Consider the following 50,469-nt stretch of genomic DNA (forward strand, 5'->3'; position numbering starts at 1 on the left):
CGGGCACTCCATGAGGAACTGCCGCGGACCGTCGACGGTCTGAAGCGGCATTCCGCCGAACCCGTCTCCGACTTCACCGCCGTCTGGGGCGACCCCGCCGTGCAATTGCGCTGCGGGGTGCCGAAGCCGGACGTCCTGAGACACGGGAGTGAACATTACAACCCCAACCCGGAGGCGGCGGAAGTCAACGGCGTCCGGTGGCTCTTCGAGAAGCAGGACGACGGCTACCGCTTCACGACCGTGCTGCGCAAGGTGTACGTCGAGGTGACCGTGCCGGGGAAGTACGCCCCCGAGGTCGATGTGCTCCCCGACCTCGCGGGCGCGGTGAAGAAGACCATCCCCGCGGGCGTCTGACCCTCGCGTCGCCGGCCGGCCGCGGTCCTAGCGCAGCCCGGTCGAGCGCTGCAGCGCCGCCTCCAGGAGGCGGTCGATCAGCTCCGGGTAGCTCACTCCGCTCTCCTGCCACATCCGCGGGTACATCGAGATGGGCGTGAAGCCGGGGAGCGTGTTGATCTCGTTGATCACGAACTCGCCGTTGTCCTGCAGGAAGAAGTCCGCGCGGACCAGGCCCTCGCAGGACGCCGCCTCGAAGGCCGCGACGGCCAGTTCCTGGACCTTCGCGGTCTGCTCGGCGGTCAGCGGGGCCGGGACGATGCCGGCGGCCGAGTCGATGTACTTGGCCTCGAAGTCGTAGAAGTCGTGCGCGGTGACCGGCGGGATCTCGGCCGGCACGCTGGCCCGCGGCCCGTCGGCGAACTCCAGCACCCCGCACTCGATCTCGCGGCCGCTGAGCAGCGATTCCACGAGGATCTTGGGGTCGTGGCGGCGGGCCTCCTCGATGGCCTCGTCGAGGTCCGCGGGCCCGTCGACCTTGCTGATGCCCATGGACGAGCCGGCCCGGGCGGGCTTGACGAAGAGCGGCCAGCCGTGTGCGGCGGCGAAGTCCACGATCTTCTTGCGGGCCGCCGAGGGGTCCTTCTCCCACTCCCGGGGGCGGATGACCTCGTAGGGGCCGACCGGCAGCCCGAAGGAGGTGAACACCCGCTTCATGTAGTCCTTGTCCTGGCCGACCGCGGAGGCCAGCACGCCCGAGCCGACGTAGGGCACGCCGGAGAGCTCCAGGAGGCCCTGCAGGGTGCCGTCCTCGCCGTACGGGCCGTGCAGGACGGGGAAGACCACGTCGACCTCGCCGAGGGCCTTGGGCACCGCACCCGGCTCGGTGTAGACCACCTCGCGGTTGGACGGGTCGACGGGGAGCACCACTCCGCCCTCGGTGGACTCGGCGAGCTCGGCCACGCTGGGCAGCCGCCGGTCCGTGATGGCCATCCGCTCGGGGTCGTCGGCGGTGAGCGCCCAGCGGCCGTCGGTGGTGATGCCGATGGGCAGCACGTCGTACTTGTCGCGGTCGATGGCGCGCAGTACGGCTCCGGCGGTGACCACGGAGATGGCGTGCTCGGAGCTGCGCCCGCCGAACACGACGGCGACGCGGGGCTTGTGGGAGGAGGTCTGGCTGCTCATATCGCGTTGAGGGTACCTGCTGACCGGCGCGGCGTCAGTGCGGCGGCCGCCGTTGGTGGCGTGACGCCGGTGCCGTCCGTGGAGGGTGGGGTTTTCGTGCCGGTTCGGTGCTGGTTCCGTGCCGGTTCCGTGCCGTTTTTCAGTGCCGCTCGGACTTGGCGCTGCGCGCCATCAGCTCCTTGAGGGCCACCAGCGGGGGCTTGCCGTCGTGGACGATGGACACCACCGTCTCGGTGAGCGGCATGTCGACGCCGTGCCTGCGGGCCAGATCCAGTACGGATTCGCAGGACTTGACGCCCTCGGCGGTCTGCTTGGTGACCGCGATGGTCTCCTCCAGCGTCATGCCGCGGCCGAGGTTGGTGCCGAAGGTGTTGTTGCGGGACAGCGGTGAGGAGCAGGTGGCGACGAGGTCGCCCATGCCGGCCAGGCCGGCGAAGGTGTGCGCGTCGGCGCCCATGGCGAGGCCGAGCCGGGTGGTCTCGGCGAGTCCGCGGGTGATCAGCGACGCCTTGGCGTTGTCGCCCAGGCCCATGCCGGTGGCGATGCCGACGGCGAGGGCGATGACGTTCTTGACCGCGCCGCCCAGTTCGCAGCCCACCACGTCGGTGTTGGTGTACGGGCGGAAGTACGAGGTGTGGCAGGCGGTCTGCACCCGGCGGGCGACCGCCTCGTCGGCGCAGGCGACGACCGCGGCGGCGGGCTGCCGGGCCGCGACCTCCTTGGCGAGGTTGGGGCCGGTGACCACCGCGACCCTTTCGGCGGGGGCCTTGGCGACCTCCTCGACGACCTCGCTCATGCGCTTGGCCGTGCCCAGTTCGACGCCCTTCATGAGGGAGACCAGGACCGTGTCGGCGGGCAGCAGCGGAGCCCATTCGGCGAGGTTTCCGCGCAGCGTCTGGGACGGCACGGCCAGGACGGTGAACTCCGCGTCACGGGCGGCCCGTGCCGGGTCCGTGGTGGCCCGTACGGCCTCGGGGAGCTCGACGCCCGGCAGGTAGTCGGGGTTCGTACGGCCGTTGTTGATGGCGTCGACCAGGGCCGCGCGGCGCCCCCACAGGGTCACCTCGCATCCCGCGTCGGCGAGCACCATCGCGAATGCGGTGCCCCAGGACCCCGTGCCGTAGACGGCGCAGCGCGTCACTTGCCTTCATCCTCCTGTGCCTGCTGGGTGCTTCGGGCCTGCTGGGGGGCGACGGCGCCTTCGGTGGCGGCGGCCGGCTCGGCGACGGCCTTGGCGGCCTCGCGGGCGGCCCGGCGTTCCTGGGCGATGGCCTTGCGCCAGTCGTACGGTGCGGCCGGGGCGCTCTCGCCGCGCAGCTGGGCCAGCTGTTCGGTGATCGCGGTCATGATGAGGTCGGTGACGGCGCGCAGCACCTCGGCGGTCGGTTCCTGGTCGTAGTAGGCGCTCAGGTCGACCGGCGGCCCCGCTTTGACCCGCAGCGTCTTGCGCGGCAGGAGCCGGAGCTTCTTCTCCTTGGCGTACGGCGGCATCGCGTCGTTGGCGCCCCACTGGGCGACCGGGATGACCGGGGCCTTGGTCAGCAGGGCCACCCGCGCGGCACCGGTCTTGCCCTGCATCGGCCAGAGCTCGGGGTCCCGGGTGAGGGTGCCCTCGGGGTAGAAGGCGACGCATTCGCCCTTGTGGATGGCGGTGACGGCGGCACGGAACGCGTTGGCGGCGTCGGTGGTTTCCCGGTAGACCGGGATCTGTCCGGTGCCGCGCATCATCAGGCCGACAAAGCCGCTCTTGAAGAGTCCGGCCTTGGCCAGGAATCGGGGGACCCGCCCGGTGTTGTACTGATAGTGCGCATAGGAGAGCGGGTCGAGATAGGAGTTGTGGTTGACCGCGGTGATAAATCCACCGTCGGCCGGAATGTGCTCCATTCCCTGCCAGTCCCGCTTGAACAGAACCAAGAGCGGCGGTTTGCAGATGACCGCGGCCAAGCGGTACCAGAAGCCGATTCTGCGGCGGGACACTGGGACACCCTCCTTGTGGGGACCTGCGTAGCTGCTACGGGCCGGCAGCCGCACAAGTGTCGCCCCAGGTACCCGCTATGTCGAGGACACCGTAACCCCGGCGCTGCCCCGGGTCGTCGGCGGCGGGTGAGAATGGCGCGGATGCGAAGAGACGGAGCGGATGGCGGGGCGGCGGCGGCCTGGAGCCTGGTGGTGCCGCTGAAACCGCTGGTGCGGGCCAAGAGCAGGCTGGCCGGGGCCGCCGGGGAGGATTTCCGGCCGCGGCTGGCCCTGGCCTTCGCCCTGGACACCGTGGCAGCCGCGCTGGCCTGCGCCGATGTGCGCGATGTGGTGGTTGTCACGGACGACCGGCTGGCCGCGGAGCGGCTCGCGGCGCTGGGGGCGCGGATCGTGCCCGACACTCCGGCGGGCGGGCTGAACGCGGCGCTGGCGCACGGTGCGGAGGCGGTCCGGGCAGGTCGTCCCCACGCCCCGGTGGCCGCGCTGAACGCGGATCTTCCCGCGCTGCGCCCGGCCGAGCTGGCCCGGGTGCTCCATTCCGCCGCGCTATTTCCCCGTGCATTTCTCGCGGATGCGGCGCATTTCGGGACAACACTTCTGACCGCGAGTTCCGGCGTGGAATTGGCACCGGCATTCGGCGGTGCCTCGCGGGCCCGTCATCTGGCGTCGGGGGCGCAGGAGATCACCGCGCCGGACGTGCCGTCGGTGCGCCGGGACGTGGACACCGGCGAGGATCTGCTGGCCGCGCTGGCGCTGGGCGTGGGCCCGCACACGGCGCGGCAGGCGCGGACGGCTGCGGGGACGGACGGCGCCGGGGCGCGCACGGAGCCGCCCGGGCCGGTGCCGCCGCAGGTCAGAGCGTCTGGAGGGTGACCAGGTCGATGTGCCGGGCGTCGCCTTCCCCGGTGACCTCGATGCGGACCCGCTGACCGGGCCGGAGCAGCAGCAGCCCGCCGGCGTCGAAGGCGGCCGCGTCGAAGGGCAGCGGGGTGCCGTCGTCGAGCAGCACGCTGCCGGAGCGGGTCTGGGGGTCGTACGTGTACGCGGTGGCCTGCATGGGAGAGAGCCTAGACGGCGGCCGGGGCCGGAAAGCACCGCGGGCCGGGCTCCCCGGAGGGAGACCGGCCCGACGCATGGCGTCGCCGCTGCTGTGGGTCACCGCTTGCGGGCGGTGGTCTTCTTCGCGGTGGTCTTGCGCGCGGTGGCCTTCTTGGCGGGAGCCTTCTTCGCCGTGGCCTTCTTCGCGGGCGCGGTCTTCTTGGCCGTCGCCTTCTTCGCGGTGGTCTTCTTGGCCGGGGTCGCCTTCTTGGCGGCGGCCTTCGCGGGGGCCTTCTTCGCCGTCGTCTTCTTGGCGGTGACCTTCTTCGCGGGGGTGGTCTTCTTCGCCGCGGCCTTCTTGGCCGGCGCCGCCTTCTTGGCGGTGGCCTTCTTGGCGGTGGCCTTCTTCGCCGCGGCCTTCTTGATCGCGGTGCCGCCGGTGAGGCTGCCCTTGGGGGCCTTCTTGACGGAGACCTCGCCGCCCTTGGGGAGCTTCTTCGAGCCGCTCACCAGGTCCTTGAAGCCCTGACCGGCGCGGAAGCGCGGCACCGAGGTCTTCTTGACCCGCACCCGCTCACCGGTCTGCGGGTTGCGGGCGTAACGGGCCGGGCGGTCGACCTTCTCGAACGAGCCGAATCCGGTGACCGAAACGCGGTCACCGGAGACCACTGCACGGACGACCGCGTCCAGTACGGCGTCCACCGCGTCTGCTGCGTTCTGGCGGCCGCCGAGCTTGTCGGCAATGGCTTCTACGAGCTGCGCCTTGTTCACGTCTTCCCCTTCGGAGACATTGCTGGAAGGAAAGTTTCCAAGCTTTTTCGCACGTTAGGCAGATATATACCGCAAATCAAACACGAAACGGGCTAATCACCCTTGTGCCGCAACGAACTCGACCTTCACGGACTTCCGTCGGCGTGCACATCTTCGGGATAACGACCTTCGTCGAGGTCTTCCATGAACCACTCCAGACGCCGTGCCGCGTCCGCAAGATCGTGTTTAGCCGCGGCCGTGATGACGAGCAGCTTCCGGGTCAGCGCCATCCGTACGCCCTCCGGGACTTGCAGTGTCCGCACTCTTGCGTGTGCGTCCTTGAGTCGGTCGGCGACGACGCCGTAGAGCTGGAGTTGGTCGTCGCGTTCCATGCGCTAATTGTGCCATCTGCGGCGAGTTGTCGCTTCACGGGGCCTCAACAGCCGTCTCGACAAGCTGATGCGCCCCCTGCCAACTGCACAGGGGGCGCATCGTACGCAATAACTCTTTGAGCCAAAAACCCGAGGTCAGACCTCGATGGTGCGCGGCTTGAACGACGGGCGATTCGCCTCGTACGCCACGATTGACGGCTCCTCCCGAAGGGTGAGGCTGATGTCGTCCAGTCCCTCCAGCAGACGCCAACGGGCGTTCTCGTCCAGCTCGAAGTCCGCGCTGATGCCCTCCGCCCGGACCTGCCGGTCCACGAGGTCGACGGTCACCTCGGCGGCCGGGTCGGCCTCCACCAGCTGCTGCAGCCGGTCCACCGTCTCCTGCGGCAGGACCACCGTCAGCAGGCCGTTCTTGAGGGAGTTGCCGCGGAAGATGTCCGCGAACCGCGAGGAGATGACGGCCTTGAAGCCGTAGTTCTGCAGCGCCCAGACGGCGTGCTCGCGCGAGGACCCGGTGCCGAAGTCGGGGCCGGCGACGAGCACCGTGGCGCCTTTGTACTGCGGCTTGTTGAGGACGAACTCGGGGTCCTTGCGCCAGGCCTCGAACAGGCCGTCCTCGAAGCCGTCGCGGGTGACCTTCTTCAGCCAGTGGGCCGGGATGATCTGGTCGGTGTCGACGTTGCTGCGGCGCAGCGGGACGGCCCGGCCGGTGTGCGTGGTGAAAGCTTCCATGGTTCAGACTCCCGCGGGCGTGGCGACGTCGGACAGGTCGGCCGGTGAGGCCAGATGGCCGAGAACCGCCGTTGCGGCGGCCACCTGCGGCGAGACCAGGTGCGTACGACCGCCCTTGCCCTGGCGGCCCTCGAAGTTGCGGTTGGAGGTGGACGCGGAGCGCTCACCGGGCGCCAGCTGGTCGGGGTTCATGCCCAGGCACATCGAGCAGCCCGCGTGCCGCCATTCGGCGCCCGCCTCGGTGAAGACCTTGTCCAGACCCTCGGCGACGGCCTCCAGCGAGACCCGGACCGAGCCGGGAACGATCAGCATCCGTACGCCGTCGGCGACCTTGCGGCCCTGCAGGATCGAGGCCGCGGAGCGCAGGTCCTCGATGCGGCCGTTGGTGCACGAACCTACGAAGACTGTGTCCACGGTGATCTCGCGCAGCGGCTGACCCGCCGTCAACCCCATGTATTCCAGGGCCTTTTCGGCGGCGTAGCGCTCCGAGGCGTCCTCGTACGAAGCCGGGTCGGGGACGCTCGCCGAAAGCGGTGCGCCCTGGCCCGGGTTGGTGCCCCAGGTGACGAACGGCGCCAGCGAGGCGGCGTCGATGTGGACCTCGGCGTCGAAGACCGCGTCGTCGTCGGTGCGCAGCGTCTTCCAGTACTCGACCGCGGCGTCCCAGTCCGCGCCCTTGGGGGCGTGGTCGCGGCCCTGGAGGTAGTCGAAGGTGGTTTGGTCCGGGGCGATCATGCCGGCCCGGGCGCCCGCCTCGATCGACATGTTGCAGATGGTCATCCGGGCCTCCATCGAGAGCTTCTCGATGGCCGGGCCGCGGTATTCGATGACGTATCCCTGGCCGCCGCCGGTGCCGATCTTGGCGATGATCGCCAGGATCAGGTCCTTGGCGGTCACGCCCTCCGGCAGCTCGCCGTCGACGGTGATCGCCATCGTCTTGAACGGGGCCAGCGGCAGCGTCTGGGTGGCCAGGACGTGCTCGACCTGGCTGGTGCCGATGCCGAACGCCAGCGCGCCGAAGGCGCCGTGGGTGGAGGTGTGGCTGTCACCGCAGACCACGGTGGTGCCGGGCTGGGTCAGTCCCAGCTGGGGGCCCACGACGTGGACGACGCCCTGCTCGACGTCGCCGAGCGGGTGCAGCCGGACGCCGAACTCGGCGCAGTTCTTGCGCAGCGTCTCCAGCTGGGTGCGCGAGACCGGGTCGGCGATCGGCTTGTCGATGTCGAGGGTCGGGGTGTTGTGATCCTCGGTGGCGATGGTCAGGTCCGTCCGGCGCACCTGGCGGCCGGCCTTGCGGAGGCCGTCGAACGCCTGCGGGCTGGTGACCTCGTGCAGCAGGTGCAGATCAATGAAGAGGAGGTCGGGCTCGCCTTCCGCGCGCCGGACGACATGGTCGTCCCAGACCTTCTCCGCGAGTGTCCGTCCCATCGCTTTCCCTCCGGCCGGCCGCTGTGCCGGCCTTGCTCGTCCATGCGCGATCGCCCGCAGAACTCCCCCTGCCGGGCCTTACGCCGGGCCCTGGTCGAGGGCCACACCTACAGACTGACGACTTCCCTGGAAAATTGAACTTGCGTTTCACAGTGTGAGACGTGAGTATCGTTGCATGGACAACTCTAGCGGCGTCGGCGTTCTCGACAAGGCAGCTCTGGTATTGAGCGCCCTGGAGTCCGGTCCGGCCACCCTCGCCGGGCTGGTCGCGGCGACCGGGCTTGCACGACCCACGGCCCACCGGCTGGCCGTGGCCCTGGAACACCACCGGATGGTGGCGAGGGACATGCAGGGCCGGTTCATCCTGGGCCCACGGCTCTCCGAGCTGGCCGCGGCGGCCGGCGAGGACCGGCTGCTGGCCACGGCCGGGCCGGTACTGACCCACCTGCGCGATGTGACGGGCGAGAGCGCCCAGCTCTATCGCCGGCAGGGCGACATGCGGATCTGCGTGGCGGCGGCCGAGCGGCTGTCCGGACTGCGGGACACCGTCCCGGTCGGCTCCACGCTCCCGATGAAGGCCGGCTCGGCCGCGCAGATCCTGATGGCCTGGGAGGAGCCCGAGCGGCTGCACCGCGGCCTCCAGGGCGCCCGCTTCACGGCCACCGCCCTGTCCGGCGTACGGCGCCGCGGTTGGGCCCAGTCGATCGGTGAGCGGGAGCCCGGCGTGGCCTCGGTCTCCGCGCCCGTACGCGGCCCCTCCAACCGCGTGGTGGCCGCCGTCTCGGTCTCCGGACCGATCGAGCGGCTGACCCGCCACCCGGGCCGGATGCACGCCCAGGCGGTCATCGACGCGGCCGCCCGGCTCTCCGAGGGCCTGCGCCGCACCGGCTGAACCACGCGGCACGCTCCCGGTCCCGCACGGCGCGATCCGCCCGGGACCGGGGCCGGGCGGCCGCGCCCCGGCTCAGGCCGCCAGCCGCTCGGCCGCCCGCTCCCCGCGGCGGGCGACCGGCACCACCCCGCGGGCCGCGCCCAGTCCGTGCGGCGGCATGTTCGCGTAGATGGTCTCGTACGAGCCCGCCGGGACGACATAGGTCTCGTGCCAGATGCCGACGTGGCCCCGCCCCTCCCGTGCCCGCCGGTTGAAGGCGGCCCAGGCCGGCCGGTGCGCACCGCCCTGGTCGCTCGCGTAGGCCAGCAGCTTCTCCTTGGACTCCCAGTACTGCACGAGCCCGAAGTTCCGCAGGCCGGGCAGGAGGCGGTAGCCGAGCAACCCCCGCTCCGGATCCCGCGCCAGCTCCTTGATCATGGGCCCCATCGCCCGGAGCGCCGGCAGCCAACTGCGCACCGCCCGCCAGTTGTTGATCCGCATCCCGATGAGGAAGACCACCACCTCCCCGGTCCCGTCCGCCGTCATCCGTCCCTGCACCGGCTCGCCGCTCATCACAGCCCCCTTGGCTCACGCCGAACAATGTTGGATAGCACCGCTATCCATGTTTGGATAGTGTCACTCTCCAAGGAAGGACGCAAGACGTATGCGACTGGCGGAGCTCAGCGAGCGCAGCGGGGTGCCCACCGCGACGATCAAGTACTACCTGCGCGAGCGGCTGCTGCCACCCGGCCGCCCGCTCACCGCCACCCAGTCCGAGTACGACGAGGACCACCTGCGCCGGCTGCGGCTGATCCGGGCGCTGATCCAGGTCGGACGGGTCCCGGTGAGCACCGCCCGGGACGTCCTGGCCGCCGTCGACGACGACTCCCGCGACCAGCACTCCCGCCTCGGCGCGGCCGTCGAGGCCCTTCCGCACGGCCCGTGGCCCGACGAGACCGACCCGGCGACCACCGCGGCCCGGCACACCGCCACCGACCTGCTGCGCCGCGTCGGCTGGCACTTCAACCTGGGGATCGCCGAGCACTCCGGCGCCTTCCGCATGCTCGTCGCCGCCGTCGCCGCGCTGCACCGCCTCGGCTACCCCTGCGACACCGCCCACCTGCTGCCCTACGCCCGCCAGGCGGCCGAGCTCGCCGTCGTCGAACTGGACCTGGTCGAGGAGTACGGGAGCACCGCGGAACAGATGGAGGCGGCGGTGGCCCTGACGGTGCTCTACGAGCCGGTACTGCTCGGCCTGCGCCGGCTGGCCGAGGCGGAGGAGTCCAACCGGCGCTTCCGGGCGGGGCGTTGAACCAGTTGCACCACGGGAACAACGGAAAAGCCCCCCGCGCGATGCGGAGGGCCTTCCCTTGTGCGTACCCCCGACCGGATTCGAACCGGCGCTACCGCCTTGAGAGGGCGGCGTGCTAGGCCGCTACACAACGGGGGCAAGATTTCCTGCAGTTGAGCCTGTCACGAGGACATGCTGCGCTGGGCTACCAGGACTCGAACCTAGACTAAATGAACCAGAATCACTCGTGCTGCCAATTACACCATAGCCCATGGTGGTTTAGACCAGTACCCCCGACCGGATTCGAACCGGCGCTACCGCCTTGAGAGGGCGGCGTGCTAGGCCGCTACACAACGGGGGCCCTAGCGATCCCATCCGGCCGGAGCCGGATGTTGTCACCGCGATATCACCGGGAGCGACCCTGGTGATCTACGGGATGGATCTGTACCCCCGACCGGATTCGAACCGGCGCTACTGCCTTGAGAGGGCAGCGTGCTAGGCCGCTACACAACGGGGGCTTTGCAGATGAGCTCTGCGAGCTGGCCTACCAGGACTCGAACCTAGACTAACTGAACCAGAATCAGTCGTGCTGCCAATTACACCATAGGCCATCAAAGCACAACCCCCTGCGGGGGTGGTATTTGACTTACGCTTCCCGGCCGGGCCTCTCGGCCCTCTCGGGCGGCGCAGGAAGAACATTACCTGATCGTGGACGGGGCTCCAAAACCGATAACCCCGTGCAGCAGCTCGGGCAGCTCAGCCAGGCCCGTGATCCGCCGCACCCCGGCCGGCAGCTCCCCGCCGGCGCCCGTACGGTCCAGCCAGACGGCGCCCAGCCCGGCGTCCCGGGCGCCGAGCGCGTCGATGTCGAGCCGGTCGCCGACGTAGACCACCTCCTCGGGCCCGAGGCCCAGCGCGGCGCAGGCGCCGTGGAAGGCCTCCGCCGCGGGCTTGGCGTGCCCCAGCTCGTCCGCGCACAGCACCGCCTCGAAGTGGGTGCGGATGCCCAGCCTGGTCAGCTTGCGCTCCTGGTTGGCGACGGAGGAATTGGACAGCACGGCCTGCCGCACCAGCGGCGCCAGCGCCGTCAGCGCGGGCTCGGAGTCCGGGAAGAGCACCCAGGACGCTTCGTAGTGCGCGATGTATTTCGCGAACCAGGCGTCCGCCTCGGCGTCACTGAGCGCGACGCCCAGGAACGTCCGGGCCCGCTCCCTGCGGTGGTCGAGGAAGCCCAGCTCACCGGCGAGGAAGCGGGCGAACTCGGTCTCCATGGCCGCGCGCCACCGCGTCAGCGCCGCCTCCTCCCCGCCGTAGGCGGCCAGCAGTCCTTCGGCGCGCAGGTGCCGCAGCGCACCGGCGCGGTCCGACCCGCTGTAGTCGAAGAGGGTGTCGTCGATGTCCCACAGGACGGCACGGAGGGGCATGACGGCAATCTAACGCGCCGGAGCCGCGCCGGGAGGGGATATGCCGAGGGCCCGGAAGCCGGGACGGCTTCCGGGCCCTCGGGCGCCCGTAGGGGGTCAGCCGGCCAGCTTGGCCAGCGCGGCGTCGATGCGGGCGATGGTGCGCTCCTTGCCGAGGACTTCGAGGGACTCGAAGAGCGGCAGGCCGACCGTGCGGCCGGTGACGGCCACCCGGACCGGGGCCTGGGCCTTGCCGAGCTTGAGGCCGTGCTCCTCGCCGGCGGCCAGGACGGCCTCCTTGAGGGGCTCGGGGCCGGCGTTCCAGTCGGCGGCGGCGAGCTTGGCCCGGGCGGTGGTGAGCAGGGCGACCGGGTCGCCCTTCATGGCCTTGGTCCAGGACGCCTCGTCCTCCACCGGCTCCGCGCGGAAGAGGAAGTCGACATTGGCGGTGATGTCGGACAGGACCGTGAGGCGGGTCTGGGCGTGCGGGGCGATCGCGCGCCAGGCGGCCTCGTCGAAGTCCGCCGGCTCCCAGTTGGCGAACGGGGCCTTCAGCCAGGGCTCGCACCGCTTGATGAAGTCCTCGACGTCCAGCTGCCGGATGTGGTCGGCGTTGATCGCCTCGGCCTTCTTCAGGTCGAAGCGGGCCGGGTTGGCGTTGACGTCCTCGATCTCGAACTTCTCGATCAGCTCGGACACCGAGAAGATGTCCTGGTCGGCGGAGAACGACCAGCCGAGCAGGGCGAGGTAGTTGAGCAGGCCCTCGGGCAGGAAGCCGCGCTCGCGGTAGAGGTTGAGCGAGGCCTGCGGGTCGCGCTTGGAGAGCTTCTTGTTGCCCTCGCCCATGACGTACGGCAGGTGGCCGAACTCGGGGATCGACGAGGCGATGCCCAGCTCGATCAGCGCCTTGTACAGGGCGATCTGGCGGGGGGTCGAGGAGAGCAGGTCCTCGCCGCGCAGGACGTGGGTGATGCCCATCAGGGCGTCGTCGACCGGGTTGACGAGGGTGTAGAGGGGCGCGCCGTTGGCCCGGACGATGCCGTAGTCCGGGACGTTGTCCGGCGTGAAGGTCAGCTCGCCGCGGACCAGGTCGGTGAAGGTGATCGGCTCGTCGGGCATCCGGAAGCGGACGATCGAGCTGCGGCCCTCGGCCTCGTACGCGGACTTCTGCTCGGCGGTCAGCTCGCGGCAGGTGCCGTCGTAACCGGAGGGCCGGCCGGCCTTGCGGGCGGCCTCGCGGCGCTCGTCGAGCTCCTCGGTGGTGCAGTAGCAGGGGTACGCGTGGCCGGCGGCGAGCAGCTTCTCGGCGATGTCCTGGTAGCGGTCCATCCGCTGGGACTGGCGGTACGGCGCGTGCGGGCCGCCGACCTCGGGGCCTTCGTCCCAGTCGAAGCCGAGCCAGTGGAAGGAGTCCAGCAGCTGGTGGTAGGACTCCTCGGAGTCGCGGGCCGCGTCGGTGTCCTCGATCCGGAAGACCAGGGTGCCCTTGTGGTGCCGCGCGTAGGCCCAGTTGAACAGGGCGGTGCGGATCAGGCCGACATGGGGGTTACCGGTCGGGGAGGGACAGAAACGTACGCGGACGGGGGAGCCGGGGGTCGCGTTAGCCACGCTTGATCACCTTGTTGGTGAGAGTGCCGATGCCTTCGATGGTGACGGCGACCTCGTCGCCGACGTTGAGGGGGCCGACCCCGGCCGGGGTGCCCGTGAGGATGACGTCGCCGGGGAGCAGGGTCATCGCCTCGGTGATGTGGACGATCAGGTCCTCGATCGGGCGGACCATGTCGCTGGTGCGGCCGAGCTGGCGCTGTTCGCCGTTGACCGTGCACTGGATCGCCAGGCCGGCGGCGACGTCGGCGGGGTCCAGCCCGGTCTCGACCCAGGGGCCGAGCGGGCAGGAGCTGTCGAAGCCCTTGGCCCGGGCCCACTGCTTCTCCCGCTGCTGGACGTCGCGTGCGGTGACGTCGTTGGCGCAGGTGTAGCCGAGGATGACGTCCTTGGCGCGTTCGCGGGGCACCTCGCGGCACATCCGCCCGATGACGACGGCGAGCTCCGCCTCGTGGTGCACCTCCTGGGAGAAGGAGGGGTAGGCGATGGGGTCGCCGGGGCCGATCACCGAGGTGGACGGCTTGAAGAAGGTGACCGGCACGTCGGGGACGGCGTTGCCCAGCTCGGCGGCGTGTTCGGCGTAGTTGCGGCCCACGCAGACGACCTTGTTGGGCAGGACGGGGGGCAGCAGCCGGACCTTGTCGAGGGGAACCTTCTGGCCCGAGCGCTCGAATTCCGCGAAGGGATGACCCTTGATGACGTCGAGTTCGTCGCCTTCGAGGACGCCGAAGCCGACGTTGCCGTCGATGGAGAATCTGGCGATGCGCACGGGTGCCGCTGCCCCTCAGTGATCATTGACCGGAGTTGACACTCCAGGCTATCGCCCCTTTTTGGGCGCGCGCTCACCCATGGGGCGCCGAGGCGGTACGCGGCTGCTGCCCTTCCGTCGCGTGACTAGGCGGTGACGCCCTGCTCGGGGACGTCCATCAGGACGGTGCGCCGCGGGTTGGCGGTCTGCGTGGGGAGATCGACGGTGTGCTCCGGGGCCTCGAAGAGGGTGGCGCCGAGCTCCTCGGCGTCCTTGAGATGGGCCAGGGTGGTGCGCCGCGGGTTGGCTATGTTGCGGAACATCGTCGTCGTCTTCACTTCGGTATGCCTCGTGTGGTCGGAAGCTGGGGATCGGCCGGTGAAAAAGCCGTTGCGGAAACCTGTCTTGTCGGTTTCGGCAACTGTGTAAAGCGTCAGGCTATGCGCGCTATTCCCTCCGAAGTGATGGGGAACTCAACGATCTTCCTGTGAGTTTGCTCACGAGCCGTGCGACAAAAGCCGCATTTTCCTTGATCAACATCCTTGGGCGAATCGGACAATGGCGGATTGAAGCGCACGTTCCGCTCCCGATCACCGCACCTGGGACAGCCGCCGGAGGCGTACGACTCGTGGGCATACGCCCGATATCTCCAGGGGCTTCCTCTACAACTCGTGACGTGGTCCGTACATTGCGTCATCCATGTCACAGCGACCCGCTCCGCTCTTGTTGGAGATCCGGCACTGTGCTGGAATTCCACGGACCGCCGCACGTTTCAGCCGGCGCGCAGGGCGCAAGGTGGCGCCGCGCGGTGGTGCCGCTCTCTCTGCCAGAGGGGGCAGTCCGCCGGTCATTCCACGGCCGCCATGGGGGATCACGGCCCCCTATACGACTCGACACCGTCCCGCCGAGGTGGGACGCCTGGTCCAGAGGTTGCGACGCTAGTGCAGGGACGTTTCAAGAGGGATGGCAGCGCTGCGGCGGAACCGGAGCTGCGCGGCGGAACCGACCGCGCCTCCTCGCCCCAGCGCGACCGCAACAACCCGGCGGGCGGCCTCACGTCGTCCGACCACGGCGGCCAGGCGCCGGGCGGTGATGCCGCGGACACCGGTGCGCCCAAGGCCGCGACCGGACCCGGTTCGCGAATAGCGCTGCGCAACTGGCGCATCAGCACCCGACTGGTCTCCCTGCTCGCGCTGCCCGTGGTCGCCGCCACCACGCTCGGCGGCATGCGCATCGCCACGCAGCTGGACAACATCGACCAGCTCGACAAGATGCAGATGCTCACCGAGATGACCCGGCAGGCCACCGAGCTCGCCGACGCGCTGCAGATCGAGCGGGACAAGTCGGCCGGTCCGCTGGCCGGCAGCGGCAACGCCAAGGACGACGCGAACGTCGTCGCCCCCCGTGAGGCGACCGACCGCGCCAAGCTGTCCTTCAACCAGGCCACCGGCGACATCCAGGGCCAGGACGCCACCATGGCCGGCGTCCGGGCGACCATCCTGGAGATCGGCCGCCAGCTCAACACCCTCAACGAGATCCGCGCCAACGCCTACAAGGACGACGGCAACACCGCGCGGACCGTCACCAGCTACAACCAGCTGATCACCTCGCTGCTGTCGCTCTCCCAGGACATGGCGCAGGCCACCAGCAACCCGGAGATGATCCGCAGTACCCGTGCGCTGGCGGCGTTCTCGTCGGCCAAGGAGTACGCGTCCATCCAGCGCGCCCTGATCAGTGCCGGCCTCGCCCACAAGGGCGGCCCGCAGCTGTCCGCCAACGACCGGCAGGCCGGCCACAACGCCGAGATCAGCGAGAAGGCGGCCCGGGACCGGTTCTCGCAGATCTACGCCAACAACGCCGGCGCGCTCACCCGCGGCCTGGACGGCAACAACGACGAGATCAAGGCCGCGTCCGCCTTCTCGCACCGCGCCTTCGCCAGCGCCTCCGGCATCCGCAGCCAGGACTACCGCTACCTCGACTGGTACGACTCCGACACCGTCAAGATCGACGAGATGTCGCGGATCGAGACCACGCTGCTCTCCGAGATGGAGCAGAAGTCCCGCGAGGCCCGCAACGAGGCCACCCAGGACGCCCTGATCAACGGTGCGGTGATCCTGCTCGTCCTCGGCGTCTCGCTGGTCGGCGCGTTCGTCGTGGCCCGCTCCATGGTCCGCTCGCTGCGCCGGCTGCAGGACACCGCGCAGAAGGTCGCCCAGGACCGGCTGCCCGAGCTGGTCAAGCAGCTGTCCGAGTCCGACCCGCAGGACGTGGACACCTCCGTCGAGTCGGTCGGTGTACACAGCCGGGACGAGATCGGCCGGGTGGCCGCGGCCTTCGACGACGTGCACCGCGAGGCGGTCCGCCTCGCCTCCGAGCAGGCCCTGCTGCGGGGCAACGTCAACGCGATGTTCACCAACCTCTCGCGCCGCTCCCAGGGTCTGATCCAGCGTCAGCTCTCGCTGATCTCCGAACTGGAGTCCCGCGAGGCCGACCCGGACCAACTCTCCTCGCTCTTCAAGCTCGACCACCTCGCGACCCGTATGCGCCGTAACGGCGAGAACCTCCTGGTCCTCGCGGGTGAGGAGCCGGGCCGCCGGTGGACCCGCCCGGTGCCGCTGGTCGACGTGCTCCGTGCCGCCGCCTCCGAGGTGGAGCAGTACGAGCGCATCGAGCTCAACGCCGTCCCGCAGACCGAGGTCGCCGGCCGGGTCGTCAACGACCTCGTCCACCTGCTCGCCGAGCTGCTGGAGAACGCCACCTCGTTCTCCTCCCCGCAGACCAAGGTCAAGGTCACCGGCCACGCGCTCCCCGACGGCCGGGTCCTGGTCGAGATCCACGACACCGGTATCGGCCTGTCCCCCGAGGACCTCTCGGCGATCAACGAGCGGCTGGCCAGCCCGCCGACCGTGGACGTCTCGGTCTCCCGCCGGATGGGTCTGTTCGTGGTCGGCCGGCTGTCCCTGCGGCACGGCATCCGCATCCAGCTCCGGCCGTCCGACTCCGGCGGCACCACCGCCCTGGTCATGCTGCCGGTCGACGTCGCCCAGGGCGGCAAGAAGCCGGCCCCGAGCACCGCCAAGGGCGTACCCGGTGACGCGGGCGGTGCGCCGTCCAGCCGGCTCGCCGGGCTCCAGCCGCGCGGCCAGGTCGGTTCCGGCCCGGGCGCCGGCGGCCGTCCCGCGCTGCCCGGCCGCGGCGGTCCCGGCGGCGCCCCGAACGCCTTCGGCGCCCCGTCCGGGCGTCCCGCGCCGGCCGGCGCCGCACCCGGCACCCCGGCCGCGGGCGGCGAGACCCGTCCGCCCGCCGCACGCTCCGGCGGTGCGCGCCCCGCGCTGCCGACCCGCGGCGCGGAGAACGGCCCCGCCAACGGCCCCGCGCCGACGGTTGCCCCGCCCACCGGTGCCCCCCGCCGCGAGGAGCGGCCGGAGCTGCCGGCCCGCGGTCCGGCGGCCGAACTCCCGGGCGCTGCGCCGGCCGGCGGCCGCGGTGGCCAGGACGGCCGCGGGAGCCGGGACGTTTTCGGCGGCCAGCAGCAGCCGGCCGGTACGAGCTGGGGCGCCCGCCGCGAGCGCGGCGGTGACGACGACTGGCCGCTGACGCCCCGCGAGGCGCAGGACCGGCCGCGCGGCCACGAGGAGCCGGACACCACCGGCAGCTTCGAGCGGCCCGCACCGGCCGGCGGCCCCGGTGACACCGCCGCGTTCGCCCGACCCGACTTCAACGCCCCGCCGCCCGCGGCCAAGGCCCCGGAGCGCGAGCCGGACCGGTACGACACGGGCCAGTACCCGGCGGACCGGTACGACACCGGCGAGTACCCGGCGGACCGGTACGACACCGGCGAGTACCCCGCGGACCGTTACGACACCGGCGAGTACCCGGCGGACCGCTTCCCGCAGCCCGCCGCCGAGGCCGATCCGTACGAGACCGGGCAGCTCGACGCCCGTCAGCTGCAGCAGGCGGACACGGACCGGGGCGGTTACGCCGACGACCTGCAGAGCACCGGCCAGTTCCCGGTGGCCCGGCCGCAGGACGGCCGCGCCCCGGAGCCGGACGTGCTCGGCGGCGCCGACGCCGGTCCCGGTGACGGCCGTACGCCGATCTTCGACACGATCGAGTCCAACTGGTTCAACCACCCGGCGGCCGCCGCTGCCGGTGTGCCGCCGCAGACCACCGAGGAGCCGGAGGCGCAGCGGCTGCCGCGCCGCGGATCCGCGGCGGCCCCGGGTGCGCCCGCCGAGCCGCAGGGCAACGGCGCACGCAACCCGGAGCGGGCCGACGCCACGGCGCAGTGGCGCAGTTCGCCGAACGACGAGACCTGGCGGCAGGCGGAGCAGATCCGCCAGCCGGCCTCGGGCGGTGTCACCACCTCCGGGCTGCCCCGCCGGGTCCCGCGCGCCAACCTCGTCGCGGGCACCGCGCAACAGCAGCAGCCCGCCCAGAGCGGTCCGCAGGTCTCCCGCGCGCCGGGCGATGTGCGCGGCCGGCTGACCAATCTCCGTCGCGGTATCCAGCAGGGCCGGCAGGCCGGGACGTCGTCCACCGGCAACCACGGCATTGTCGATCCCACTCACCAGCAGGAGCGTTAGTTGAGTCCGATGAGCCAGGCGGCGCAGAATCTGAACTGGTTGATCACCAACTTCGTGGACAACACCCCCGGGGTGTCGCACACGGTGGTGGTCTCCGCGGACGGGCTGCTCCTCGCGATGTCCGAGGGCTTCCCCCGCGACCGCGCCGACCAGTTGGCGGCGGTGGCCTCCGGGCTGACCTCGCTGACCTCCGGCGCGTCCCGCATCTTCGAGGGCGGGAGCGTCAACCAGACCGTGGTGGAGATGGAGCGTGGCTTCCTCTTCATCATGTCCGTCTCCGACGGATCGTCGCTGGCCGTGCTCGCGCACCCCGAGTGCGACATCGGTCTGGTCGGCTACGAGATGGCCCTGCTGGTCGACCGCGCGGGGACGGTGCTCACGCCCGATCTGCGCGCCGAACTCCAGGGCAGTCTGCTGAACTGACGGCGTCCGCAGCGCCGCCCGTCCAGCACCCACCACCCATTCGTGCCGCACCCCCCACCGGCCCAACCCGACGACAGCGCGCGCTGTCCCGTCCGGAGGACCCCATGACCCCGCCACCTGCCACTTCCGGCCCGTACGGCGCCTACAGCCAAGCGCCGTACGGGAGCGAAGGTGACCAGCCGCTGGTGCGCCCGTACGCCATGACCGGAGGCCGGACCCGGCCGCGCTACCAGCTCGCCATCGAGGCGCTGGTCAGCACGACCGCCGACCCCGCCCAGCTGCCCGGGCTGCTGCCCGAGCACCAGCGGATCTGCCACCTGTGCCGTGAGGTGAAGTCGGTCGCCGAGGTCTCCGCGCTGCTGCACATCCCGCTGGGCGTGGCGCGGATCCTCGTCGCGGACCTGGCAGAGGCCGGGATGGTGGCGATCCACCAGCCCGGTGGCAGCGGCGAGGCCGGCGGTACGCCGGACGTGACCTTGCTGGAGAGGGTGCTCAGTGGACTTCGCAAGCTCTGACGGCGGCTTCGCCGCGAGCCCGGCCCGCGCCACCACGTCCGCGAAGATCGTGGTGGCGGGCGGCTTCGGCGTGGGCAAGACCACGTTCGTCGGCGCGGTCTCGGAGATCAACCCGCTGCGTACGGAGGCCGTGATGACCTCCGCGTCGGCGGGGATCGACGACCTCAGCCACGTGCAGGACAAGACCACGACGACCGTGGCGATGGACTTCGGCCGGATCACGCTGGACCAGGACCTGATCCTGTACCTCTTCGGTACGCCGGGCCAGGACCGCTTCTGGTTCATGTGGGACGACCTGGTCCGCGGTGCCATCGGCGCGGTCGTGCTGGTGGACACCCGCCGCCTGGCCGACTGCTTCCCCGCCGTCGATTACTTCGAGAACAGCGGCCTGCCGTTCGTCGTCGCCCTCAACGGCTTCGAGGGGCACCAGCCCTACACGCCCGACGAGGTGCGTGAGGCGCTGCAGATCGGTCCCAACACCCCGATCATCACGACCGACGCCCGGCACCGCAGCGAGGCCAAGAGCGCGCTCATCACGCTCGTCGAGCACGCGCTGATGGCCCGGCTCAAGTAGGAACCGGCCACCGCTCCGGTTCGTCATCTGTAGGGGACAACCCGGCAGTTGACTCTTATGGGGGGCGCCGCCCTGCCCAGGGCTGCGCCCCACCATCCGCGAAGGGATCTGTGTCCTTCGACACGCCCACAAATTCGCTTCATAACGTTTCGACAGTGAATCCCTGAGGTTTCGACACACCACGCGCATGCCCGGCTTCGCTGCGCTCACGAATCGCCTGCCTTTTGCTGCGTCTCGCCCTTAACGCCCCTTTTATCTGAGGGCCTTCCGGGCCCGCTCAGGCTTTGCTCAGTGTTTGGAACGCACCGCCCTGACGTGCTGAAATTCGCTGAACTCCGGAGTAGGAAAGCCCAGAAGAAACGGCACAGCAGGTCGTGCCGGCCGCCGAGAGGTTGTTGGTCGAGTGAGGCGAAGCACGTCTAGCCCCGAGCCGCAGGAACCGCGGCGGGGCAACTTCACGCCGCCACCGAGAGGTGGCGTACCGGCTTCCGACGCGCCCGAGGACCCGGTCGCGAAGCCTCCGGTCAGCGGTAGCAAGTACTCCCCGCGCAACTGGCGGGTGGCCACCCGGCTGAACGCCATCCTGCTGATCCCCGTGCTGCTCGCCCTGGTCTTCGGCGGCCTGCGGGTGAACACCTCGTTCGCCACCTGGCAGGAGGCGCAGGACGCGGAGAACACCGCGAAACTCGTGCGCGCCGCGCTCTCCTACAGCACCGCCCTGATCGACGAGCGGGACCGCACCGCGGCGCCGCTGCTGGAGGGCAAGAAGGACGACCCGGTCGTCCAGGAGGCCCGGGACACCACCGACGCCGCCGCCGACGCCTTCCACAAGGCCGCCAAGGCCATGCCGGACAAGCCGGGCCTCAAGCGCCGGCTCGCCTCGTTCGAGAAGGTCGAGCCCAAGCTCCAGGTGCTGCGCCAGGCCGCGTACACCGCCAAGCTGCACGGTGTGCAGACCGAAGAGGGCTACATCGAGGTCCAGCACCCGCTGATGGAGTTCGCCAACGAACTCGGCCTGGGCACCGGCAACATCACTTCCTACGGCCGCACCGTCTACGCCGTGGCGCTGGCCAAGGCCGCCGAGTCGCTGGAGCGCTCGATCGGCACCCACCTGCTGGTCGACCCGGCGTCCCCGCAGGGCGGCAAGGAGCACAAGCTCCAGCTGACCGCGTTCGCGTCGTACCGCTACCTGGAGGGCATCGCCATCGGCGAGTACACCTCCGGCGGCACCCCCGAGGACGTCGAGCGGCTGAAGAAGGACGCCGCCGCACTCAAGCAGGCCGCACAGCAGAAGATCGCACAGGCGAAGCAGCAGGCGCAGGCCGCGAACCGGCCGTTCCGCACGCCGCCGTCGATCGACCAGATGTCCACCTTGATCGGGACCGGTGCGGCGCCGGAGACGCTGAGCCTGAAGGGCATCACCTCCGACAGCTACTTCGCGGCCGCAACCGGCAAGTTCAACATGTACCGGTCCATCGAGAAGGACCTGGCCGACAAGGCCGTGAACGAGGCCGCGCAGATCTCCGCGGACGCCAAGCAGTCCACCTTCGTCGACTCCGCGATCGCGGTCGCCGCGCTGATCATCGCGTTCGTCGTGGCCGGTCTGATGGCCCGCCGGATGAGCCGCAACATGCGCCAGCTGCGCAACGCCGCCTTCGGTATCGCCGAGCAGCGGCTGCCGATGCTGGTCGACCAGCTCTCCCGGACCGCCCCCGGCCGGGTCGACACCCGCGTCACGCCGATCCCGATCTCCACCACCGACGAGATCGGCGAGGTCGCCCGGGCCTTCGACCAGGTGCACCGCGAGGCCGTCCGGCTGGCCGCCGAGCAGGCGCTGCTGCGGGGCAACGTCAACGCGATCTTCACCAACCTCTCCAGCCGCAACCAGGGCCTGATCGAGCGTCAGCTGGAGCTGATCACCGACCTGGAGAACAACGAGGCGGACCCGGACCAGCTGGAGAGCCTCTTCCGGCTCGACCACCTCGCCACCCGTATGCGCCGCAACGGCGAGAACCTCCTCATCCTCGCCGGCGAGGAGCCGGGCCGCCGCTGGAACCAGCCGGTGCCGCTGGTCGACGTCCTGCGGGCGGCGATCAGTGAGGTCGAGTCGTACGAGCGAATAGACCTCACCGGCGTGCCGGAGAGCGAGATCCACGGCACCGCCGTGACCGACCTCGTGCACCTGCTCTCCGAGCTGCTGGAGAACGCCACCACGTTCTCCTCGCCGCAGACCAAGGTGCGGGTGACCGCGACCCGGCTGCCCGACGGCCGGGTGATGATCGAGATCCACGACAAGGGCATCGGGCTGACCCCCGAGGACTTCGCGGACATCAACCACAAGCTGGCGAACCCGCCGAGCGTGGACGCCGCGATCTCGCAGCGCATGGGCCTGTTCGTGGTCGGCCGGCTGGCCGACCGGCACGGGATCCGGGTGCAGCTGCGCCCCTCCGGCGAGCAGGCGGGGACCACGTCCCTGGTCATGCTGCCCGAGGCGATCACGCACGGTGGTGGCGGCGACGAGCAGTTCGAGGACGACTTCACGGTCTCCCGGATCGTCCCCGAGCACCAGCAGGCCGCCTACGAGAGCCACCAGCGCACCGCCGCCGAGCTGGGCTTCGACGACAGCCGCTACGCCCGCACGGACGCCGCCGAGATGGACATGGTCGGCCGCTCGCTGATGCGCGAGGAGCGCCGGGCCGCGCTGGAGGCGCAGACCACCGGCGGCGAGCGCCCGGCCGAGGGGCCGGACGTCGGCAATCCGCTCTTCCGCGACCCGGCGACGTCCGCCTCCGGGTACCAGGGCCACCCCGCCCCGGGCTATCCGGAAGCTGATCAACCGCTCTACGACGACCGCTCGCACGGCGGCCAGGCGTTCGGCGATCCGGGCTTCCCGGAGACCACCGGCCAGCAGCCATACGTCTCGCACGAACCGGTCCAGCCGGACGAATGGTCCGAACGCCACGCATCCGAGGGCTACTTCGGGACCGAAGCGGAATCTGACCGGAATACAACTGCCGCTCCCGCTGACGCGTCCGAGCGCGTACCATTCGAGCGTCCGGGCCCCACACCGAGCGACCCGCACCCGCTGACGGACGCCGGCCTTCCGCGCCGCGGAGGCCGCGACCAGCAGGCACAGCAGGCTCAGCAGCCGCGGAGCGCGCCGGAGACCGGCCAGGACGGCTCCGACTGGCGCAGCTCCAACGACGAGCGCTGGGAGCGGGCGGAGCGGCTGCGCGAGCCGAAGGCGGGCGGAGTCACAGCCTCCGGTCTTCCCCGCCGGGTGCCCAAGGCCAACCTGGTCGAGGGTGCCGCGGAGCAGACCCCGCAGGGCGGCCCCCAGGTCTCCCGCGCCCCGGAGGACGTCCGCGGCAGGTTGAGCAACCTCCGCCGCGGGGTCCAGCAGGGACGCAGTGTCGGCACGGACCCCTCCGGGGTCCCCCAGAATGACCAACAGGGCTTCGGCCCCGGCAGCACCTACGATCAGGAGCGTTAGTGTGAGCCCGATGAGCCAGGCGGCGCAGAATCTGAACTGGTTGATCACCAACTTCGTGGACAACACCCCCGGGGTGTCCCACACGGTTGTGGTCTCCGCGGACGGACTCCTCCTCGCCATGTCCGAAGGCTTCCCCCGTGACCGCGCCGACCAGTTGGCGGCGGTGGCCTCCGGGCTGACCTCGCTGACCTCCGGCGCGTCCCGCATCTTCGAGGGCGGGAGCGTCAACCAGACCGTGGTGGAGATGGAGCGTGGCTTCCTCTTCATCATGTCCGTCTCCGACGGATCGTCGCTGGCCGTGCTCGCGCACCCCGAGTGCGACATCGGTCTGGTCGGCTACGAGATGGCCCTGCTGGTCGACCGCGCGGGGACGGTGCTCACGCCCGACCTCCGCGCCGAACTCCAGGGCAGTCTTCTCAACTAGCAAACAGGCAGTGCGTTTCCCGCCGCCGCGTCTTATGGTTCGGTGGCGCGACCGGCGTCAGACAGGCAAGTTGAAGGAGGAGACGTGGCAACGCCCCCTAGCGGATACCCGTACGGTTCCGGGCAGGAGTCCGGGCCTGTGGGCGAGACCCATCACAACCGCTTCAACTTCCCGTCTGCGCCGAGCCGTCGGCCGCAGCGGCTACAGCCGCAGCCACAGCAGCCGGGGCCGTACGACTCCCAGCCGTACGAGCCGTCGGTGTACGACCAGCCGCAGGCCCCGCGCATCCAGCCGGTGCAGCCGCCGCGGAAGCCCGAGCCCGCTCCCTCCGGGGCGAACAACCCGCTCGTGCGCCCGTACGCCATGACCGGTGGTCGGACCCGGCCGCGCTACCAGCTCGCCATCGAGGCGCTGGTCAGCACGACCGCCGACCCGGCCAAGCTGCAGGGCCAGCTGCCGGAGCACCAGCGCATCTGCCACCTCTGCCGCGAGATCAAATCGGTGGCCGAGATCTCGGCCCTCCTCTCCATCCCCCTCGGCGTCGCCCGAATCCTCGTCGCCGACCTGGCGGAGGCCGGGCTCGTCGCCATCCATCAGCCCGGCGGGGACGAGACCGCCGGCGGACAGCCAGATGTGACACTGCTCGAAAGGGTGCTCAGTGGACTTCGCAAGCTCTAGCGGTGCAGCCCGCTCCACCACCTCCGCGAAGATCGTGGTGGCGGGCGGCTTCGGCGTGGGCAAGACCACGTTCGTCGGGGCCGTCTCAGAGATCAATCCGCTGCGTACCGAAGCCGTGATGACCTCCGCCTCCGCGGGGATCGACGACCTCACGCACGCGCCGGACAAGACGACCACGACCGTGGCGATGGACTTCGGCCGGATCACGCTGGACCAGGACCTGATCCTGTACCTCTTCGGTACGCCGGGCCAGGACCGCTTCTGGTTCATGTGGGACGACCTGGTCCGCGGTGCCATCGGTGCCGTCGTCCTGGTGGACACCCGCCGCCTGGCCGACTGCTTCCCGGCCGTCGACTACTTCGAGAACAGCGGCCTGCCGTTCGTCATCGCCCTCAACGGCTTCGACGGGCACCAGCCCTACACGCCCGACGAGGTGCGTGAGGCCCTCCAGATCGGCCCGGACGCCCCGATCATCACCACGGACGCCCGGCACCGCAGCGAGGCCAAGAGCGCGCTCATCACGCTCGTCGAGCACGCCCTCATGGCGCGCCTGCGCTAGCGCCGCCGCGTACCGGCCCCCCGTGCCCGTACGCCGCACCTGCCGGAAGGCCCCCACATCGCGTGATGCGGGGGCCTTCGGCGTGCGGTGCGGGGATGCGCCGCGAGCGGTTACTTGCGTCCCGGGCACTCCTTCCAGGCGAAGTGGTACACGGTGTTGATGCTGCCGTCGGTGGAGTCCATGGCCATGAAGCTGGTGGCCTTGGGGTCGGCCGACTTGCCGTCCACCCTCAGCTCGGTGTTGATGTTGAAGTAGCGTTCCTCGCCGCACGGCGCGTAGACGAGCGCGTCGATGTCGGTCTGGTCCGAGGACTGCCAGTTGTTGTCGTAGGGGCCGGCGAAGCTGTGGCTCTTGCGGGCCGTCTGCTGCTGGCCCTGGAAGTAGTAGTTCGCCTGCTCCAGCCCCTTGGCGCCGGGGGCCAGCGAGGCGTAGCCGCGGTAGTCGGCGCGGGCGATGGCGTAGGTGAAGCCCTGCGGGACGTGGACGTTCAGGGCGATCTGGCAGTTCTTGCGGGCGTCGGTGGGCTTGCTGGCGCCGCCCGCCTGGGCGAGGTATTCGCTGTAGGTGACGGTGAAGGCGGTGTTGTCGGGGGCGATGGCCACCGCGGCGCTGCCGGGTCTGCAGCCCGATCCGTTGACCGTGGCCACGGTGATGGTGATCTTGCCGGTCGGCGGGTCGTCGCCGAACCGTGCTGGTGCGGTGGGGGATGCCGATCCGGCGAGGAGCAACGATGCCACTGCGGCACCAGCACTGAGCGTGCTGAGCATGGGCTCTTCCTTCCGGTCGTCCTAGGCCCGCGGCGCGGGAACACCAGGAGTAGGGATGACGAGCGCATGCCAGCACGGGAATCTCCCCTTGACCAGCTCTGCTCCGCAGGATTGGGGCGAACCTACGCCTTGATTCGGACGTCGGCTACCGAATCGGAATACCCGGACGCCGGGTACTGATGCGACATCAACCACCTTTGTTCACAAGGAAGTTGAAAAGGAAGCAAGGGGAATCGGGAACGGGAAGGGCCCCGCGGACGTGCCGCGGGGCCCTTTGCGTGCGTGCTCGGTCAGCGCTGCCAGCTGGTCGCGCCGTGGAAACCGGTCTGGCGCTCCAGACGGCGCCAGCGGGCGGCGGTGGCGTGCGGGCCGGCCGGGGCGGCCGGGCGGTGGGCGGCGCGGGCCAGCAGGACGGCGGTCAGGGCGGCGAGCTCTTCCTCGCTGGCCTGGCCCTTCTCCACGCGGATCGGTGCGGTGCGGTGGGCAGGGTTCACGGTGTCTTCTTCTCCGTCGTCGCGTCGTCGGTGGGTCGCGGGTGCCAAAGGGGCTACTGGGGCGGGTTGCCGTGCTTGCGGGCCGGGAGGTCGGCGTGCTTGGTGCGCAGCATGTCCAGGGCCCGGATGAGGGTCCGGCGGGTGTCGGCGGGGTCGATGACGTCGTCGACCAGACCGCGCTCGGCCGCGTAGTACGGGTGCATCAGCTCGGACTTGTACTCCTTGACCATGCGGGTGCGCATGGCCTCGGAGTCGTCGGCCTCGGCGATCTGCTTGCGGAAGATGACGTTGGCCGCGCCCTCCGCGCCCATCACCGCGATCTCGTTGGTCGGCCAGGCGTAGGTCAGGTCGGCGCCGATGGACTGCGAGTCCATGACGATGTAGGCGCCGCCGTAGGCCTTGCGCAGGACGATGGAGATGCGCGGCACGGTGGCGTTGCAGTACGCGTACAGCAGCTTGGCGCCGTGCCGGATGATGCCGCCGTGCTCCTGGTCGACGCCGGGCAGGAAGCCGGGCACGTCGAGCAGGGTGACGATCGGGATGTTGAAGGCGTCGCACATCTGGACGAAGCGGGCGGCCTTCTCGGACGCCTCGATGTCCAGCACACCGGCCAGCGACTGCGGCTGGTTGGCGATGATGCCGACCACCTTGCCGTCGAAGCGGCTCAGCGCGCAGATGATGTTGGTCGCCCAGCGCTCGTGGACCTCCAGGTACTCGCCGTCGTCGACGATCTCCTCGATGACCTTGCGCATGTCGTACGGGCGGTTGCCGTCGGCCGGCACCAGGTCCAGCAGCGCGTCGCCGGAGCGGTCGGCCGGGTCCTCGCACGGCACCGCCGGCGGGTTCTCGCGGTTGTTCGCCGGCAGCAGGGAGAGGAGGTAGCGGACCTCCTCCAGGCAGCTCTGCTCGTCGTCGTAGGCGAAGTGGCAGACACCGGACGTCTCGGCGTGCACATCGGCGCCGCCCAGGCCGTTCTGGGTGATCTCCTCGCCGGTCACCGCGCGGACCACGTCCGGGCCGGTGATGAACATCTGGGAGGTCTCGCGGACCATGAAGACGAAGTCCGTCAGGGCCGGGGAGTAGGCCGCGCCGCCCGCGCACGGGCCGAGCATGACCGAGATCTGCGGGATGACCCCGGAGGCCTTGGTGTTGCGCTGGAAGATGCCGCCGTAGCCGGCCAGCGCCGAGACGCCCTCCTGGATGCGGGCGCCCGCGCCGTCGTTGAGCGACACCAGCGGGGCCCCGGCCTGGATGGCCATGTCCATGATCTTGTGGATCTTCGTGGCGTGCGCCTCGCCGAGCGCGCCGCCGAAGATCCGGAAGTCGTGTGCGTAGACGAACACCGTCCGGCCGTGGACCGTGCCCCAGCCGGTGATCACACCGTCGGTGTAGGGCTTCTTCGCCTCCAGGCCGAAGCCCGTCGCCCGGTGCCGGCGCAGCGGCTCGACCTCGTTGAACGAATCCTCGTCCAGCAGCAGCTCGATCCGCTCGCGCGCCGTCAGCTTGCCCTTGGCACGCTGGGCCTCGGTCGCCCGCTCGCTGGGTCCGCGCCGGACCTGCTCACGGATGGCGTGCAGCTCGGCGACGCGCCCGCGGGCGTCGTTGGCGCCGGCGGGCAGATCTTCGACAGTGGTCATGTATCGACGGTACGTGTGCGGGGCGCCGCACACCGATGTCGGTTTCGTACAACGTCACATGCGTTTTGGTGGGCAGGCAGTACAGAACCCTCCTGTACCCGGCCCGCGTCCCGGCCCCCGTTCGGGTGGCCGGGACCTGCTTCCTCTGTATGGGCCCGACAAACGGCCGCCGAGTGATGTTGTGGTGACCGGTGGTACGCCGGCCCGGACGGCCGGTGGTCCGCGGGGCCGGCGGCACGGGCCCCGGCGCAGGTCAGCGCAGCCGCACGGTGCAGCGGTGGGTGGCGCAGACCGTACCGGGGCGGACCCGCAGCCACAGGCCCCGCCCGGTCCGACGCACCTCGATCGCCGGGTCGTGGTCGAGCACCTCGCGCACGGGCCGTGACCAGGTGATCTCCACCGGGTCACCGGTCCGGGCGGGGGCCGCCAGGCACAGCCGGGCGGACCGCCCGTCCGGCCGCTCGCGGAGCAGCACGCTCACCGGGCCACTGCTGCGCAAGGGGCCCGCGCGCCCCGCCCGCCAGAAGTTCGCGGCCGTTACGCCGAGCGGGTGGACGGCGATCGCCTGGCGGCACGCGTCGTTGGCGAGCACGGTCAGCCAGTGCGGGTCGGCGGCCCGCGCCGCGACGGCGTGCGCGCGGGCCCCCGGCATCAGGAGATACGCATAACAGGCATCCGACGGATCGACCCCGTGATCGCACCACAACGTGACATACCGCCGGGTGAACGGCTCCGCGGACGAGGTGGTGTTGATGTCGTGCCAGGAACCGGTGCGGGCCTCGCGCAGCGCGTGCAGCGGGACGCCGCCGGGGAAGACGTAGCCGCCGTGCCCGGCGAGGTGGGCCCAGCGGGCGCGGCGGAAGGCGGTGCGGTGGCCGAGCGTGCCGGGTTGCCGTACGCCGTCGACGGTGAGCGCGGCCGTGCCGTACTCCCCCAGGCACCGGTTGTCGACGACGGTCTCGACCGCCACGCCGTCCCGCGCGGTGATCCCGGCGCCCAGGCAGACGACGCAGTCCGCGAGCGCGAACCAGGACTTCCGGGCGCACAGCGTCGAGGACAGCCCGCGCAGCTGCTGCCCGAGGGCGGCGAACTCCCCGTCGGTGGTACCGCCGACCCACCGGACGTCGGGCTTCGGCTCGCCCCATCCGCCGCCCTCGTCGTCCGCGAGCCGCTTGGTGGACACGGTCGTGCCGGGCAGCCGGTACGGGTCGACGGTCGGCCAGAAGGCATCCGTGTACTGGTCACCGCCGAAGTCCGCGCCCCACCAGTACGTCATCCCCGCACCGGTGTGCCAGCCGCGCCGGTTCTCGCCGTTGCCGTTCTCGTAGTACGTGATCCGGTCCGAGCACATCGCCACGTTCACGGCCCAGCCGGGGCGGCGGTGCACGGCGCGGTCCATGGCCGCGAAGAGCCGGTGGCCGACGGGCTCGGCGGCGGCCGGGCCGGGGCCGTCGGCGATCTTCCGCAGCCGGGCGAGGTCGGCGACGCCGTACTGCCGGTCGGTGAGCACCGGCAGGGTCCGGTCGCGGGCGATCCAGCCCTTGATCATCGCGTGCCAGCGGTCCCGCTCGGCGGCGCTCGCGCTCTCGCCGAGCAGCGCGATGGCGGCGATCAGCGCATGGCCATGGTAGTGGTCGCTGCGCAGCACCCTCCGCTCGTCGTTGCGGAGGTAACCGCGGCTGATCGCCCGGCCGTTGACGCTGTCCATCATCAATCCGTTGTGCAGCAGCGGCGCGTAGGCGTGCTCCACGCTGTCGAGGATGATCTGCCGCCCCGGATCGGTGACCTCCCACTCCGACCCGCCGAGCAGCGCGAACAGCCGGCCCAGCCCGTCCAGCAGGACGTAGCCGTAGGTACCGGAGTAGGCGACCCAGGTGTGCTGCACGAACGAGCCGTCGGCGTAGAGCCCGTCGCCCTCGCTGACGTACGGGAAGACCGGTGAGAGGCCGTCCCGGGCCAGTGCGACCTTGACGGGCGCCCGGCCGAGGATGCCGCGCAGGGCGACCACCCGGCACAGGTCGACGCGGTTGGCGCCGGTGCTGGTGCCGGTGTAGTCGCCGAGCATCGTGTCCGGCACGAAGTGGTCGACGGCGGCCAGGCAGCGGGTGCGCAGGTCGCCGGGCAGGCCGCCGCCGTCGGGCAGGTGCTCGTCCAGGATCGCGAGGGTGTCGAGGAGGAGTCGGGGGCTGCCGATCTGCCACTCCCACCAGTTGCCGTAGCGGCTGGTGGCGGTGTTGTAGACGGTGGCTTCGAGGTGGTCGAGGCCGGTGAGGACGGCGTCGGCGAGGCCGGGGTCGCCGGTGCGGCCGGTGCCGGGCTGGGCGTACGCCTGGGCCATCGTGTTCAGCCGGCCGTAGCTCTGGGTGATGCCGGAGGGCGGGTCGTAGCGGCAGTCGGGCCAGAGGGAGCCGGCAGCCGGCCGCATGCCCGCCCGGAAGGTGGCCGCGAGGTCGCCGGTCTCCTTCAGGACGGCGGCGAACGGCGGCGCGGTGGCGTCGAAGCCCGTGCCGAGGGTGAGCGTGCACCAGCGGCTGCGGAGGGTGTCGTAGGCGTCGCCCACGGTGGACGGGGGTGCGGCGGAGGCGGGCCGGACGGCGGCGAGGGCGAGCGCGCTCGCGGTGGAGACGGTGAGAAATCCTCGGCGTGACCAGACGGACGGGGCGGGCTCGGTCGGCACGGTCGGTCCTCTCCATGGCGTCAACTGGGGTGTGGCGCTGCGCACTTGGGAGTCTCCGATGGTCTAGCACGGCCCTTCGTGGCACGGCAATGACCGCGCCGCAACGCCGCCCACCACCCGTCCGGCCGAGCCCGGCACCCCCTCCGGGAGGCCCGGCTCACACACAGAGAGGTTGAACATTGAACTAAATGGAGCTACGGTGGGCGCTGTCGTTGAACGTTAAACCACCTTGCTGTCCGCAGCACCCGTCCTGAGGAGGAGCCATGGCTCTGTTCACCCGCAAGCGCACCGCCGAGACCGCCGCCCCCGCCGCCGTCCTCGAGGCGGACCCCGCCCTCGCCGCGCTGACCGGCGACTACACCATCGACCCGGCCCACAGCAGCATCGGCTTCACCGTCCGGCACGCCATGGTCACCAACGTCCGCGGCACGTTCGGCGCCTACGAGGGCACGCTCGCCCTGGACGGCACCGACCCGTCCCGGTCCGCCGCCTCCCTGGACGTCGAGATCGCGAGCATCGACACCGGCATCGCGGACCGCGACGCCCATCTGCGCGGCCCGGACTTCTTCGACGCCGAGAACTTCCCGCGGATGACCTTCCGCAGCACCGCCGCCGAGCGCGTGGACGGCGACCGCTACCGCATCACCGGCGACCTGACCCTCCGGGGCGTCACCAAGCCGCTCGCCATCGACCTGGAGTTCAACGGCTCGGCCACCGACGTCTACGGCGCCGAGCGGGTCGGCTTCGAGGGCAGCGCCGAGATCCTCCGCTCCGACTGGGGCCTGACCTGGAACGCGGCGCTGGAGGCCGGCGGCGTCATGGTCAGCGACAAGGTCAAGCTCAGCTTCGACATCTCGGCGGTCAAGGCGTAGGGGCCGGCGGCTCACCCCACCGGTGGGGGCAGGCGTGCACGATCACGCCTGCCCCCACCGGCCTACGCCTGCGGGTCGACACCCGCCCGCAGCAGCCCGTACGCGTAAGCGTCGTCCAGGGCCTGCCAGGACGCTGCGATGACGTTCTCCGCCACACCGACCGTGGACCACTCGCCGCGGCCGTCGCTGGTGGAGACCAGGACGCGGGTGATGGAGCCGGTGCCGAGGGCGCCCTCCAGGATGCGGACCTTGTAGTCGACGAGTTCCATGTGGGCGAGCTGCGGATAGATCCGCTCCAGGCCCACCCGCAGCGCGCGGTCGAGCGCGTTGACCGGGCCGTTGCCCTCCGCGGTGGCGACGATCCGCTCGCCCTTGGCCCACAGCTTCACGGTCGCCTCGTTGGCGTGCGTGCCGTCGGGGCGGTCCTCGACGATCGCCCGCCAGGACTCGACGGTGAAGTAGCGCAGCGCCTTGCCGCGGACCTCCTCGCGCAGCAGCAGCTCGAAGGAGGCGTCGGCCGCCTCGTACGTGTAGCCGGCCAGTTCGCGTTCCTTGACGCGGGCGACGACCCGGCCGACCAGCTCGCGGTCGCCGCCCAGGTCGAAGCCCAGTTCCTTGCCCTTGAGCTCGATGGAGGCGCGGCCGGCCATGTCGGAGACCAGCATCCGCATCGTGTTGCCGACCAGCGCCGGGTCGATGTGCTGGTAGAGGTCCGGGTCGACCTTGATCGCGGAGGCGTGCAGCCCGGCCTTGTGGGCGAAGGCGGAGACGCCGACGTAGGGCTGGTGGGTGGAGGGGGTGAGGTTGACGACCTCGGCGATGGCGTGCGAGATCCGGGTGGTCTCGGCGAGCTTGCCCTCGGGCAGCACCTGCCGGCCGTACTTGAGCTCCAGCGCGGCGACGACCGGGAAGAGGTTGGAGTTGCCGACCCGCTCGCCGTAGCCGTTGGCGGTGCACTGCACGTGGGTGGCGCCGGCGTCCACCGCGGCGAGGGTGTTGGCGACGGCGCAGCCGGTGTCGTCCTGGGCATGGATGCCCAGCCGGACGCCGGTGTCCGCGAGGACGGTCCGGACGACCGCGGTGACCTGCGCGGGAAGCATCCCGCCGTTGGTGTCGCAGAGCACCACGACATCCGCACCGGCTTCGCCGGCCGTCCGGACGACCTGCTTGGCGTAGACCGGGTCCAGCGCGTAGCCGTCGAAGAAGTGCTCGCAGTCGAGGAAGACCCGGCGGCCCTGGGACCGGAGGTGGGCGACGGTGTCCCGGACCATCGCGAGGTTCTCCTCCGGGGTGGTGCGCAGCGCCAGTTCGACGTGTCCGACGTGGGACTTGGCGACCAGCGTGATGATCGGGGCCCCGGAGGCCAGCAGGGCGGCGACCTGGGGGTCGTCCTCGACGCGGACGCCGGCCTTGCGGGTGGCGCCGAACGCGACCAGCTGGGCGTGCCGGAAGTCGATCTCCTCGCGGGCGCGCTGGAAGAACTCGGTGTCCCGGGGGTTGGCGCCGGGCCAGCCGCCCTCGATGAAGCCGACGCCGTACTCGTCGAGGTGCCGCGCGATGGTCAGCTTGTCGGCGACGGTGAGGTTGATGCCCTCGCGCTGCGCACCGTCGCGGAGGGTGGTGTCGAAGACGTGGAAGTCGTCGGGCACCGCGCCGGCGGGACGGGGGGCGGGCGACGGGGAGGCTTGGGGTGCGTCCGTCATGCGGTCTGGCTCCTGTCGGGTTCTCGGTCTACCGGAATAACCGGTGCCACCGCCCCTCCATGCTCCCTCGCGCTCCGCCTCCGGTGGGGTGTGGGCCGGAAACGAAAAAACCTCTCGCGGGTGCGAGAGGTCTGCGCGCGGGTCTGGGACGACGGTGGCCGCGCCGTACTCGGGTCGTACGGGGCGGTCACTGCGGACCGGCGCGCCTGCTGCCAATAATCATGGCGAACGAGAGCACGGTCCGCAGTGTGCCATATCGGACGCACCGCGCACCCGGCGGTCTCACTATGCGGGCGGCGTGTCCACCGCGGCCCAGCGGCGCAGCGCGGCGGTGGCCCGGGCGCGGTCCCGGGGCGCCAGCTGGGCGAGGGCCGTGGCGTGGCCGGCGCCCGGCGCCACGTAGACGTGCGCGTCCCGGCCGCCCCGGCCGGTGCGGAACGGTTCGGCCCTGGTGGGGTCGTTCTCGCCGTAGACGAAGAGCAGCTCGCTGCCGTGGTGCCGCACCCAGCGGTCGACGTCGGGCATGGCACCGGGTACGAAGCGCATCGGGATGCTGCGCGGCACGTAGTTCCGCATCGACTGGATGCCGGGGTGGCGGAGCAGGCCGGCCAGCTGGGGCGCGGCGAGGTCGACGAAGCCGAGCTGGGTGCCGAGCTGGTAGTAGGAGGCGGTGACGGGGGCCAGGTAGTGGTCGGTGTAACCGGGCAGGGGGACCACGTGGTTGAACCACGTGTACAGCGCGTCGCTGGACGCGGTCGGCTCGGGGATGCGGTCGCAGGCCGCCTTGTCCGCCTGCATCCAGAAGAGCATCGGCAGCTGCAGCACGGTCAGTTCCAGTACCCGGTCGGCGCTGCCGAGGGTGTGGAAGGTGTGGCCCTGTCCTGCGGCCCAGCGCCCTAGGCGGCCCGCCATCTCCGCCCGCCGGGTGCCCAGCAGCTCGCGCTGTACGGCGGTGAGCGCGGCGCGGCAGGCGGGGCTGCCGACCCGTGCGAGGAAGCGGTCCACGGCGGTGTCGTCCCGGTCGTCGGTGTTGTCGGGGGCGGAGTACACCACCGAGCCGGCCACGTCGTGCGGGTGGAAGCGCCGGTGGTAGACGGTGGCCATACCGCCCTTGCTGCCGCCGGTGGAGATCCAGGCGGCGCGGTAGATCTGCTGGAGGGCCTGCACGATCCGGTGGTGGTCGCTCGCCGCCTGCCGGATGTCGAGCTTCGACCAGTCGGTGGGGTGCGGCGTGGAGGTGCCGAAGTAGCGGTGTTCGACGCTGATCTGGTTGGCGTCGAGGATCCGGGTCGGCTCGGTGCGGTACCCGGGGTCCTGGTACTGGAGGTCGTAGCCGCCGAGGTGCAGGACCGTCGGCCGGTCGGTGGACCTGTGGAGCAGGAGCAGCCGCTGCTCGAAGGTGCCCCGGGCGGGGTGCCGGTGGTCGACGGGCTGGCGGTAGTCGAGGGTGAAGGAACGGTAGCCGGCCGGGGCGGGGTTCTCCTTGATCACCCGCATGCCGGGGACGGCCGCCAGCCTGGTGCGGATGTCGTCGGCGGCCGGGCGGGACGTGGTCGGATGCGCGGTGGCCGGGTGGGCCGTGGCGGGGCGGGCCGCCGCCGCGGAGGGAGCCGCGAGGCCCGCCGCGAGCAGGCCGGTCAGCAGCAGAGGTACGAGTGGATGCCTCGTCTTCGTCATGCCTCCAGCCAAGCCGTCCGGGGGTCGGTCGCGGATCCCCCGGGCACGGGAACGGCCTCCCCCGGGCGGGGGAGGCCGTGGCCGGATCCGGAAGACGGCTCAGTCGGCGACGGGCTCCCGGCCCGGGGTCCGCGCGGCATCGGCGGGGGCCTCGGTGCCGACCCGGTGCAGATCGATGGTCCGGGTCTCCCGCATGGTGAGGTAGACGATCAGCGAGACCGCCGCGCAGCCCGCCACGTACCAGTAGTAGCCGGACTCGATGCCGCCGTTCTTGAACCACAGGGCGACGTATTCGGCGGTGCCGCCGAACAGCGCGTTGGCGATCGCGTAGGGCAGTGCGACGCCCAGTGCGCGGATGCCGGTGGGGAACAGCTCGGCCTTCACACAGGCGTTGATCGAGGTGTAGCCGGTGATCACGACCAGCGCCAGCAGCGACAGCCCGAGCGCCGGCCAGAAGCTGCCGGCGTGCTTGAGCATCATCATGATCGGCACGGTCAGCAAGGTCGAGCCGACCGCGAAGGTGATCAGCAGCGGCCGCCGCCCGATCCGGTCCGACAGCTTGCCGGCGAACGGCTGCAGGCACATGAACAGGAACAGCGCGCAGAAGCTGACCAGCGAGGCGGTCGGCTTGGGCAGCCCGGCGCTCTGCGAGAGGTACTTGGTCAGGTAGGTCGTGTAGGTGTAGTAGGCGACGGTGCCGCCCATGGTGAGGGCGATGACCAGGAACGCCTCGCGCTTGTGGGCCAGCAGCGCCTTGATCGTGCCGCGCTCCGGGTCGGCCTGGGCGCCCTCGTCGTGGGCGTAGACCTCCGTCTCCAGCATGTTGCGGCGCAGGTAGAAGACGATTCCGGCGCCCAGTGCGCCGATGATGAACGGGATCCGCCAGGCCCAGCTGTGCAGCGCGTCCTCGGACAGGGTGCGCTGGAGCACGATCTGCAGCCCGAGGCCCACCAGTTGGCCCGCGGTCATCGACACGTACTGGAAGCTGGAGGCGAAACCGCGCTGCCCTTCGGCGGACGCCTCGGTCAGGTAGGTGGCGCTGGCCGCGTACTCCCCGCCGACCGAGAGGCCCTGCAGCATCCGGGCGAGGAGCAGTACGGCGACCCCGCCGTAGCCGGCGACGGCGTACGTGGGCGCGATCGCGATCAGGACCGCCGAGGCGGACATCAGGGTGACGGTGAGCGTCAGCGCGGCCTTGCGGCCCTTGCGGTCGCCGATCCGGCCGAGCAGCCAGCCCCCCACCGGCCGCATGAAGAAGCCGACGGCGAAGATCCCCATGGTGTTCATGAGGTTGGCCGTGTCATTCCCCTTGGGGAAGAACGCGTCCGCGAAGTACACCGCGAAGCTGGCGTACACGAACCAGTCGAACCACTCGACCATGTTGCCGGCCGAGCCGACCCAGATCTTCTTCCACTGCTCTCGTCCCATAGCCGATCACGGTCGCGGACCGGTCGGCCTACGGCAAGAGCGGGTGCGGCAACGATCGGGCGTACTTACGTGCGTTGTGGTCACGCGGCCGGGTGCGGAATCGGCTACGGCTGCGGGACGCCGAGGGATTCATCGAGGAAATCCCGTAGGTGGGCGCGGACCTGTTCGCGGTCGGTGCCGGGGAGGCCGACGACGAGGTGGGTGCCGAAGCCGTCGAGCAGGGCGCGGGTGCGGGTGGCGAAGCGTTCGGCGTCGACGGGGCGGAACTCGCCCTTGGACGCGCCCTCGACGAGGAGGGCGACCAGGTCGCGGTGCCAGGCGAGTTCGAGTTCCAGCTGGCGTTCGCGGGTCTCGTCGTCGGCGTTCTGGGAGCGGTTCCAGACCTCCAGCCAGAGGGTCCAGCGCGGGTCGCGGTGGCCCTCGGGGAGGTAGAGGTCGATCAGCGCCTCCAGCCGTTCGCGGGCCGGGACGCGGCGGGAGAGGGCGGCCCGGCGCTCGGCGCCGAGCTGCTCCTCGCTCCACTGGAGGGTCTGCAGCAGCAGCTCGTCCTTGGTCCCGAAGTAGTACAGGATGTGGCCGCTGCTCATGCCGACCTCGCGGCCCAGGCCCGCCATGGTCAGCCGGTCCAGGCCCTCCGCGGCGATGGTGGCCATCGCCGCGGCCAGGACCTGCTCGCGGGGCTGGTTGAGCCGGCGCCGGGGACGGCGCACGGGACCGGGCACGGTGACCTCCGGGTCGGCTGGACGGGGCCTGCTGGTCAGACCCTCGGCTGCTGCTGGGTGATGCAGTGGATACCGCCACCCGCTGCGAAGATCGTACGGGCGTCCACGAGCGTCACGGTCCGTCCGGGGAACAGCCGGCGGAAGATCGCGGCCGCCTCCTCGTCCCGCGGGTCGTCGAAGGCGCACAGCACGATGCCGTCGTTGCACTGCAGGTGGTTGATGTACGAGTAGTCCACCAGCTCGCCGTCTTCCTCGATGACGGTGGGCGCGGGGATCTCCACGACCTCCAGCGGGCGGCCCTTGGCGTCGGTGGCGGCGCCCAGCAGCTTGACGATCTCGTTGCAGAGGGCGTGGTCGGGGTGGTCCGGGTCGGGCTGGGTGTGGACCATGACGACGCCGGGGCGGGCGAAGGCGGCGACGATGTCGACGTGGCCGCGGGTGCCGAACTGTCCGTAGTCGGCGGTGAGGCCGCGCGGCAGCCAGATCGCCTTGGTGGTGCCGACGTGGGCGTGGATCTCCGCCTCGACCTCTTCCTTGGTGCGGTCGGGGTTGCGGCCCGGGTCGAGCTGGACGGTCTCGGTGAGCAGGACCGTGCCCTCGCCGTCGACGTGGATGCCGCCGCCCTCGTTGACCAGGGGGGTGGCGTAGCGGCGGGCCCCGGCCAGCGCGCCGACCTCCTCGGCGATCTTCTCGTCGAGGTCCCAGCGGGCCCACTCCTGGGCGCCCCAGCCGTTGAAGACCCAGTCGGTGGCGGCGAGGTTGCCCTTGCCGTCGGTGAGGAAGGTCGGGCCGATGTCGCGCATCCAGGCGTCGTTCAGCGGCCGTTCGACCAGCTCGATGCCGTCGCCGAGCAGCGCGCGGGCGCCGGCCAGCTGGCCCGGTCCGGCGACGACGGTCACCGGCTCGTACCGCCGCACCGCGCGGGCGACCGCGGCCCAGGCCCGGCGGGCCTCGGCCAGCGTCTCGCCGCCCTCCTCACCGAAGGTGAAGTTGGGGCCGGGCCAGGCCATCCAGGTGCGCTCGTGCGGTGCCCACTCCGGGGGCATGGCGAAGCCGTCGGCGGCGGGAGTGTTCATGTGGGGTCCTTGGGAGGGAGCCGGTGCGGTCAACGGAGACCGGTGTGGTCGGGAAAGCGGTGGGTCAGAGGAAGTACAGGCGCGACAGCGAGACGGTGTCGGCCGGCTCGGAGCGCATCGGGTCGCCGTCGAGGGTGACCAGTCCGCTGCGGGCGTCGACCTGGACCTGCCCGACCCGGGAGTTGTGGACGAGGCTTGCGGGGCCGATGCCGCGGGTGCCGCGGACCGCGACCCGGCGGCGGCGGGTGGGCATGTGGTCGTTGCCCTGCTCGACCGCGGCGCCCGCGACGAAGGCGACGGAGATCTCGGCGGGCGTCGCGCCGTGCGCCCCGAACTGCGGGCCCAGCACGAGGGGTTCGCAGGTGTCGGTGGCGGCGTTGGGGTCGCCGGTGACGCCGTAGGCCGGGAAGCCGGACTTCAGCACCAGCTGCGGCTTGGCGCCGAAGAACTGCGGGGTCCACAGCACGATGTCGGCCATCTTGCCGACCTCGATCGACCCGATCTCGTGCGAGAGGCCGTGGGCGATGGCGGGGTTGATGGTGAGCTTGGCGATGTAGCGCAGCACCCGGGCGTTGTCGTCGTGCGGGCCGTCACCTTCCATCGGGCCGAGCTCGGCCTTCATCTTGCCGGCCATGGCGAAGGTGCGGCGTACGGTCTCGCCGGCCCGGCCCATGCCCTGGGCGTCGGAGGAGGTGATGCCGATCGCGCCGAGGTCGTGCAGGACGTCCTCGGCGCCCATGGTCCCGGCGCGGATGCGGTCGCGGGCCATGGCGGCGTCGCCGGGCAGGTCGGTCTTCAGGTCGTGGACCGAGACGATCATGCCGTAGTGCTCGGCGACCGCGTCCCGCCCGAAGGGGAGGGTGGGGTTGGTCGAGGAGCCGATGACGTTGGGGACGCCGGCCATCTTCAGGACGTTGGGGACGTGCCCGCCGCCGCAGCCCTCGATGTGGAAGGCGTGGATGGTGCGGCCGTCCAGGACGCGCAGGGTGTCCTCGACGGTGAGGCATTCGTTCAGGCCGTCGCTGTGCAGGGCGACCTGGACGTCGTGGTCCTCGGCGACCCGCAGCGCGGTGTCCAGGGCGCGGGCGTGCGCGCCCATGTCCTCGTGCACCTTGAAGCCGCAGGCGCCGCCCTCGGCGAGCGCCTCGACGAGCGGGGCGTCGCCCGAGGAGGAACCGCGGCCGAGGAAGCCGATGTTGACCGGCCAGGCGTCGAAGGCGTTGAACGCATGCCCCAGCGCCCAGGGGGAGTTGACGCCGACGCCCCACACGGGGCCGAATTCCTGGCCGATGATCGTGGTCACGCCGGAGGCCAGCGACGCCTCCATGACCCGCGGCGAGAGCAGATGGACGTGGGTGTCCACGGCGCCGGCGGTGGCGATCATGCCCTCGCCGGAGACGATCGAGGTGCCGGTGCCGACGACGACGTCGACCCCGTCGAGGGTGTCGGGGTTGCCGGCCCGCCCGATGGCGTGGATGCGGCCCTCGCGGATGCCGATGGACACCTTGCGGATGCCCTGGACCGCGTCGATGACCAGGACGTTGCTGATCACCACGTCGCAGGTCTCGCGGACCGCGGCGGCCTTGAGCAGCAGCCCGTCCCGGGCGGTCTTGCCGAAGCCGGCCAGGAACTCGTCGCCGGGCTTCTGGGCGTCCGACTCGACCCGGACGACCAGGCCCGAGTCGCCGAGGACGACCCGGTCGCCGGCGCGCGGGCCGTGCACCGACGCGTACTCGTGGGGATCGATGCTCATGCCTGCTCCTCCGCTCCCAGATAGCCGCAGGCGGCGGCCCGCCGCAGCGCTTCTTCCTTCGCGCCCGGTGCGTCCAGCGGGCCGTCGACGAGACCGGCGAAGCCGATCGCGATCCGGTCGCCGCCGATCGGCACCAGACCGACCTCCGAGGTGCCGCCGGGGTCGAACCGCACCGACGAGCCGGCCGGTACGCACAGCCGCATGCCGTATCCGGCCGCGCGGTCGAACTCCAGGCGGGGGTTGGCCTCGAAGAAGTGGAAGTGGGACGTGACGCTGATCGGCACCACCGCGGTGTTGCGCACGGTCAGCACCACCGCGGGCGCCGGCTCCGGGTCGGCCGGGCCGGGGAGCACGGCGCCGGGCGCGGGAGCCGCGCTTTCGTCGCGCTCCCCCGCCGCGGCGCCGATCGGGTCGGTGACCACCGCGAGCCGGGAGCCGTCGTCGAAGACGGCCTCCACATGCACCTCGGTGACCACGTCGGCCACGCCCGGGAGGACGTCGTCCGGGCCGAGCACGCTGCGTGCCGCCTCGATGGCTTGAGCGAGGCGGCGCCCGTCCCGCGCCGCCTCGCAGACTGTGTCCGCGATCAACGCGGTCGCCTCGGGCACATTCAGCTTCAGTCCGCGGGCCCGGCGCGTCCGCGCCAGCTCGGCCGCGCCGAACAGCAGCAGCCGGTCGCGTTCCGTCGGGGTCAACCGCATCCCGTCCCACCTTCCCGCTCGATTAGAGCATCACTCTAACCATGAAATTGGTCAGCACGGAAGCATTGACCTACGGCATGGGCATGAGTCACATTGAGCGCTGTTCTAAATAAGCGGTGGATAGAGCGCCGCTCTAAACGATCTCGCGGCGGTCCCGCGGCGCGATTCCTCGCTCACTCACGAGCACTGTCCACACACGGAGCACGGCAAGCGGAGCACTGCTCACACACTGCTGTCCGGCCTCTCAGGGGAGCCCTCATGCCGATCGAACAACGCGGAGTCGACACCATCCCGGACGAGGAGCGCACCAGCGGTCCCCGGGACCTCATCTCGATCCTGCTCGGATCGAACCTCGCCCTCGGCGTGGTGATCTTCGGCTGGCTCCCGGTCTCGTTCGGCCTCGGCTTCTGGGGCTCGGTCAGCTCGCTGGCCGCCGGCACCCTGGTCGGCGCCGTGCTGACCGCGCCGCTCGCCCTGGTCTCGCTGCGCAGTGCCACCAACCTCTCCACCAGCAGCGGCGCCCACTTCGGCGTGCGCGGCCGGCTGATCGGCTCGGTCATCGGCCTGCTGCTCTCGCTCGGCTACACCGCGCTGACGCTGTGGGTGGGCGGCGACGCGATGGTCGGCTGTCTGCACCGCCTCCTGGGCCTGCCGGCCGACGGCGCGTCCTACGCCGTCGTCTACGCCGTCCTGGCGGGCTGTACCGCCATCGGCGCGGTCTACGGCTACAAGGTCCTGCTGCGGCTGAGCAAGGTGCTCTCCGTCGGCCTGACGATCCTGCTGGTGGTCGGCGTCCTCGCCTACGCGCACCACTTCACCACCGGCCCGGTGCACGGCGTCCCGTACGCGCTGGGCGGCTACTGGCAGACCTGGCTGCTCTCCGCGGTCTCCGCCGGTCTGAGCGGCCCGATCGCCTTCATCACCCTGCTCGGCGACTACAGCCGCTACATCTCGCCGCGCCGCCACTCCTCGAAGAAGGTCTTCACCGCCACCTACCTCGGCCTGGTCATCGGCCTGCTGGTGCCACAGCTCTTCGGTACGTTCAGCGCGCTGGCGGTCGGCGCCGGCGACGACTACGCGGGCCCCCTGGTGGCCGGCGCCCCGGCCTGGTACCTGGTCTTCCTGCTGCTCAACGCCTCCGCCGGCTCGGTGGGCAACTCCGGGCTGATGCTCTACAGCATGGGTCTCGACCTCGACGCGATCCTGCCGCGGGCGACCCGCACCCAGGCCACGTACGTGGTCGCGGGCGTCTCGACCGCGCTGGTCTACGCCGGCCACTTCCTGTGGGCGGCGCAGGACGCCATGACGTCCTTCGTGCTGCTGATGACCGCGATCGGCACGCCCTGGGCCGTCATCACGGTCATCGGCTTCGCGCGCTGCCGCGGCAACTACGACGCCGACTCGCTCCAGGTCTACAACCGCGGCACCCGCGGCGGCGTGTACTGGTACAAGGCCGGCTGGAACGTCCAGGCCACCGTCGCCTGGGCGCTGGGCTCGGCCGTCGGCCTGCTGGGCGTGGACACGCCGTTCTACCAGGGCCCGCTGCTGGCCCGCACCGGCGGCATCGACATCAGCTTCCTGCTGGCCGCGGCCGTCGCCGGGCTCGCCCACCTGCTGCTCACCGCCCGCCAGCCGCGGCCGGTCCCCGCGCTGCGCAGCCTCGCCACTCCCCCGCCGGCCGCCGCACCGGAGGCCCCCGCGGAGGTCGGCTGACCCCGCCCGGTACGGCCGAGGCCGCCCCCGACGGTTTCGTCGGGGGCGGCCTCGGCCGTGTCCGGGCGGGCGCCGGCCGTCGCCGGTCCCGCCGCCGGGGTCAGCCCAGGGGGTGCATCCAGCCGTGGGTGTCCTCGGCGACGCCGCGCTGGATGTCCAGCAGCGCCTCGCGCAGCTTCAGCGTGACCTTGCCGGGCTCACCGTCGGACTGGGTCCACTCGGCGCCGTTCCGCTTGACCGTGCCGACCGGGGTGATCACCGCGGCCGTACCGCAGGCGAAGACCTCGGTGAGGGTGCCGTTCGCGGTGTCGGCCTGCCACTGGTCGATGGAGACCCGGGCCTCCTCCGCCTCGAAGCCCAGGTCGCGGGCGACGGCCAGCAGCGAGTCACGGGTGATGCCGGCGAGCAGCGAGCCGGTGAGCGTGGGGGTGATGATCTTGTCTCCGTAGACGAAGTACAGGTTCATCCCGCCGAGTTCCTCGACCCACTTGTGCTCCACGGCGTCGAGGTAGGCGACCTGGTCGCAGCCGTGCGCCGCGGCCTCGGCCTGGGCCAGCAGCGACGCGGCGTAGTTGCCGCCGGTCTTGGCGTCGCCCATACCGCCGGGCACCGCGCGCACCCGGTCCTCGGAGAGCCAGATGGAGACCGGCTTGACGCCACCGGGGAAGTAGGCGCCGGCCGGCGAGGCGATGACGACGAAGAGGTACTCGTTGGCCGGCTTCACGCCCAGCCCGACCTCGGTCGCGATCATGAACGGACGCAGGTAGAGCGACTCCTCGCCGCCGTGCGCCGGCACCCAGCCCTTGTCCTGCTGGACGAGCAGGTCGCAGGCCTCGATGAAGGTCTCGACCGGCAGCTCCGGCATCGCCAGCCGGCGCGCCGACGCCTGGAAGCGGCGGGCATTGGCGTCCGGGCGGAAGGTCGCGACGGAACCGTCGGGCTGGCGGTACGCCTTGAGGCCCTCGAAGATCTCCTGCGCGTAGTGCAGGACGTTGGTCGCCGGGTCGAGGGAGAGCGGCCCGTACGGCACGAGCTGTCCGTCGTGCCAGCCGCGGCCCTCGGTCCACCTGATCGTCACCATGTGGTCGGTGAAGTGGCGGCCGAAGCCCGGGGCGGCCAGGATCTGCTCCCGCTCCGCGTCGGACAGCGGGTGCGAGGAGGGCTTGAGCTCGATCGTGGGCGTCGTCATGTATGCATGTCCTTCACTGCGTGGTCCGCGCCGGGCGGTTGGCGGTTGCCGCGTACGACGGGATCTTGGCGTACCGGTCGTTACTGGGACGTCCGAGTTTCCCCGCGGACGGCGGCCCCTCTTCCGATTATCGCTCGGGGGTGTCCGCCGCCGTACGCGCGTATGCGGTCTCCGGGTCCGATGGTCGCATCCCGCCCGGCGTTAGCACAGGGTCGACCGGCGGGAGGCCGGCGGCCGGGAATGCGGACAGCGCCGGAACCCCGTGGGGGCCCGGCGCTGTCGGTGCGTCTCTGCGTGCGCTGCGGGCCTCAGCCCGCTACTCGTGCGGCGAGCGCGTCGCCGATCTCGTCCGTGCTGCGGGCGGTGCCGTCCCGGGCCTCCAGGTCGGTCGCGACGGCCGTCTCGATGCGGGCCGCCTCGGCCTCGTGACCGAGGTGGCGCAGCAGCAGCGCGACGGAGAGGATCGTGGCGGTCGGGTCGGCCTTGCCGGTGCCGGCGATGTCCGGCGCGGAGCCGTGCACCGGCTCGAACATCGAGGGGAACTCACCGGTCGGGTTGATGTTGCCGGAGGCGGCCAGGCCGATGCCGCCGGTCACGGCCGCGGCGAGGTCGGTGAGGATGTCGCCGAAGAGGTTGTCGGTGACGATCACGTCGAACCGCTCGGGCTGGGTGACGAAGAAGATCGTCGCCGCGTCGACGTGCAGGTAGTCGGTGGTGACCTCGGGGTACTCCTGGCCGACCTTGTCGAAGATGTTCTTCCACATGTGGCCGGCGTAGACCAGCACGTTGTTCTTGTGAACCAGCGTCAGCTTCTTGCGGGGGCGGGCGTTGGCCCGCTCGTACGCGTCCCGGACCACGCGCTCGACGCCGTAGGCGGTGTTCACGCTGACCTCGGTGGCGACCTCGGCAGGGGTGCCGGTGCGCAGGCTGCCGCCGTTGCCGGTGTACGGGCCCTCGGTGCCCTCGCGGACGACGACGAAGTCGATGTCCGGGCGACCCGCCAGCGGCGTGGCCGTGTTCGGGAAGAGCTTCGACGGGCGCAGGTTGACGAAGTGGTCGAAGGCGAAGCGGAGCTTGAGCAGCAGCCCGCGCTCCAGCACGCCGGAGGGGACGGACGGGTCGCCGATCGCGCCGAGCAGGATCGCGTCGTGCTGCTTGAGCGCCTCCAGCTCCGCGTCCGGCAGGGTCTCGCCGGTGGCGTGCCAGCGCCTGGCCCCGAGGTCGTACTCCTTGGTTTCCAGCTTGACGTCCTGCGGCAGGACAGCGGTCAGGACCTTGAGGCCCTGGGCCACGACTTCCTGGCCGATACCGTCACCGGGGATCACTGCGAGGCGAATGCTGCGAGACATGGTTGGACCCTACTCTTCGTCCCATGGATTGACACGTAACGTCCGCCATGCGGACACGCCCGGAGACCACGTCCACGGGCGGCCCGACCCCTCAGTGACAGATCAGCCGGGCGGCGGAGCACCGGATCCGCCACCAGCAGCGGCACGGTACGGACGCCCGGGCACCACTCTGTGCGCGGAACATCTCAGTGCCCGGTGGAGCCGCCGTTGTCCCGGCGGTCGAGGGCGCGCTGGAGGGCGGCCGCGGCGTTCCTGCGGTCGGCGTCGTTGGTCGTACGCGCGGAGTGGCGGGTCCTGCGGACAGCGGTCTCGGCCATGATTCACGTCTCCAATGCCAAAGCCCCGAGAACGGATGGGACACGTCGATCCAGAAGCGGGCCGGAAAGGGCGGGGGCCCCGGCGCAACAGGGGTCACCTGCGCACACGCACCGGGCCACATCCGCAGTCGCTCGATGGAGCGTTACGTTCGGCTCCTACAAAGCTAGGACAGCCGGGCCGTGATGTCTGCACAATTACTTGGGCTTCCTACTATCTGAGACGGATTCCGCGTACTCGAACGAGTGATCCACGGACATCCGCAGCTCGCGGGGGGGTCTCGCCTGGCTAGCGTCGCGTTGTCGCTCGCGCAGGACGGCCGAGCCCACACCGCACAGGAGGCGCCCGTGACCACAACGCCCGGCCCCGATCTGGACGAGACTCTGTGGCAGGCATGGAAAGCCATGGCACTCCCCGAGGGCTTCCACGCCGAGATCGTCGAGGGGTTCATCGAGGTGTCGCCCACCGGCCACCACCGGCACAGCAAGGTCGGCAACAGGTTGCGCCGGGAACTGAGCCGGTTCCTGGACGGGGAGTCGAAGCCCTACGTGGTCAACAACGCCCTGAACGTCATCCACGAGCGTCAGAGCTGGGTCCCGGACGCCGTCGTCTGCCACGAGGACGACGACGGGTTCGTCACCGATGACGGGATCGGCCTGGCCGCCCGTGGCGTGCGGCTGGTGGCGGAGGTGGTCTCGCCGGGCCAGAGCGAGGAGCGCGACCGGGTCCGCAAGCGCCGCGCCTATGCCCGCGCCGGCATCCCCGTCTATGTGCTGGTCGACGACCAAGAGGGTGGCGGCAGCGTCACCGTGCTGGCCCAGCCGGCCCCCGAGGAGGCGGACTACCGTCAGAGCCACCGGGTGCCGTACGGGACCGAAGTGACCATCCCCGAAGGCCCCGCCAAGGGATTCGTGATCGGCCAGGCGATCACCGGCCCGCCGCGGAACACCCGCAGCTGAACCCGAAGCCGACGGCCCGGCGCCCCCTTGTGAGGGGTGCCGGGCCGCCGTCGTGTCCCGGGGCGGTCAGCCCATGTGCGGGTAGCGGTAGTCCGTCGGGGGGACCAGGGTTTCCTTGATGGAGCGGGTGGAGGTCCAGCGCATCAGGTTCTGCTTGGCGCCGGCCTTGTCGTTGGTGCCGGAGGCGCGGCCACCACCGAAGGGCTGCTGGCCGACGACGGCGCCGGTGGGCTTGTCGTTGATGTAGAAGTTGCCCGCGGCGAAGCGGAGCTTCTCGCAGGTGGCGGCGGCCGCGGCGCGGTCCTGGGCGATGACGCAACCGGTCAGGCCGTACGCCGAGGCGGACTCCATCTGGGTGAGCATCTCGTCGTAGTCCGCGTCGTCGTAGACGAAGACGCCGAGGATCGGGCCGAAGTACTCGTCCTTGAAGATCTCGTTGTCCGGGTCGGTGGAGACCAGGACCGTCGGGCGGACGAAGTAGCCCTCGCTGTCGTCGTACGTGCCGCCGGCCACGACCTCGATGGTCGGGTCGGCCTTGGCGCGGTCGATCGCCGCCTTGTTCTTGGCGAAGGACCGCTCGTCGATGACGGCACCCATGAAGTTCGACAGGTCGGTGACGTCACCCATGGCGAGCGACTCGACCTCGGCGGCGAACTCCTCCTTGAAACCGGCGTTCCACAGGGAGGCGGGGACGTACGCGCGGGAGGCCGCGGAACACTTCTGGCCCTGGAACTCGAAGGCGCCACGGGTCATGGCGGTCTTCAGCACGGCGCGGTCGGCCGAGGGGTGGGCGACGATGAAGTCCTTGCCGCCGGTCTCGCCGACCAGACGCGGGTAGGTCTTGTAGTTCTCGATGTTCGCGCCGACCGTCTTCCACAGGTACTGGAAGGTCTTGGTCGACCCGGTGAAGTGGATGCCCGCGAGGTCCGGGTGGGCCAGCGCGACCTCGGAGACGTCCTTGCCGTCACCGGTGACCAGGTTGATCACGCCCTTGGGCAGCCCGGCCTCCTCCAGCAGCTCCATCAGCAGCACGGCCGCGAAGGTCTGGGTCGGCGAGGGCTTCCAGACGACCACGTTGCCCATGAGGGCGGGGGCGGTCGGGAGGTTGCCGGCGATCGCGGTGAAGTTGAACGGCGTGATCGCGTAGACGAAGCCCTCAAGGGGCCGGTGGTCCGAGCGGTTCCAGACGCCCGGGGAGTTCGCCGGGGGCTGCTCGGCGAGGATCTGGCGCGCGAAGTGCACGTTGAAGCGCCAGAAGTCGATCAGCTCGCAGGGAGTGTCGATCTCGGCCTGCTGGGCGGTCTTGGACTGGCCGAGCATGGTGGCGGCGGCCAGCGTCTCGCGCCAGGGACCCGAGAGCAGCTCGGCGGCCCTGAGGATGATCGCGGCACGGTCGTCGAAGGACATCGCGCGCCACGCGGGGGCGGCGGCCAGCGCGGCGTCCACCGCGTCCTGGGCGTCCTGGACCGTGGCGTTGCCGTACGTGCCGAGCCGGGCTCCGTGGTTGTGCGGCTGGACGACGTCGAAGCGCTCGCCGCCGCCCATCCGGCGCTCGCCGCCGATGGTCATCGGCAGCTCCCGCGGGTTGCCGGCAAGCTCCTTGAGCTTGGCCTCCAGACGGGAACGCTCAGCGCTGCCGGGGGCGTAGGTGTGGACCGGCTCGTTCACCGGCACGGGGACCTGGGTCACAGCGTCCATGGCGGCCGTTTCTCCTTCGGTGGTCGGTTCGTACGTACGTAAAGGGGGGCCGGGGGGTCAGCCCCGGGTCGCCGTCATCCCCGGGTCGCGAGCGACCGCAGGAAGAACGCCAGGTTCGCGGGGCGCTCGGCGAGCCGGCGCATGAAGTATCCGTACCAATCGGTGCCGTACGGGATGTACACCCGCATACGGTTCCCCTCGGCGACCAGGCGCCGCTGCTCCGCCTCGCGGATGCCGTACAGCATCTGGAATTCGTAGTCCGCCGGCTTGCGGCCGTTGCGGTGTGCCAGCTCCTGGGCGATGGCCACCATCCGCGGGTCGTGCGACCCGATCATGGGGTAGCCCTTGCCGGCCATGAGGATCTTCAAGCAGCGCACATAGGCCCGGTCGACCTCCCGCTTGTCCTGGAAGGCGACGGTCGCGGGCTCCTTGTACGCCCCCTTGACCAGTCGCACCCGGGAGCCTTCCCCGGCGAGCGCCCGGCAGTCGTCCTCGGTGCGGAAGAGGTAGGACTGCAGCACCGCGCCCGTCTGGGGGAACCGCGCACGCAGCTCGGCGAGGATCGCCAGGGTCGAGTCGACCGTGGTGTGGTCCTCCATGTCGAGGGTGACGGTCGTCCCGGCCTCGGCGGCCGCCTCGACCACCGGAGTGACGTTCTGCAGGGCCAGTTCGTGGCCGCCCGGCAGCGCCTGGCCGAAGGCGGACAGCTTCACCGACATCTCGGCCTTCACGCCGAGCCCGTGCTCCTTGAGGGCTCCGGCCAGCCGGAGGTAGGCGTCGCGGTTGCGCAGCGCCTCCGCCGGGTCCGTGATGTCCTCGCCGAGGTGGTCGAGCGTGACCTCCAGTCCGCGCGCGGCCAGATTCCGCACCGCGGCCATGGCCTCGTCCAGGCGCTCGCCGGCGACGAACCGTTCCACCACGGGTCGGGTGACCGGAGCGGCCGCGACGACGCGCCGGATGCTGTCGCTGCGCGCGGCGGCGAGGAGCACGGGACCCAGCATGGGGCACCTCCACATTCAGGGTGACAAGTACCGGGCGCGCCGGGCAGGGTCGGACGCGTCGGCAAGATTGAGCCACCTGAAACTTAAGGATCGCGCCACTTGGCGGCCATCGACAGCTGTCACGCCTTCGTGGCCGGGATCTCAGACAGATGTATGAGAATGGGAGCGGGGGGACCACTGCGACAGGAGAGGAACCGAACGGCGGATGCGGGGCGACTACCAGCAGCTGGTGGACGAGATCTCGGCGGCGCTCGGCGCACCGGCGACGCTGGAGGACCGGGACTTCGGGCTGATCGCCTTCGGCGCGCACGAGGGCGAGGACGACGAGGTCATGGACCCGGTGCGGACCCGGTCGATCCTGCAGCGCCGTTCCTCCGCCGCGGTCCGGGCCTGGTTCGAGGCGTTCGGGATCGCCCGGGCCACGACGCCGCTGCGGATCCCGCCGGACCCGGCCGCCGGCGTCTTCCGCGGCCGGATCTGTCTCCCTGTACGCCACCGGGGCGTGGTGCACGGTTACGTCTGGCTGCTGGACGACGGGCACCTCACCGACCTGGCCCTGGGCGGCCACGGCACCCCGCCCGACCCACGGATCGCCCAGGCGATGGAGAGCGCCGCCCGGATCGGCGCACTGCTGGCCGAGGAGGCCCGCGCCGGGTCCGAACTCGGCGATCTGCTGCGGGAGTTGCTGACCGGCCCGGACGCCGGCCGGCCGGCCGCGGCGACCGCGCTGCGCGACGCCCTTCGCGACACCCTGCGCTTCACCCCCGGCCTGCCGCTCACCCTGGTCGCGGTGACGCCCTGGGACACCTCGGACACCGACGCGGCCCCGCTGCCGAGCCTGCCCGGCCTGCTCGCGGCGTGCGCGCTGCGCTCCCCCGGCGGTCCGGCGGGCGCGCCGGGCCCGCCCACACTGGCCGCGCTGGTCCGGCTGCGGGCGACGGGCGGGTCGGCCCCCGCCCGTACAGTGGCGGAACACCTGCTGCGCTCCCCGCGGGCGGGGAGCGCCCCGGCCACCGCGGCTCCGGCCGGGCCCGGACGGTCCGGGACCGCCCGGCGCTCCGCCCCGCCCCGCCCGGGCGCGGCCGGCATCGGCAGCGCCACCCGGGAGCCGGCCGAACTCCCCACCTCGTGGCAGGAGGCCCTCGCCGCGGCCCGCGCGGCCCGCGCGGAACCCCGGCTGGGCCCGGTCGCCCACTGGGACACCATCGGCTCGTACCGCATGCTGACCGCCCTGCCGGTCACCGATCCCGACCCCGCGATCGGCCCCCTGCTCACCCCCGCCCACGCCGAACTCGCCCGCACCACCGAGGTGTTCCTCGACTGCGCCGGCCAGGCAAGCCGAACGGCCCAGCTCCTGGGCATCCACCGCCAGACCCTCTACTACCGCCTCGGCCGCGTCGAAAAACTGACGGGCCTGGACCTGGACGACGGGGAGCATCGGTTGCTTCTCCATATGGCCCTCAAAGCGGCGCGTCTGTAGTTCCCCCCCCCCACGTACCTGTCTGTCCCGCCGCGGGGCTCGCTCGCCGTTGCGCTTTGCGGCGCCCCGCACGTACCAGTCTGCGGCGCCGCGGGGCTTGTTCGCCGTTGCGCGCTTTGCGGCGCCCCGCACGTACCTGCCTGCTGCGCCGCGGGGCTTGGTCGCCGTTGCGCCTGCGGCGGGCTGGGTTTGTGGTGGGTGCGGTGACGGGCCTCCGGGGCCGGTTGTGTGGACTGCTGACGCTTTACGTCCACAC

General features: G+C 71.2%; 45 protein-coding genes and 5 tRNA genes (1 of these 50 running past the window's edge). 16 read left to right on the forward strand and 34 right to left on the reverse strand.

Annotated elements, in window-relative coordinates:
* A protein-coding gene (locus ACZ7MX_RS31110) for a DUF3515 domain-containing protein (RefSeq protein WP_472136872.1) crosses the window boundary here: on the forward strand, positions 1-354 show its 3' portion. It extends 147 nt beyond the left edge of the window; the window shows 354 of its 501 coding nt (coding positions 148-501); its start codon lies off the left edge, out of view; the stop codon is at positions 352-354.
* Positions 355-381: 27 nt separating this feature from the next.
* On the opposite strand, the gene ACZ7MX_RS31115 is transcribed toward ACZ7MX_RS31110, so the two are convergent.
* The 3 genes from ACZ7MX_RS31115 to ACZ7MX_RS31125 all read right to left on the reverse strand — a co-directional run bounded on the left by ACZ7MX_RS31115 (position 382) and on the right by ACZ7MX_RS31125 (position 3,495).
* Positions 382-1,518 (reverse strand): D-alanine--D-alanine ligase family protein, encoded by a 1,137-nt coding sequence (locus ACZ7MX_RS31115; protein WP_472136874.1) that lies wholly within the window; start codon positions 1,516-1,518, stop codon positions 382-384.
* 139 nt (positions 1,519-1,657) lie between these two features.
* Positions 1,658-2,659, reverse strand: coding sequence for an NAD(P)H-dependent glycerol-3-phosphate dehydrogenase (locus ACZ7MX_RS31120; RefSeq protein ID WP_472136875.1), 1,002 nt, complete (start codon positions 2,657-2,659; stop codon positions 1,658-1,660).
* On the reverse strand, positions 2,656-3,495 hold the full coding sequence (locus ACZ7MX_RS31125; protein ID WP_472136877.1) for a lysophospholipid acyltransferase family protein: 840 nt from the start codon (positions 3,493-3,495) through the stop codon (positions 2,656-2,658). The genes ACZ7MX_RS31120 and ACZ7MX_RS31125 overlap by 4 nt, the downstream gene beginning before the upstream one ends.
* Before the next feature lie 141 nt (positions 3,496-3,636).
* Between ACZ7MX_RS31125 and cofC the strand changes: the two genes are divergently transcribed.
* A complete protein-coding gene (gene cofC / locus ACZ7MX_RS31130; RefSeq protein WP_472136878.1) occupies positions 3,637-4,368 on the forward strand; it encodes a 2-phospho-L-lactate guanylyltransferase in 732 nt (243 codons plus the stop codon).
* Here cofC and ACZ7MX_RS31135 read toward each other — a convergent pair.
* From ACZ7MX_RS31135 to leuC, 5 genes are all read right to left on the reverse strand, one after another.
* A complete protein-coding gene (locus ACZ7MX_RS31135; RefSeq protein WP_030414220.1) occupies positions 4,349-4,552 on the reverse strand; it encodes a hypothetical protein in 204 nt (67 codons plus the stop codon). The genes cofC and ACZ7MX_RS31135 overlap by 20 nt on opposite strands.
* Before the next feature lie 98 nt (positions 4,553-4,650).
* Positions 4,651-5,304: an HU family DNA-binding protein gene (locus tag ACZ7MX_RS31140; protein WP_472136880.1), complete on the reverse strand. Its 654-nt coding sequence runs from the start codon at positions 5,302-5,304 to the stop codon at positions 4,651-4,653.
* A 125-nt stretch (positions 5,305-5,429) separates the two neighbouring features.
* Entirely contained in the window at positions 5,430-5,675 is a 246-nt protein-coding gene (locus ACZ7MX_RS31145; protein WP_030414222.1) for an SCO5555 family protein, read from the reverse strand.
* Positions 5,676-5,810: 135 nt separating this feature from the next.
* The gene (gene leuD / locus ACZ7MX_RS31150; RefSeq protein ID WP_472136882.1) at positions 5,811-6,404 is read right to left on the reverse strand and encodes a 3-isopropylmalate dehydratase small subunit; all 594 of its coding nucleotides are present in this window, start codon (positions 6,402-6,404) and stop codon (positions 5,811-5,813) included.
* 3 nt (positions 6,405-6,407) lie between these two features.
* Entirely contained in the window at positions 6,408-7,832 is a 1,425-nt protein-coding gene (gene leuC, locus ACZ7MX_RS31155; RefSeq protein ID WP_472136884.1) for a 3-isopropylmalate dehydratase large subunit, read from the reverse strand.
* 175 nt (positions 7,833-8,007) lie between these two features.
* Between leuC and ndgR the strand changes: the two genes are divergently transcribed.
* Complete coding sequence (ndgR, locus tag ACZ7MX_RS31160) at positions 8,008-8,724, forward strand: IclR family transcriptional regulator NdgR (RefSeq protein ID WP_026169203.1); 717 nt, start codon at positions 8,008-8,010, stop codon at positions 8,722-8,724.
* 72 nt (positions 8,725-8,796) lie between these two features.
* Here ndgR and ACZ7MX_RS31165 read toward each other — a convergent pair whose 3' ends face one another.
* A complete protein-coding gene (locus ACZ7MX_RS31165) occupies positions 8,797-9,276 on the reverse strand; it encodes a DUF4188 domain-containing protein (RefSeq protein ID WP_472136885.1) in 480 nt (159 codons plus the stop codon).
* 91 nt (positions 9,277-9,367) lie between these two features.
* Here ACZ7MX_RS31165 and ACZ7MX_RS31170 point away from each other — a divergent pair, with 91 nt between their 5' ends.
* Positions 9,368-10,015, forward strand: coding sequence for a MerR family transcriptional regulator (locus ACZ7MX_RS31170; RefSeq protein ID WP_472136887.1), 648 nt, complete (start codon positions 9,368-9,370; stop codon positions 10,013-10,015).
* Between the two features lie 65 nt (positions 10,016-10,080).
* Here the strand turns inward: ACZ7MX_RS31170 and ACZ7MX_RS31175 are convergent.
* The 9 genes from ACZ7MX_RS31175 to ACZ7MX_RS31215 form a co-directional block, all read right to left on the reverse strand.
* Positions 10,081-10,153: transfer RNA gene (locus ACZ7MX_RS31175), tRNA-Glu, on the reverse strand.
* A 41-nt stretch (positions 10,154-10,194) separates the two neighbouring features.
* Positions 10,195-10,266, reverse strand: a tRNA-Gln gene (locus ACZ7MX_RS31180).
* 16 nt (positions 10,267-10,282) lie between these two features.
* Positions 10,283-10,355: transfer RNA gene (locus ACZ7MX_RS31185), tRNA-Glu, on the reverse strand.
* An 84-nt stretch (positions 10,356-10,439) separates the two neighbouring features.
* Positions 10,440-10,512 (reverse strand) — tRNA-Glu (locus ACZ7MX_RS31190).
* 21 nt (positions 10,513-10,533) lie between these two features.
* Positions 10,534-10,605 (reverse strand) — tRNA-Gln (locus ACZ7MX_RS31195).
* 87 nt (positions 10,606-10,692) lie between these two features.
* Complete coding sequence (locus tag ACZ7MX_RS31200) at positions 10,693-11,418, reverse strand: HAD family hydrolase (protein WP_472136889.1); 726 nt, start codon at positions 11,416-11,418, stop codon at positions 10,693-10,695.
* 96 nt (positions 11,419-11,514) lie between these two features.
* Positions 11,515-13,005, reverse strand: a complete 1,491-nt coding sequence (gltX, locus tag ACZ7MX_RS31205; protein WP_472136890.1) for a glutamate--tRNA ligase — start codon at positions 13,003-13,005, stop codon at positions 11,515-11,517.
* Positions 12,998-13,771, reverse strand: a complete 774-nt coding sequence (locus ACZ7MX_RS31210) for a fumarylacetoacetate hydrolase family protein (protein ID WP_030802360.1) — start codon at positions 13,769-13,771, stop codon at positions 12,998-13,000. The genes gltX and ACZ7MX_RS31210 overlap by 8 nt, the downstream gene beginning before the upstream one ends.
* Before the next feature lie 125 nt (positions 13,772-13,896).
* Positions 13,897-14,073 carry a hypothetical protein gene (locus ACZ7MX_RS31215; RefSeq protein ID WP_472136892.1) on the reverse strand — a complete coding sequence of 59 codons (177 nt, stop codon included), beginning with the start codon at positions 14,071-14,073 and terminating at the stop codon, positions 13,897-13,899.
* A 618-nt stretch (positions 14,074-14,691) separates the two neighbouring features.
* On the opposite strand from ACZ7MX_RS31215, the gene ACZ7MX_RS31220 reads away from it, so the two are divergent.
* The 8 genes from ACZ7MX_RS31220 to ACZ7MX_RS31255 all read left to right on the forward strand — a co-directional run bounded on the left by ACZ7MX_RS31220 (position 14,692) and on the right by ACZ7MX_RS31255 (position 25,002).
* Positions 14,692-18,336 (forward strand): sensor histidine kinase, encoded by a 3,645-nt coding sequence (locus tag ACZ7MX_RS31220; RefSeq protein WP_472136894.1) that lies wholly within the window; start codon positions 14,692-14,694, stop codon positions 18,334-18,336.
* Between the two features lie 9 nt (positions 18,337-18,345).
* Positions 18,346-18,759 (forward strand): roadblock/LC7 domain-containing protein, encoded by a 414-nt coding sequence (locus ACZ7MX_RS31225; protein WP_018087204.1) that lies wholly within the window; start codon positions 18,346-18,348, stop codon positions 18,757-18,759.
* Between the two features lie 104 nt (positions 18,760-18,863).
* Entirely contained in the window at positions 18,864-19,274 is a 411-nt protein-coding gene (locus ACZ7MX_RS31230; RefSeq protein ID WP_030416114.1) for a DUF742 domain-containing protein, read from the forward strand.
* A complete protein-coding gene (locus ACZ7MX_RS31235; protein ID WP_310724004.1) occupies positions 19,255-19,848 on the forward strand; it encodes a GTP-binding protein in 594 nt (197 codons plus the stop codon). Before ACZ7MX_RS31230 ends, ACZ7MX_RS31235 begins: the two co-directional genes overlap by 20 nt.
* 403 nt (positions 19,849-20,251) lie before the next feature.
* Entirely contained in the window at positions 20,252-23,341 is a 3,090-nt protein-coding gene (locus tag ACZ7MX_RS31240; RefSeq protein WP_472136897.1) for a sensor histidine kinase, read from the forward strand.
* 10 nt (positions 23,342-23,351) lie between these two features.
* On the forward strand, positions 23,352-23,765 hold the full coding sequence (locus tag ACZ7MX_RS31245; RefSeq protein ID WP_018087204.1) for a roadblock/LC7 domain-containing protein: 414 nt from the start codon (positions 23,352-23,354) through the stop codon (positions 23,763-23,765).
* A gap of 84 nt (positions 23,766-23,849) precedes the next feature.
* Entirely contained in the window at positions 23,850-24,443 is a 594-nt protein-coding gene (locus ACZ7MX_RS31250) for a DUF742 domain-containing protein (RefSeq protein WP_030802348.1), read from the forward strand.
* Entirely contained in the window at positions 24,424-25,002 is a 579-nt protein-coding gene (locus ACZ7MX_RS31255; protein WP_073447656.1) for a GTP-binding protein, read from the forward strand. Before ACZ7MX_RS31250 ends, ACZ7MX_RS31255 begins: the two co-directional genes overlap by 20 nt.
* 110 nt (positions 25,003-25,112) lie before the next feature.
* Here ACZ7MX_RS31255 and ACZ7MX_RS31260 read toward each other — a convergent pair whose 3' ends face one another.
* From ACZ7MX_RS31260 to ACZ7MX_RS31275, 4 genes are all read right to left on the reverse strand, one after another.
* Positions 25,113-25,769 (reverse strand): DUF4360 domain-containing protein, encoded by a 657-nt coding sequence (locus ACZ7MX_RS31260; protein ID WP_472136900.1) that lies wholly within the window; start codon positions 25,767-25,769, stop codon positions 25,113-25,115.
* A gap of 290 nt (positions 25,770-26,059) precedes the next feature.
* Positions 26,060-26,263, reverse strand: a complete 204-nt coding sequence (locus ACZ7MX_RS31265) for an acyl-CoA carboxylase epsilon subunit (protein WP_472136902.1) — start codon at positions 26,261-26,263, stop codon at positions 26,060-26,062.
* Between the two features lie 53 nt (positions 26,264-26,316).
* Complete coding sequence (locus ACZ7MX_RS31270) at positions 26,317-27,900, reverse strand: acyl-CoA carboxylase subunit beta (protein WP_393571138.1); 1,584 nt, start codon at positions 27,898-27,900, stop codon at positions 26,317-26,319.
* Positions 27,901-28,153: 253 nt separating this feature from the next.
* Positions 28,154-30,577, reverse strand: coding sequence for a polysaccharide lyase 8 family protein (locus ACZ7MX_RS31275; RefSeq protein WP_472136904.1), 2,424 nt, complete (start codon positions 30,575-30,577; stop codon positions 28,154-28,156).
* 263 nt (positions 30,578-30,840) lie between these two features.
* On the opposite strand from ACZ7MX_RS31275, the gene ACZ7MX_RS31280 reads away from it, so the two are divergent.
* Positions 30,841-31,449 carry a YceI family protein gene (locus ACZ7MX_RS31280; protein ID WP_472136906.1) on the forward strand — a complete coding sequence of 203 codons (609 nt, stop codon included), beginning with the start codon at positions 30,841-30,843 and terminating at the stop codon, positions 31,447-31,449.
* Between the two features lie 62 nt (positions 31,450-31,511).
* On the opposite strand, the gene cimA is transcribed toward ACZ7MX_RS31280, so the two are convergent.
* The 7 genes from cimA to ureA all read right to left on the reverse strand — a co-directional run bounded on the left by cimA (position 31,512) and on the right by ureA (position 40,509).
* Positions 31,512-33,152: a citramalate synthase gene (gene cimA, locus ACZ7MX_RS31285; protein WP_472136907.1), complete on the reverse strand. Its 1,641-nt coding sequence runs from the start codon at positions 33,150-33,152 to the stop codon at positions 31,512-31,514.
* Between the two features lie 285 nt (positions 33,153-33,437).
* On the reverse strand, positions 33,438-34,829 hold the full coding sequence (locus tag ACZ7MX_RS31290; protein WP_472136909.1) for a S28 family serine protease: 1,392 nt from the start codon (positions 34,827-34,829) through the stop codon (positions 33,438-33,440).
* Positions 34,830-34,928: 99 nt separating this feature from the next.
* On the reverse strand, positions 34,929-36,257 hold the full coding sequence (locus ACZ7MX_RS31295) for an MFS transporter (protein WP_472136911.1): 1,329 nt from the start codon (positions 36,255-36,257) through the stop codon (positions 34,929-34,931).
* A 104-nt stretch (positions 36,258-36,361) separates the two neighbouring features.
* Complete coding sequence (locus tag ACZ7MX_RS31300; RefSeq protein WP_472136913.1) at positions 36,362-36,979, reverse strand: TetR/AcrR family transcriptional regulator; 618 nt, start codon at positions 36,977-36,979, stop codon at positions 36,362-36,364.
* A 35-nt stretch (positions 36,980-37,014) separates the two neighbouring features.
* Positions 37,015-38,055 (reverse strand): agmatine deiminase family protein, encoded by a 1,041-nt coding sequence (locus ACZ7MX_RS31305; RefSeq protein WP_472136914.1) that lies wholly within the window; start codon positions 38,053-38,055, stop codon positions 37,015-37,017.
* 64 nt (positions 38,056-38,119) lie between these two features.
* On the reverse strand, positions 38,120-39,808 hold the full coding sequence (locus tag ACZ7MX_RS31310; RefSeq protein WP_472136916.1) for an urease subunit alpha: 1,689 nt from the start codon (positions 39,806-39,808) through the stop codon (positions 38,120-38,122).
* Positions 39,805-40,509 (reverse strand): urease subunit gamma, encoded by a 705-nt coding sequence (ureA, locus tag ACZ7MX_RS31315; RefSeq protein ID WP_472136918.1) that lies wholly within the window; start codon positions 40,507-40,509, stop codon positions 39,805-39,807. The genes ACZ7MX_RS31310 and ureA overlap by 4 nt, the downstream gene beginning before the upstream one ends.
* 258 nt (positions 40,510-40,767) lie before the next feature.
* On the opposite strand from ureA, the gene ACZ7MX_RS31320 reads away from it, so the two are divergent.
* Complete coding sequence (locus ACZ7MX_RS31320; RefSeq protein ID WP_472136920.1) at positions 40,768-42,222, forward strand: cytosine permease; 1,455 nt, start codon at positions 40,768-40,770, stop codon at positions 42,220-42,222.
* A 100-nt stretch (positions 42,223-42,322) separates the two neighbouring features.
* Here ACZ7MX_RS31320 and ACZ7MX_RS31325 read toward each other — a convergent pair whose 3' ends face one another.
* From ACZ7MX_RS31325 to ACZ7MX_RS31335, 3 genes are all read right to left on the reverse strand, one after another.
* Positions 42,323-43,411: a branched-chain amino acid aminotransferase gene (locus ACZ7MX_RS31325; RefSeq protein WP_472136921.1), complete on the reverse strand. Its 1,089-nt coding sequence runs from the start codon at positions 43,409-43,411 to the stop codon at positions 42,323-42,325.
* Between the two features lie 308 nt (positions 43,412-43,719).
* On the reverse strand, positions 43,720-44,760 hold the full coding sequence (locus ACZ7MX_RS31330) for a 3-isopropylmalate dehydrogenase (protein WP_472136923.1): 1,041 nt from the start codon (positions 44,758-44,760) through the stop codon (positions 43,720-43,722).
* A gap of 185 nt (positions 44,761-44,945) precedes the next feature.
* A complete protein-coding gene (locus tag ACZ7MX_RS31335; RefSeq protein WP_261955507.1) occupies positions 44,946-45,077 on the reverse strand; it encodes a hypothetical protein in 132 nt (43 codons plus the stop codon).
* Positions 45,078-45,422: 345 nt separating this feature from the next.
* Between ACZ7MX_RS31335 and ACZ7MX_RS31340 the strand changes: the two genes are divergently transcribed.
* Positions 45,423-46,034, forward strand: coding sequence for a Uma2 family endonuclease (locus ACZ7MX_RS31340; protein ID WP_472136925.1), 612 nt, complete (start codon positions 45,423-45,425; stop codon positions 46,032-46,034).
* Between the two features lie 66 nt (positions 46,035-46,100).
* Here ACZ7MX_RS31340 and pruA read toward each other — a convergent pair whose 3' ends face one another.
* Positions 46,101-47,732, reverse strand: a complete 1,632-nt coding sequence (gene pruA, locus ACZ7MX_RS31345; protein ID WP_472136927.1) for an L-glutamate gamma-semialdehyde dehydrogenase — start codon at positions 47,730-47,732, stop codon at positions 46,101-46,103.
* 74 nt (positions 47,733-47,806) lie between these two features.
* Entirely contained in the window at positions 47,807-48,733 is a 927-nt protein-coding gene (locus ACZ7MX_RS31350; RefSeq protein ID WP_472136929.1) for a proline dehydrogenase family protein, read from the reverse strand.
* Between the two features lie 205 nt (positions 48,734-48,938).
* On the opposite strand from ACZ7MX_RS31350, the gene ACZ7MX_RS31355 reads away from it, so the two are divergent.
* Positions 48,939-50,213, forward strand: a complete 1,275-nt coding sequence (locus tag ACZ7MX_RS31355) for a PucR family transcriptional regulator (protein WP_472136931.1) — start codon at positions 48,939-48,941, stop codon at positions 50,211-50,213.
* The last annotated feature ends 256 nt before the right edge of the window (positions 50,214-50,469 follow it).

Source organism: Streptomyces sp. NPDC107765 (genome assembly GCF_055657085.1).

Excerpts from the sequence above, each read along its gene's own strand:
- ACZ7MX_RS31115 (WP_472136874.1), bottom strand. The coding sequence starts at position 1,518 with ATGAGCAGCCAGACCTCCTCCCACAAGCCCCGCGTCGCCGTCGTGTTC.
- cofC (WP_472136878.1), top strand. The coding sequence starts at position 3,637 with ATGCGAAGAGACGGAGCGGATGGCGGGGCGGCGGCGGCCTGGAGCCTG.
- ACZ7MX_RS31135 (WP_030414220.1), bottom strand. The coding sequence starts at position 4,552 with ATGCAGGCCACCGCGTACACGTACGACCCCCAGACCCGCTCCGGCAGC.
- ACZ7MX_RS31145 (WP_030414222.1), bottom strand. The coding sequence starts at position 5,675 with ATGGAACGCGACGACCAACTCCAGCTCTACGGCGTCGTCGCCGACCGA.
- leuD (WP_472136882.1), bottom strand. The coding sequence starts at position 6,404 with ATGGAAGCTTTCACCACGCACACCGGCCGGGCCGTCCCGCTGCGCCGC.
- leuC (WP_472136884.1), bottom strand. The coding sequence starts at position 7,832 with ATGGGACGGACACTCGCGGAGAAGGTCTGGGACGACCATGTCGTCCGG.
- ndgR (WP_026169203.1), top strand. The coding sequence starts at position 8,008 with ATGGACAACTCTAGCGGCGTCGGCGTTCTCGACAAGGCAGCTCTGGTA.
- ACZ7MX_RS31165 (WP_472136885.1), bottom strand. The coding sequence starts at position 9,276 with ATGAGCGGCGAGCCGGTGCAGGGACGGATGACGGCGGACGGGACCGGG.
- ACZ7MX_RS31170 (WP_472136887.1), top strand. The coding sequence starts at position 9,368 with ATGCGACTGGCGGAGCTCAGCGAGCGCAGCGGGGTGCCCACCGCGACG.
- ACZ7MX_RS31200 (WP_472136889.1), bottom strand. The coding sequence starts at position 11,418 with ATGCCCCTCCGTGCCGTCCTGTGGGACATCGACGACACCCTCTTCGAC.
- ACZ7MX_RS31215 (WP_472136892.1), bottom strand. The coding sequence starts at position 14,073 with ATGTTCCGCAACATAGCCAACCCGCGGCGCACCACCCTGGCCCATCTC.
- ACZ7MX_RS31225 (WP_018087204.1), top strand. The coding sequence starts at position 18,346 with ATGAGCCAGGCGGCGCAGAATCTGAACTGGTTGATCACCAACTTCGTG.
- ACZ7MX_RS31230 (WP_030416114.1), top strand. The coding sequence starts at position 18,864 with ATGACCCCGCCACCTGCCACTTCCGGCCCGTACGGCGCCTACAGCCAA.
- ACZ7MX_RS31245 (WP_018087204.1), top strand. The coding sequence starts at position 23,352 with ATGAGCCAGGCGGCGCAGAATCTGAACTGGTTGATCACCAACTTCGTG.
- ACZ7MX_RS31260 (WP_472136900.1), bottom strand. The coding sequence starts at position 25,769 with ATGCTCAGCACGCTCAGTGCTGGTGCCGCAGTGGCATCGTTGCTCCTC.
- ACZ7MX_RS31270 (WP_393571138.1), bottom strand. The coding sequence starts at position 27,900 with ATGACCACTGTCGAAGATCTGCCCGCCGGCGCCAACGACGCCCGCGGG.
- ACZ7MX_RS31280 (WP_472136906.1), top strand. The coding sequence starts at position 30,841 with ATGGCTCTGTTCACCCGCAAGCGCACCGCCGAGACCGCCGCCCCCGCC.
- cimA (WP_472136907.1), bottom strand. The coding sequence starts at position 33,152 with ATGACGGACGCACCCCAAGCCTCCCCGTCGCCCGCCCCCCGTCCCGCC.
- ACZ7MX_RS31290 (WP_472136909.1), bottom strand. The coding sequence starts at position 34,829 with ATGACGAAGACGAGGCATCCACTCGTACCTCTGCTGCTGACCGGCCTG.
- ACZ7MX_RS31295 (WP_472136911.1), bottom strand. The coding sequence starts at position 36,257 with ATGGGACGAGAGCAGTGGAAGAAGATCTGGGTCGGCTCGGCCGGCAAC.
- ACZ7MX_RS31305 (WP_472136914.1), bottom strand. The coding sequence starts at position 38,055 with ATGAACACTCCCGCCGCCGACGGCTTCGCCATGCCCCCGGAGTGGGCA.
- ACZ7MX_RS31310 (WP_472136916.1), bottom strand. The coding sequence starts at position 39,808 with ATGAGCATCGATCCCCACGAGTACGCGTCGGTGCACGGCCCGCGCGCC.
- ureA (WP_472136918.1), bottom strand. The coding sequence starts at position 40,509 with ATGCGGTTGACCCCGACGGAACGCGACCGGCTGCTGCTGTTCGGCGCG.
- ACZ7MX_RS31320 (WP_472136920.1), top strand. The coding sequence starts at position 40,768 with ATGCCGATCGAACAACGCGGAGTCGACACCATCCCGGACGAGGAGCGC.
- ACZ7MX_RS31325 (WP_472136921.1), bottom strand. The coding sequence starts at position 43,411 with ATGACGACGCCCACGATCGAGCTCAAGCCCTCCTCGCACCCGCTGTCC.
- ACZ7MX_RS31330 (WP_472136923.1), bottom strand. The coding sequence starts at position 44,760 with ATGTCTCGCAGCATTCGCCTCGCAGTGATCCCCGGTGACGGTATCGGC.
- ACZ7MX_RS31335 (WP_261955507.1), bottom strand. The coding sequence starts at position 45,077 with ATGGCCGAGACCGCTGTCCGCAGGACCCGCCACTCCGCGCGTACGACC.
- pruA (WP_472136927.1), bottom strand. The coding sequence starts at position 47,732 with ATGGACGCTGTGACCCAGGTCCCCGTGCCGGTGAACGAGCCGGTCCAC.
- ACZ7MX_RS31350 (WP_472136929.1), bottom strand. The coding sequence starts at position 48,733 with ATGCTGGGTCCCGTGCTCCTCGCCGCCGCGCGCAGCGACAGCATCCGG.
- ACZ7MX_RS31355 (WP_472136931.1), top strand. The coding sequence starts at position 48,939 with ATGCGGGGCGACTACCAGCAGCTGGTGGACGAGATCTCGGCGGCGCTC.